General features: G+C 57.5%; 59 protein-coding genes (2 of these 59 only partly in view). 37 read left to right on the plus strand and 22 right to left on the minus strand.

All coding sequences use genetic code 11. The features are described 5' to 3' along the window. On the minus strand, positions 1-1,045 hold the beginning of the coding sequence (gene glgB, locus PUP35_RS20420; protein WP_111963793.1) for a 1,4-alpha-glucan branching enzyme. The gene continues 1,142 nt to the left of window position 1, outside the view; the window shows 1,045 of its 2,187 coding nt (coding positions 1-1,045); the start codon lies at positions 1,043-1,045; its stop codon lies off the left edge, out of view. Between the two features lie 249 nt (positions 1,046-1,294). Next, positions 1,295-2,398: an aspartate-semialdehyde dehydrogenase gene (gene asd / locus PUP35_RS20425; protein WP_047173957.1), complete on the minus strand. Its 1,104-nt coding sequence runs from the start codon at positions 2,396-2,398 to the stop codon at positions 1,295-1,297. Between the two features lie 179 nt (positions 2,399-2,577). Between asd and yhgN the strand changes: the two genes are divergently transcribed. Further along, positions 2,578-3,171, plus strand: coding sequence for an NAAT family transporter YhgN (gene yhgN / locus PUP35_RS20430; RefSeq protein ID WP_003861574.1), 594 nt, complete (start codon positions 2,578-2,580; stop codon positions 3,169-3,171). 62 nt (positions 3,172-3,233) lie between these two features. Here yhgN and tusA read toward each other — a convergent pair whose 3' ends face one another. Next, positions 3,234-3,476: a sulfurtransferase TusA gene (gene tusA, locus PUP35_RS20435; protein ID WP_017693840.1), complete on the minus strand. Its 243-nt coding sequence runs from the start codon at positions 3,474-3,476 to the stop codon at positions 3,234-3,236. A 167-nt stretch (positions 3,477-3,643) separates the two neighbouring features. Here tusA and PUP35_RS20440 point away from each other — a divergent pair, with 167 nt between their 5' ends. Both PUP35_RS20440 and PUP35_RS20445 read left to right on the plus strand, forming a co-directional pair. After that, entirely contained in the window at positions 3,644-4,309 is a 666-nt protein-coding gene (locus PUP35_RS20440; RefSeq protein WP_111963750.1) for a 7-cyano-7-deazaguanine/7-aminomethyl-7-deazaguanine transporter, read from the plus strand. A 72-nt stretch (positions 4,310-4,381) separates the two neighbouring features. After that, positions 4,382-4,939 (plus strand): DcrB family lipoprotein, encoded by a 558-nt coding sequence (locus PUP35_RS20445; protein WP_008503073.1) that lies wholly within the window; start codon positions 4,382-4,384, stop codon positions 4,937-4,939. A 4-nt stretch (positions 4,940-4,943) separates the two neighbouring features. Here PUP35_RS20445 and PUP35_RS20450 read toward each other — a convergent pair whose 3' ends face one another. Continuing rightward, complete coding sequence (locus PUP35_RS20450) at positions 4,944-6,161, minus strand: MFS transporter (RefSeq protein WP_274241143.1); 1,218 nt, start codon at positions 6,159-6,161, stop codon at positions 4,944-4,946. Positions 6,162-6,306: 145 nt separating this feature from the next. On the opposite strand from PUP35_RS20450, the gene PUP35_RS20455 reads away from it, so the two are divergent. The 20 genes from PUP35_RS20455 (at position 6,307) to acpT (ending at position 23,398) form a co-directional block, all read left to right on the plus strand. Next, positions 6,307-7,356 carry an AI-2E family transporter gene (locus PUP35_RS20455; RefSeq protein WP_023309517.1) on the plus strand — a complete coding sequence of 350 codons (1,050 nt, stop codon included), beginning with the start codon at positions 6,307-6,309 and terminating at the stop codon, positions 7,354-7,356. A gap of 335 nt (positions 7,357-7,691) precedes the next feature. After that, positions 7,692-8,081 carry a hypothetical protein gene (locus tag PUP35_RS20460; RefSeq protein WP_111963747.1) on the plus strand — a complete coding sequence of 130 codons (390 nt, stop codon included), beginning with the start codon at positions 7,692-7,694 and terminating at the stop codon, positions 8,079-8,081. Between the two features lie 69 nt (positions 8,082-8,150). Next, complete coding sequence (locus tag PUP35_RS20465; protein ID WP_115876839.1) at positions 8,151-9,215, plus strand: methyltransferase; 1,065 nt, start codon at positions 8,151-8,153, stop codon at positions 9,213-9,215. A gap of 67 nt (positions 9,216-9,282) precedes the next feature. Further along, positions 9,283-10,005, plus strand: coding sequence for a beta-ketoacyl synthase chain length factor (locus PUP35_RS20470; protein WP_271369599.1), 723 nt, complete (start codon positions 9,283-9,285; stop codon positions 10,003-10,005). Next, entirely contained in the window at positions 10,002-10,817 is an 816-nt protein-coding gene (locus PUP35_RS20475) for a lysophospholipid acyltransferase family protein (protein ID WP_111963744.1), read from the plus strand. The genes PUP35_RS20470 and PUP35_RS20475 overlap by 4 nt, the downstream gene beginning before the upstream one ends. Continuing rightward, on the plus strand, positions 10,798-11,055 hold the full coding sequence (locus tag PUP35_RS20480; protein ID WP_008503081.1) for a phosphopantetheine-binding protein: 258 nt from the start codon (positions 10,798-10,800) through the stop codon (positions 11,053-11,055). Before PUP35_RS20475 ends, PUP35_RS20480 begins: the two co-directional genes overlap by 20 nt. A 10-nt stretch (positions 11,056-11,065) precedes the next feature. Then, positions 11,066-11,317, plus strand: a complete 252-nt coding sequence (locus PUP35_RS20485) for an acyl carrier protein (protein ID WP_024908875.1) — start codon at positions 11,066-11,068, stop codon at positions 11,315-11,317. Positions 11,318-11,323: 6 nt separating this feature from the next. Beyond that, positions 11,324-11,911 (plus strand): hypothetical protein, encoded by a 588-nt coding sequence (locus PUP35_RS20490; RefSeq protein WP_271369598.1) that lies wholly within the window; start codon positions 11,324-11,326, stop codon positions 11,909-11,911. Beyond that, positions 11,904-13,265, plus strand: a complete 1,362-nt coding sequence (locus tag PUP35_RS20495; RefSeq protein WP_274241153.1) for an AMP-binding protein — start codon at positions 11,904-11,906, stop codon at positions 13,263-13,265. Before PUP35_RS20490 ends, PUP35_RS20495 begins: the two co-directional genes overlap by 8 nt. Continuing rightward, the gene (locus PUP35_RS20500; RefSeq protein ID WP_111963741.1) at positions 13,252-13,605 is read left to right on the plus strand and encodes an ApeI family dehydratase; all 354 of its coding nucleotides are present in this window, start codon (positions 13,252-13,254) and stop codon (positions 13,603-13,605) included. The genes PUP35_RS20495 and PUP35_RS20500 overlap by 14 nt, the downstream gene beginning before the upstream one ends. After that, a complete protein-coding gene (locus tag PUP35_RS20505; RefSeq protein WP_274241156.1) occupies positions 13,596-15,287 on the plus strand; it encodes a glycosyltransferase family 2 protein in 1,692 nt (563 codons plus the stop codon). The genes PUP35_RS20500 and PUP35_RS20505 overlap by 10 nt, the downstream gene beginning before the upstream one ends. A 3-nt stretch (positions 15,288-15,290) precedes the next feature. Then, positions 15,291-15,713 (plus strand): acyl-CoA thioesterase, encoded by a 423-nt coding sequence (locus PUP35_RS20510; RefSeq protein ID WP_023309526.1) that lies wholly within the window; start codon positions 15,291-15,293, stop codon positions 15,711-15,713. After that, positions 15,710-16,315, plus strand: a complete 606-nt coding sequence (locus tag PUP35_RS20515) for a LolA family protein (protein ID WP_274241158.1) — start codon at positions 15,710-15,712, stop codon at positions 16,313-16,315. The genes PUP35_RS20510 and PUP35_RS20515 overlap by 4 nt, the downstream gene beginning before the upstream one ends. After that, a complete protein-coding gene (locus tag PUP35_RS20520) occupies positions 16,284-18,608 on the plus strand; it encodes an MMPL family transporter (RefSeq protein ID WP_274241160.1) in 2,325 nt (774 codons plus the stop codon). Before PUP35_RS20515 ends, PUP35_RS20520 begins: the two co-directional genes overlap by 32 nt. Beyond that, the gene (locus PUP35_RS20525) at positions 18,605-19,183 is read left to right on the plus strand and encodes a DUF3261 domain-containing protein (RefSeq protein ID WP_274241162.1); all 579 of its coding nucleotides are present in this window, start codon (positions 18,605-18,607) and stop codon (positions 19,181-19,183) included. Before PUP35_RS20520 ends, PUP35_RS20525 begins: the two co-directional genes overlap by 4 nt. A 1-nt stretch (position 19,184) precedes the next feature. Next, positions 19,185-20,354: a beta-ketoacyl-[acyl-carrier-protein] synthase family protein gene (locus PUP35_RS20530; RefSeq protein ID WP_271369594.1), complete on the plus strand. Its 1,170-nt coding sequence runs from the start codon at positions 19,185-19,187 to the stop codon at positions 20,352-20,354. After that, the gene (locus tag PUP35_RS20535; RefSeq protein WP_115876830.1) at positions 20,351-20,824 is read left to right on the plus strand and encodes an ApeP family dehydratase; all 474 of its coding nucleotides are present in this window, start codon (positions 20,351-20,353) and stop codon (positions 20,822-20,824) included. Before PUP35_RS20530 ends, PUP35_RS20535 begins: the two co-directional genes overlap by 4 nt. Further along, complete coding sequence (locus tag PUP35_RS20540) at positions 20,821-21,552, plus strand: 3-ketoacyl-ACP reductase FabG2 (protein ID WP_111963734.1); 732 nt, start codon at positions 20,821-20,823, stop codon at positions 21,550-21,552. The genes PUP35_RS20535 and PUP35_RS20540 overlap by 4 nt, the downstream gene beginning before the upstream one ends. After that, entirely contained in the window at positions 21,549-22,778 is a 1,230-nt protein-coding gene (locus PUP35_RS20545) for a beta-ketoacyl-ACP synthase (protein WP_115876829.1), read from the plus strand. Before PUP35_RS20540 ends, PUP35_RS20545 begins: the two co-directional genes overlap by 4 nt. 2 nt (positions 22,779-22,780) lie before the next feature. Then, entirely contained in the window at positions 22,781-23,398 is a 618-nt protein-coding gene (acpT, locus tag PUP35_RS20550) for a 4'-phosphopantetheinyl transferase AcpT (protein ID WP_115876828.1), read from the plus strand. Here the strand turns inward: acpT and arnF are convergent. The 8 genes from arnF to PUP35_RS20590 form a co-directional block, all read right to left on the minus strand. Further along, a complete protein-coding gene (arnF, locus tag PUP35_RS20555) occupies positions 23,346-23,735 on the minus strand; it encodes a 4-amino-4-deoxy-L-arabinose-phosphoundecaprenol flippase subunit ArnF (protein WP_115876827.1) in 390 nt (129 codons plus the stop codon). The genes acpT and arnF overlap by 53 nt on opposite strands. Then, positions 23,732-24,067 carry a 4-amino-4-deoxy-L-arabinose-phosphoundecaprenol flippase subunit ArnE gene (gene arnE, locus PUP35_RS20560; protein WP_232057400.1) on the minus strand — a complete coding sequence of 112 codons (336 nt, stop codon included), beginning with the start codon at positions 24,065-24,067 and terminating at the stop codon, positions 23,732-23,734. Before arnE ends, arnF begins: the two co-directional genes overlap by 4 nt. Beyond that, positions 24,067-25,722: a lipid IV(A) 4-amino-4-deoxy-L-arabinosyltransferase gene (arnT, locus tag PUP35_RS20565; RefSeq protein ID WP_223580678.1), complete on the minus strand. Its 1,656-nt coding sequence runs from the start codon at positions 25,720-25,722 to the stop codon at positions 24,067-24,069. Before arnT ends, arnE begins: the two co-directional genes overlap by 1 nt. Continuing rightward, positions 25,719-26,621, minus strand: coding sequence for a 4-deoxy-4-formamido-L-arabinose-phosphoundecaprenol deformylase (arnD, locus tag PUP35_RS20570; protein ID WP_274241173.1), 903 nt, complete (start codon positions 26,619-26,621; stop codon positions 25,719-25,721). The genes arnT and arnD overlap by 4 nt, the downstream gene beginning before the upstream one ends. Continuing rightward, entirely contained in the window at positions 26,618-28,600 is a 1,983-nt protein-coding gene (arnA, locus tag PUP35_RS20575; protein ID WP_274241175.1) for a bifunctional UDP-4-amino-4-deoxy-L-arabinose formyltransferase/UDP-glucuronic acid oxidase ArnA, read from the minus strand. Before arnA ends, arnD begins: the two co-directional genes overlap by 4 nt. Next, complete coding sequence (arnC, locus tag PUP35_RS20580; protein WP_149367193.1) at positions 28,597-29,580, minus strand: undecaprenyl-phosphate 4-deoxy-4-formamido-L-arabinose transferase; 984 nt, start codon at positions 29,578-29,580, stop codon at positions 28,597-28,599. The genes arnA and arnC overlap by 4 nt, the downstream gene beginning before the upstream one ends. Before the next feature lies 1 nt (position 29,581). Next, positions 29,582-30,721, minus strand: a complete 1,140-nt coding sequence (gene arnB / locus PUP35_RS20585; RefSeq protein ID WP_274241177.1) for a UDP-4-amino-4-deoxy-L-arabinose aminotransferase — start codon at positions 30,719-30,721, stop codon at positions 29,582-29,584. Positions 30,722-31,047: 326 nt separating this feature from the next. Further along, positions 31,048-31,551: a phenolic acid decarboxylase gene (locus tag PUP35_RS20590; protein WP_008503103.1), complete on the minus strand. Its 504-nt coding sequence runs from the start codon at positions 31,549-31,551 to the stop codon at positions 31,048-31,050. A gap of 99 nt (positions 31,552-31,650) precedes the next feature. On the opposite strand from PUP35_RS20590, the gene PUP35_RS20595 reads away from it, so the two are divergent. After that, positions 31,651-32,532: a LysR family transcriptional regulator gene (locus tag PUP35_RS20595; protein WP_274241180.1), complete on the plus strand. Its 882-nt coding sequence runs from the start codon at positions 31,651-31,653 to the stop codon at positions 32,530-32,532. 32 nt (positions 32,533-32,564) lie between these two features. Beyond that, positions 32,565-33,359, plus strand: a complete 795-nt coding sequence (locus PUP35_RS20600; RefSeq protein WP_115876820.1) for an SDR family NAD(P)-dependent oxidoreductase — start codon at positions 32,565-32,567, stop codon at positions 33,357-33,359. Between the two features lie 5 nt (positions 33,360-33,364). On the opposite strand, the gene PUP35_RS20605 is transcribed toward PUP35_RS20600, so the two are convergent. Beyond that, the gene (locus PUP35_RS20605) at positions 33,365-33,892 is read right to left on the minus strand and encodes an NlpC/P60 family protein (protein ID WP_407719102.1); all 528 of its coding nucleotides are present in this window, start codon (positions 33,890-33,892) and stop codon (positions 33,365-33,367) included. A 240-nt stretch (positions 33,893-34,132) separates the two neighbouring features. On the opposite strand from PUP35_RS20605, the gene PUP35_RS20610 reads away from it, so the two are divergent. Further along, complete coding sequence (locus tag PUP35_RS20610) at positions 34,133-34,795, plus strand: HAD family hydrolase (protein ID WP_274241183.1); 663 nt, start codon at positions 34,133-34,135, stop codon at positions 34,793-34,795. Positions 34,796-34,855: 60 nt separating this feature from the next. On the opposite strand, the gene PUP35_RS20615 is transcribed toward PUP35_RS20610, so the two are convergent. Then, a complete protein-coding gene (locus PUP35_RS20615) occupies positions 34,856-35,881 on the minus strand; it encodes a TerC/Alx family metal homeostasis membrane protein (protein WP_274241185.1) in 1,026 nt (341 codons plus the stop codon). 169 nt (positions 35,882-36,050) lie between these two features. Then, entirely contained in the window at positions 36,051-36,449 is a 399-nt protein-coding gene (locus tag PUP35_RS20620; RefSeq protein ID WP_115876818.1) for a potassium channel family protein, read from the minus strand. Between the two features lie 317 nt (positions 36,450-36,766). Between PUP35_RS20620 and PUP35_RS20625 the strand changes: the two genes are divergently transcribed. Then, entirely contained in the window at positions 36,767-38,101 is a 1,335-nt protein-coding gene (locus PUP35_RS20625) for an MFS transporter (protein ID WP_274241187.1), read from the plus strand. A gap of 37 nt (positions 38,102-38,138) precedes the next feature. Here PUP35_RS20625 and PUP35_RS20630 read toward each other — a convergent pair whose 3' ends face one another. Continuing rightward, positions 38,139-38,876: an IclR family transcriptional regulator gene (locus PUP35_RS20630; RefSeq protein WP_111963718.1), complete on the minus strand. Its 738-nt coding sequence runs from the start codon at positions 38,874-38,876 to the stop codon at positions 38,139-38,141. Positions 38,877-39,045: 169 nt separating this feature from the next. On the opposite strand from PUP35_RS20630, the gene PUP35_RS20635 reads away from it, so the two are divergent. Then, a complete protein-coding gene (locus tag PUP35_RS20635) occupies positions 39,046-39,738 on the plus strand; it encodes an RraA family protein (protein ID WP_115876815.1) in 693 nt (230 codons plus the stop codon). Beyond that, entirely contained in the window at positions 39,738-40,676 is a 939-nt protein-coding gene (locus PUP35_RS20640) for an NAD(P)-dependent oxidoreductase (RefSeq protein ID WP_274243338.1), read from the plus strand. Before PUP35_RS20635 ends, PUP35_RS20640 begins: the two co-directional genes overlap by 1 nt. A gap of 32 nt (positions 40,677-40,708) precedes the next feature. Here PUP35_RS20640 and PUP35_RS20645 read toward each other — a convergent pair whose 3' ends face one another. After that, positions 40,709-41,905, minus strand: a complete 1,197-nt coding sequence (locus PUP35_RS20645; RefSeq protein ID WP_274241188.1) for an NAD(P)/FAD-dependent oxidoreductase — start codon at positions 41,903-41,905, stop codon at positions 40,709-40,711. 228 nt (positions 41,906-42,133) lie between these two features. Between PUP35_RS20645 and pitA the strand changes: the two genes are divergently transcribed. From pitA to PUP35_RS20660, 3 genes are all read left to right on the plus strand, one after another. After that, on the plus strand, positions 42,134-43,633 hold the full coding sequence (gene pitA, locus PUP35_RS20650) for an inorganic phosphate transporter PitA (protein ID WP_127732547.1): 1,500 nt from the start codon (positions 42,134-42,136) through the stop codon (positions 43,631-43,633). A gap of 173 nt (positions 43,634-43,806) precedes the next feature. Beyond that, positions 43,807-44,196: a polymorphic toxin type 44 domain-containing protein gene (locus PUP35_RS20655; protein ID WP_201268158.1), complete on the plus strand. Its 390-nt coding sequence runs from the start codon at positions 43,807-43,809 to the stop codon at positions 44,194-44,196. Further along, positions 44,174-44,581, plus strand: a complete 408-nt coding sequence (locus PUP35_RS20660) for a hypothetical protein (protein ID WP_127732549.1) — start codon at positions 44,174-44,176, stop codon at positions 44,579-44,581. The genes PUP35_RS20655 and PUP35_RS20660 overlap by 23 nt, the downstream gene beginning before the upstream one ends. A gap of 43 nt (positions 44,582-44,624) precedes the next feature. Here the strand turns inward: PUP35_RS20660 and uspB are convergent, their stop codons facing one another. Next, the gene (gene uspB / locus PUP35_RS20665) at positions 44,625-44,960 is read right to left on the minus strand and encodes a universal stress protein UspB (RefSeq protein WP_003861224.1); all 336 of its coding nucleotides are present in this window, start codon (positions 44,958-44,960) and stop codon (positions 44,625-44,627) included. Positions 44,961-45,243: 283 nt separating this feature from the next. On the opposite strand from uspB, the gene uspA reads away from it, so the two are divergent. Then, positions 45,244-45,681 (plus strand): universal stress protein UspA, encoded by a 438-nt coding sequence (uspA, locus tag PUP35_RS20670; RefSeq protein ID WP_003861223.1) that lies wholly within the window; start codon positions 45,244-45,246, stop codon positions 45,679-45,681. A gap of 92 nt (positions 45,682-45,773) precedes the next feature. Here the strand turns inward: uspA and rsmJ are convergent, their stop codons facing one another. Then, entirely contained in the window at positions 45,774-46,526 is a 753-nt protein-coding gene (gene rsmJ, locus PUP35_RS20675) for a 16S rRNA (guanine(1516)-N(2))-methyltransferase RsmJ (protein ID WP_017384177.1), read from the minus strand. 7 nt (positions 46,527-46,533) lie between these two features. Next, complete coding sequence (gene prlC, locus PUP35_RS20680; protein WP_274241193.1) at positions 46,534-48,576, minus strand: oligopeptidase A; 2,043 nt, start codon at positions 48,574-48,576, stop codon at positions 46,534-46,536. A 207-nt stretch (positions 48,577-48,783) separates the two neighbouring features. On the opposite strand from prlC, the gene PUP35_RS20685 reads away from it, so the two are divergent. From PUP35_RS20685 to PUP35_RS20695, 3 genes are all read left to right on the plus strand, one after another. Beyond that, complete coding sequence (locus PUP35_RS20685; RefSeq protein ID WP_032640380.1) at positions 48,784-49,626, plus strand: 23S rRNA (adenine(2030)-N(6))-methyltransferase RlmJ; 843 nt, start codon at positions 48,784-48,786, stop codon at positions 49,624-49,626. A gap of 71 nt (positions 49,627-49,697) precedes the next feature. Further along, positions 49,698-51,050, plus strand: coding sequence for a glutathione-disulfide reductase (gorA, locus tag PUP35_RS20690; protein ID WP_274241197.1), 1,353 nt, complete (start codon positions 49,698-49,700; stop codon positions 51,048-51,050). A 182-nt stretch (positions 51,051-51,232) separates the two neighbouring features. Further along, the gene (locus PUP35_RS20695) at positions 51,233-52,882 is read left to right on the plus strand and encodes an alpha,alpha-trehalase (RefSeq protein ID WP_133295295.1); all 1,650 of its coding nucleotides are present in this window, start codon (positions 51,233-51,235) and stop codon (positions 52,880-52,882) included. Positions 52,883-52,943: 61 nt separating this feature from the next. Here PUP35_RS20695 and PUP35_RS20700 read toward each other — a convergent pair whose 3' ends face one another. Further along, entirely contained in the window at positions 52,944-54,533 is a 1,590-nt protein-coding gene (locus PUP35_RS20700; RefSeq protein WP_111963710.1) for an STY4199 family HEPN domain-containing protein, read from the minus strand. Between the two features lie 148 nt (positions 54,534-54,681). Here PUP35_RS20700 and PUP35_RS20705 point away from each other — a divergent pair, with 148 nt between their 5' ends. Then, positions 54,682-55,221, plus strand: a complete 540-nt coding sequence (locus PUP35_RS20705) for a GNAT family N-acetyltransferase (protein WP_111963709.1) — start codon at positions 54,682-54,684, stop codon at positions 55,219-55,221. 263 nt (positions 55,222-55,484) lie between these two features. Here PUP35_RS20705 and PUP35_RS20710 read toward each other — a convergent pair whose 3' ends face one another. Continuing rightward, positions 55,485-55,750, minus strand: the end of a protein-coding gene (locus tag PUP35_RS20710) for an SDR family NAD(P)-dependent oxidoreductase (protein WP_274243340.1). The gene runs 493 nt beyond the window's last position; the window shows 266 of its 759 coding nt (coding positions 494-759); its start codon lies off the right edge, out of view — the gene reads right to left on this strand; it ends in the stop codon at positions 55,485-55,487.

Here is a 55,750-nt window from a genome sequence, read left to right on the forward strand (position 1 = left end):
CCAGCGCGAAATCATCCGCAGGGAAATGGCCCGGCACCCAGTCGAGGATGACGTTCAGCCCGGCGGCGTGCGCGGCATCAATGAAATAGCGGAAGTCGTCGCGCGTGCCGAAGCGGCGCGTTGGCGCATACAGCCCGGTGGGCTGATAGCCCCAGCTGCCGTCGAACGGGTGTTCATTGACCGGCAGCAGCTCAAGGTGAGTAAAGCCCATCCATTTGGCGTACGGCACCAGCTGGTCGGCAAGCTCCCGGTAGCTCAGCCAGAAGTTGTTATCGGTGTGGCGGCGCCAGGAGCCGAGATGAACTTCATAGACGGAGATCGGCGCATCAAAGCGGTTGGCCTGTTTACGCTCTTCCGTCTGGACGACCTTCTCCGGCAGGCCGCAAATCAGCGACGCGGTATCCGGGCGCATCTGCGCTTCGAAGGCATACGGGTCGGCTTTAATGCGCAGCTTGCCGTTGGCGTCGATCATCTCGAATTTATAAAGCTGCCCGGGGTGCGCCCCGGGGATAAACAGCTCCCAAATGCCGGTTTCCCGGCGCAGGCGCATCGGGTGTCGGCGACCGTCCCAGTAGTTGAACTGGCCGACAACGGAGACGCGCTGGGCGTTAGGCGCCCACACGGCGAACCGCGTGCCGGTAATGCCATCCATGGTATCAGCATGGGCACCCAGCGTTTCATAAGGTCGAAGATGCGTCCCTTCGGAGAGCAGCCAGGCGTCCATCTCTTTTAAGAGCGGACCAAAGCTGTAGGGATCGTCAATCAGGTTCTGCTGGCCGTGCCAGAGAACGGCGAGCTGATAGCGAAAAGGGTTTTTACGACGGGGCATTACGCCCGAGAAGAAGCCACGCGAATCGAGGCATTCAAGATTACCGACCTTGCGGCCAGTTTTGGGTTCAATCACCCAGACTTCTGTGGCATCCGGTAATAGCGCCCGAACTTCCAGACCCGCCTCAGTACGATGCATCCCAAGCACAGAAAAGGGGTCAGCGAAATGACCCGCAATAAGCGCATTAATCACGTCTCTATCCACACGATCGGACATGGTATTCATCCTGTTTTTTATGTCGTCCTTTTTAAGCGCTCCGGGACGACTTTTAATGTGACCTGAACGGGACAGCACAAAAATGTGCATCCATTCTGCTCCGTTCGAACCTCAGGTAAGAAATGACTCTTCCTTAAAGCATAGCCAACGCTCTAGATGACTCCTGATAAAAAATAAGACATACGCGTGTTACTCCATGTAGTACGCAAAAAAAAGGGGTGAAAATCACCCCCGGTAGTTAACAAATTATTACGCCAGCTGGCGCAGCATGCGGCGCAGCGGCTCGGCGGCGCCCCACAGGAGCTGATCGCCGACGGTGAACGCGGAGAGATACTCCGGCCCCATGTTCAGCTTGCGCAGACGGCCAACCGGCGTGGTCAGCGTGCCGGTAACGGCAGCCGGGGTCAGCTCGCGCATGGTGATATCGCGATCGTTTGGAATTACTTTTGCCCACGGGTTGTGCGCGGCCAGCAGTTCTTCCACGGTCGGAATAGACACATCTTTTTTCAGTTTAATGGTGAAGGCCTGGCTGTGGCAGCGCAGCGCGCCGATACGCACGCACAGACCGTCAACCGGAATGGTGTTCGCGGTCGCGAGGATTTTGTTGGTCTCAGCCTGGCCCTTCCACTCTTCGCGGGTCTGGCCGTTATCCAGCTGTTTGTCGATCCACGGGATCAGACCGCCGGCCAGCGGTACGCCAAAGTTATCCACCGGCAGCTCGCCGCTGCGGGTCAGCTGGGTGACCTTACGCTCGATATCCAGAATAGCGGATGCCGGGTTTGCCAGCTCGGTCGCAACGCTCTGGTGCAGCTGGCCCATCTGGGTCAGCAGCTCGCGCATATGGCGCGCGCCGCCGCCGGACGCGGCCTGGTAGGTCGCCACGGAGACCCACTCCACCAGATCCTGAGCGAACAGGCCGCCGAGGGACATCAGCATCAGGCTGACGGTGCAGTTGCCGCCAACAAAAGTTTTTACGCCGTTGTTCAGGCCATCGGTGATCACGCCCTGGTTCACCGGGTCGAGAATGATGATGGCATCATCTTTCATGCGCAGCGACGAGGCCGCGTCAATCCAGTAGCCCTGCCAGCCGCTTTCACGCAGCTTTGGATAGATTTCGTTGGTATAATCGCCGCCCTGGCACGTCACAATAATGTCGAGTGCCTTCAGCGCTTCCAGATCGTAAGCATCCTGCAACGTGCCTGTGGTACCACCAAAGGACGGAGCAGCCTGGCCGAGCTGGGAAGTGGAGAAGAAGACCGGGCGGATAGCGTCGAAATCGCGCTCTTCAACCATGCGTTGCATGAGTACAGAGCCGACCATACCGCGCCAGCCGATAAAACCAACGTTTTTCATAGCATTTTTTTCCTGCTGAGGGTGTGTGCTGATTGTGCAAGCCAGTATTGAACTGGGATATGCTTCACATTACAAAATGCTGCCAAAGTCGCAAGCGAAATTAATCGATGATTGCCCGGCAATCAGAAAAAGCGCTAATCATCGAAATAACACTACTAAGTATCAGGGATAATTTAAAGATGAGTGAAATCATTTCCGCGGCGGTTTTATTGATCCTGATTATGGATCCACTGGGTAACCTGCCGATCTTCATGTCGGTGCTGAAGCACACCGAACCGAAGCGCCGCCGTGCGATCATGATCCGCGAGCTGCTCATTGCCCTGCTGGTGATGTTTATCTTCCTGTTTGCGGGTGAAAAAATCCTCGCATTCCTGAACCTGCGCGCCGAAACCGTGTCGATTTCCGGCGGGATTATTCTTTTCCTGATTGCGATTAAGATGATTTTCCCGAGCGCGGAAGGCAGCAGCAGCGGCCTGCCTGCGGGTGAAGAGCCGTTTATTGTGCCGCTGGCGATTCCCCTCGTTGCCGGGCCGACCATTCTGGCCACGCTGATGCTGCTGTCGCACCAGTATCCGAACCAGATGAGCCATCTGGTGATTGCCCTGCTGATTGCCTGGGGCGGAACGTTTATTATCCTGCTGCAGTCGTCCCTGTTCCTGCGCCTGCTGGGCGAAAAAGGGGTAAACGCGCTGGAGCGCCTGATGGGGCTGATTCTGGTAATGATGGCAACGCAGATGTTCCTGGACGGCATTCGGGCGTGGATGAAGGGATGACTTTCTCCCTCTCCCTGTGGGAGAGGGCCGGGGTGAGGGGATCAGGCCGCAGAGGCGCCCACTCAACCCTTACGAATCAAATACCGGTACGGCAGCGTTTCCGTCTGCTGCGCCACCAGCTCATGCTCCATAAAGGTACAAAAACCGGGAATATCGCGCGTGGTGGCCGGGTCGTCGGCAACGATCAGCAGCGTTTCACCGGTCTGCATGTTGCGCACGGTTTTACGTACCATCATTACCGGTTCCGGGCAGCGAAGGCCCTGGGCATCAAGAGTGTGGTCTGGGCTGGAAAACAGGTCGGTCATGATCTTCTCGGTCTGATAAAAACGGCTGTAGTTTACGCCCGGTTGCGATCAATGCAAACCAGGTTAACGATTGCGTAAAAACTAACCATTGCAATGTTCTGACAAAGCAGTATCATGCTGCGGTTTTTATTGGGTTCCCTCACCCCAACGTATAAAAAGGTCACAATATGACGCAGTTTTCTGAATCTCAGCGCGTAAAAGCGTTGTTCTGGCTTTCGCTTTTCCATTTGCTGGTGATCACCTCCAGCAACTATCTGGTGCAGCTCCCGATCTCCATCTTTGGTTTCCATACCACCTGGGGCGCGTTTAGTTTCCCGTTTATTTTCCTCGCGACGGATTTGACCGTGCGTATTTTTGGCGCACCGCTGGCTCGCCGTATTATTTTTTCGGTCATGCTCCCGGCGCTGTTCATCTCGTACGTGATTTCGTCTCTGTTTTATATGGGAAGCTGGCAGGGCTTTGAGGCGTTAACCCACTTCAACCTGTTCGTTGCCCGCATCGCCGCGGCAAGCTTTATGGCCTATGCGCTGGGGCAGATCCTCGACGTGCATGTGTTTAACCGCCTGCGTCAGAATCATCGCTGGTGGATGGCGCCAACCGCCTCCACGCTGTTCGGTAACGTGAGCGATACGCTGGCCTTCTTCTTTATCGCCTTCTGGCGCAGCCCGGATGCGTTCATGGCCGAGCACTGGATGGAAATCGCGCTGGTGGACTACTGCTTCAAGGTCCTCATCAGCATTGTTTTCTTCCTGCCGATGTACGGCGTGCTGCTCAATATGCTGCTGAAAAGGCTGGCAGATAAATCTGAAATCACAGCATTGCAGGCTGGTTAAGGGTTCGCTTTATCAGTTGTGATAAGATGAGCGAATGAGCCGTTATGGCCGTTTATCGAAAGGAAGAAGTCAATGCGCAATCTGGTTAAATATGTCGGGATTGGCCTGCTGGTTGTGGGTCTTGCAGCCTGTGATAACAGCGACACGAAAACGCCTGCTCAGGGCGCATCCGCAGAAAGCAATGCGACCGGCCAGCCGGTGAATCTGATGGATGGCAAACTCAGTTTCTCTCTGCCAGCCGATATGACTGACCAGAGCGGCAAGCTGGGCACCCAGGCGAACAACATGCACGTTTACTCCGACGCAACCGGGCAGAAAGCGGTCATTGTGATTGTGGGCGACGACACCAGCGAAGACCTGGCCGTCCTGTCCAAACGTCTTGAAGATCAGCAGCGCGGACGCGACCCGCAGCTGCAGGTCGTGACCAATAAATCCATCGAGCTGAAAGGCCATAAGCTGCAGCAGCTCGATAGCATCATCTCCGCAAAAGGCCAGACCGCTTACTCCTCTGTCGTGCTGGGCAAGGTCGATAACAAACTGCTGACCCTGCAGATCACCCTGCCAGCGGAAGATCAGCAGAAAGCGCAGACGGCTGCTGAAAACATCATTAACACCATCGTGATCCAGTAACGCTTCACGACGATGACGTGGCCTCCGGTGCCTGCACCGGGGGCCATTTTTTTAGCCGCCACGTCAGCAGCAGCGCAATAACAACCAGACCCGCCGCAGCAAGATAGATCACCGGCACGCCTGCCCAGGCCATCACCAGCCCCGCCAGCGGGCCGGTAATGCCTAAAGACATATCCATGAATACCGTATAGGTCGCCAGCGCCGCCCCCTGATTCTGCTGCGGCACGGCTTTTACCGCCACCACGCCCAGCGCCGGGAAGACCAGGGAAAAGCCTGCCCCCGCGAGGAACACGCCCACTTTGGCGACCCACGGCACCATCGCAATTCCGGTCAGCAGCAGCCCGACAATCTCTATCGCAAAGCAGATCATCGCCACATTCAGCCCGCCGAGACGGTTGATGCCATTAGGGAAAAGCAGGCGGGAACCTACAAACGCACAGCTAAACAGGGTTAACGCAAAGGCCGCGCCGTCCCAGCCTTTGGCGTCGTAGAACAGGGTGATGAAGGTCGCAATTACGCCAAAGCCGGTGGTTGCCAGCGCCAGGGCCATGCCGTACGGCCAGACGCGTCCCAGCACCGCCCGAAACGGCAGCGGCTTGCCTTTGCTGGCCTTAACTTTCGGACGCGGCAGCGCAAAGAGAATTGCCAGCAGCGCGACCGCCATAATAGTGATAGACAGCCCATACAGCCCGCCAAGCGCATAGCAGGCCACGCCGAGCGGCGCCCCAAGCGCCATTGCCCCGTAGGTGACAATCCCGTTCCAGGAGATCACCCTGCCAATGTGCGGCGCGCCGACAACCCCCACGCCCCACAGCGTCGAGCCGGTTCCCGCCAGGCTTTGTCCGATGCCGAGAATGACGCGGCCCAGACAGAGCAGCGCCAGGCTGACCAGCGGCCAGTGGCTGGTTGCGGCAGCCAGCAGGTAGCTCAGACCACTGAGGAAACAGCCGCATAAACCCACCACCACAATGCTTTTTGGACCGAACAGGTCCGCGTAGCGCCCGGCATGGGGGCGGCTCAGGAGCGTGGCGAAATATTGCAGGCTGATGACCAGCCCCGCCCAGAAGGCGCTGAAGCCCATCACGTCATGGACATAGCCCGGCAGGATCGCCAGCGGCAGGCCAATGGTCAGATAGCTGGCAAAGTTGAAAATCACAACGGAAACGATGCGCAGATTGAGGCGCAATCCGCTCAGTGCCGGTTCAGCGGCCGGTTCGGGCATGGGGTTTTACCTGGATTTTTTACAACCGTGTTTCACTATTACCACGGCGCAATAAGAAAATCAGCACCGACTTTCAGATTAACGGCTCCAGACGAAGCGAAGCCCGGGCACTACACTTATCGGGTCATCATATTAAGGAACACGCATGATCGCTAACCCGTCCGACAAAGCAGGACTTCACATCTTATTAAAACTCGCCTGTCTGGTGGTTATCCTTGCGGGTATTCATGCTGCCGCCGACATTATTGTTCAGCTCCTGCTGGCGCTCTTTTTTGCCATTGTGCTTAATCCTCTGGTCACCTGGTTTTTACGTCGGGGCGTCAGCCGCCCGGTAGCCATCACCATTGTGGTTATTGTTATGCTGATTGGCCTGACGGCGCTCTTCGGCGTACTGGCGGCATCGCTGAGCGAATTCTCCACCATGCTGCCGCAGTACAACAAAGAGCTGACGCGTAAGATTGTCGCGCTGCAGGAGATGGTACCCTTTCTTAATCTGCATATTTCACCCGAACGGATGCTGCGCAGAATGGACTCCGAGAAGGTCATGACCTACGCCACCACGTTGATGACGGGGCTTTCCGGCGCGATGGCCAGCATTCTGCTGCTGGTCATGACGGTGGTGTTTATGCTGTTCGAAGTCCGCCACGTTCCCTATAAGCTGCGCTTTGCACTGAACAACCCACAAATTCACATTGCCGGATTACACCGGGCACTGAAGGGCGTCTCAAAATATCTGGCGCTGAAAACGCTTCTGAGCGTCTGGACCGGGGTCATTGTCTGGCTGGGGCTGATGCTGATGGACGTGCAGTTCGCGCTGATGTGGGGCGTGCTGGCATTTCTTCTGAACTACGTGCCGAATATTGGCGCGGTGCTTTCCGCCGTGCCGCCGATGATTCAGGCGTTTCTGTTCAATGGTTTCTACGAATGCATGCTGGTCGGCGCGCTGTTCCTCGTCGTGCATATGGTGCTGGGCAATATTCTTGAACCGCGCATGATGGGACACCGTCTGGGCATGTCGACGCTGGTGGTATTTTTATCCTTACTGATTTGGGGATGGCTGCTGGGCCCGGTCGGTATGCTGCTGTCGGTCCCCCTGACCAGCGTATGTAAAATCTGGATGGAAACCACCAAAGGCGGCAGCAAGCTGGCGATCCTGCTCGGTCCGGGGAGGCCGAAAAGCCGATTACCAGGATAACCGACCTACCTGTACAGGTAGGTTTAAACCATCAGTAATACACCGTAAATTACCGCGTCCTTAATCCGTCGCGGTATTTTATTTGCGTTAAGGCGATATTCACCCTGTTTTATTTACGTCGTGCGCATTACGCTCAAATGCAATTTATGATTTAACGCAAATTATAAAAAAATGAAATAGTTACTTATTTTCCATGTTATTATTTCCGTCTTCGCTTCATCGTAATGCAAACATTAATATTGATTAAAAATACACCTGGCGCCAACGGAAAGCCGGATGAATATTATTTGTAAATACCACTACCTTTAATTGTTAATATTGATATGGAGTTGTTGATGAAAAAGATCGTTAAATGGTGTGCTGCTGCCGTATTCGTTGGCGCACTGGCTGGCTGTGCGCGTACCGCCCCAATCGCTCAGGTTCACTCTATTGTAAGCGCGGGTCATACTGCCGATCAGGTAAAAACGGCAATTTTGAAAGCAGGCCAAAAACGTGACTGGATCATGACGGAAGCGGGCCCGGGAATGATTAAGGGGCGTTTGCAGTCGCGCGATCACTCGGTCCAGGTGAGTATTCCGTACACGGCAACAAGCTATTCAATCAACTATGAAAACAGCCTTAATCTGAAAGCGGCAGACGGTAAAATTCACAAAAATTATAACCGCTGGGTGAATAACCTCGACCACGATATTCAGCTGAACCTCTCCGCAGGCGCCACGCTGTAATATTTTTCTAAAGTCGGGCCGCGTATGGCCCGATAACCTCTCTTTATTATCCTCAAAGGTTACGTAGTAATGTACGAAAAGGACACACTCAGCGCACTGGATGCCATTACCGAAGCGCAACGCATCGCTTTTGCCCCGATGTTATTCCAGACTGCGCTTTGTCTGCGTAACTCAGGCGTTCTCGCCTGGCTAGATAAACAAGGGAAAGAAGGTGCCAGCCTTGAGGAAATAACAGAACACAGCACGCTAGGTAGCTATGGTGTCAGCGTACTGCTGGATATGGGATTAAGCGGTCGAATCGTAACCCAACAGCAAGGACGTTATTTCCTGGCGAAAGTGGGCCATTTTTTACTGCACGACGAAATGACCCGCGTAAATATGGATTTCACCCAGGACGTTTGTTACCAGGGGCTATTTCACCTGGCGGACGCCCTGCAGGAAGAAAAACCTGCCGGATTAGCCGTGTTTGGCAACTGGCCAACCATCTACCCGGCTTTATCCCAATTACCTGCTCCGGCGAAGGATAGCTGGTTCGCCTTTGATCATTACTATTCTGACGCCGCTTTTGACGCGGCTTTGCCATATATATTCGCAAGCTCGCCGACAAAATTGTACGATGTGGGCGGAAATACGGGTAAATGGTCGTTACGCTGCTGCCGCTATGACGAAAATGTTGCCGTGACGATCCTCGATCTGCCGCAGCAGATAGCGCTGGCGCAGGAAAACATCGCAAAAGCAGGTTTTTCTCATCGTATTGCATTCCATGCTGTCGATATGCTTAGCCCAGCAACATTGCCGGGTGACGCCGACGTCTGGTGGATGAGCCAGTTCCTGGATTGTTTCTCTCCGGATCAGATTGTCGCCATGCTGACGCGGGTCGCACAGGCCATGAAGCCAGGCGCACGTTTGTGCATCATGGAGCTTTTCTGGGATGCTCAGAAATTTGAAGCAGCCTCTTTCAGCCTGAATGCCACCTCGCTCTATTTCACCTGTATGGCGAATGGCAATAGTCGGTTTTACAGCGTAGAAAAGTTTTATCGCTACCTGGAGAGCGCAGGTTTCAGCGTTGAACAGCGGCTGGACAATCTTGGGGTCGGTCATACCCTGCTGATATGCACCAAACGTGAACAATAGAGCAGCTTAGCTGCCCGGGTGGCCTAGTCTGCCTTTTGAATACGGTTTTTTTCGCGGACGCGCGTAGATGAAATTTTCAGTGAACATTATCGACTGGCAGGCCAGAGCGCCAGGACTCAGCGATGCCACAGAGTGGCAGGCGTGGTCTCGCCTGCAGCTGGCCGTCGATCCAGCTGCCCCGCTTCCCCGGTTGACCGCTTTACCTATGATGACCGCGCGCCGCCTCAATTCAGGCAGTAAGCTGGCAGTGGATATTGGTCTTGCCATGCTGCAAAACCACGCCATTGATGCCGTCGTCTATTCCAGCCGCCACGGCGAGCTGGAGCGCAACTACCGTATTCTGCATGCTCTGGCAACCGGCCAGTCCGTATCGCCCACCGACTTCGCCATGTCCGTGCACAACTCGGCGGTGGGCAATCTCACGATTACCGCACGCCAGCCCATCGTCTCGTCATCCATTTCTGCCGGGCTGGACACCTTCCAGCAGGCTTTATGTGAAGTGCTAAGCCTGCTGCATGCCGGCTACTCCCGCGTCTTGCTGGTCGATTTTGACGGCGCGCTGCCGGAATTTTACCATCCGGCGTTACCGCAGCAGATGCCCACCTGGCCCTACGCGCTGGCGCTGGTCATTGAATCCGGCCAGGAATTGCAGTGTGAAACCCACAGCGGCAGCACGGGTGAAGAACCCGCCCTGCCGCAAAGCCTGATGTTCCTGCAGCGCTATCTCAGCGAGGAACGTCAGTTTGTAGTGCCCGGCGAACGTTTGCTGTGGCAATGGACGCGCGCATGAACCACCTGGCTGCCCGTATCAACTGGTTATGGCGTCTGGTGATGACCGGATTCTGCTTCGCGCTGTTTGGCGTGGGCGGACTGCTGCTGTCGCTGGTCTGGTTCAACCTGCTGCTGATCGTCCAGCGCGACCGCGCCAACCGTCGACGTCTGGCGCGTCGCAGCATTGCGGCCAGCTTCCGTTTCTTCCTGACCGTTGCGCGCGGACTCGGGGTACTGGACTATCGCATTCGCAATCTTGACGCGCTGCGCAGCGATCGGGGTTGTCTGGTGGTAGCTAACCACCCCACGTTAATTGACTACGTGATTCTGGCGTCGGTGATGCCAGAAACCGACTGTCTGGTGAAGAGCGCGCTGCTGCGTAATCCCTTTGTCAGCGGCGTCATCCGCGCGGCGGATTACCTGATTAACAGCGAAGCCGAGCCCCTGCTCGCGGCCAGCCAGCAGCGTCTGGCTCAGGGCGACACGCTTTTGATCTTCCCGGAAGGCACGCGAACCCGGTTTGGCGAGGCTATCTCCCTCCAGCGCGGCGCGGCTAATATCGCCGTGCGCTGTAACAGCGATCTGCGGGTGGTGCTGATCCACTGTAGCGAACATCTGCTGGATAAAAAAAGTCACTGGTATGATGTACCGCCAGAAAAACCTGTTTTCACCGTGGATGTCCGCGACCGCGTGAACATCGACGAATTTTACGATGCAAATGAACAAGAACCGGCGCTGGCGGCAAGGCAGTTAAACCGGCATCTGGAGCATCGATTAACATCAGGCCTTCAATCTTTGTCAGGAATTAATGATGCAAGCGCTTTATCTTGAAATTAAGAATCTCATTATCACCACGCTGAATCTGGACGAGCTTACCGCAGAGGATATTGATACCGATGCCGCGCTGTTTGGCGATGGGCTGGGTCTGGACTCCATTGACGCGCTGGAACTGGGTCTGGCCGTGAAAAACCAGTATGGCGTGGTGCTTTCTGCCGAAAGCGAAGAGATGCGCCAGCACTTCTTTTCCGTCGCCACGCTGGCGTCCTTTATCAACGCTCAACGCGCCTGAGATGTGAACGATGACTGAACAAGAAACCATTTATCAGGAAGTCTGCGGCCTTCTGACCAAGCTCTTTGAAATCGACCCGCAGGACATTACGCCCGAAGCCCGTCTTTATGAAGACCTGGAGCTGGACAGCATTGACGCGGTGGACATGATCGTTCACCTGCAGAAAAAAACCGGTAAGAAAATCAAGCCGGAAACCTTCAAATCGGTTCGTACCGTTCAGGATGTGGTAGACGCCGTCGAACAGCTTCTGCGCGAAGAGTAAGACGTCGTGCGTGGTGGACGGACGTTCCCGGTCATCCCACTGCTGACGGGTCTGATGCTGCTGGCGTGGCCTTTTCTGATTGGATTTGGGCTGACGCACAACAGCCTGCAGTGGCTGTTACCGGTGATGGCGCTGATGTTGCTGCTGCGGCTGCGTCAGGCACAGCGGAACCGTGGCCCGATGAGGTATGTGGTGCAGTGCGTGGCGCTCGCGGGCATTGCGCTCTGCGCGGCAAGCTACCTGCTGAAAGCCCACCAGTGGCTGCTGCTCTACCCGGTGGTCGTCAACCTTGTCATGCTAGCCGTGTTTGGCGGTTCGCTGTGGACAGCGATGCCGCTTGTCGAACGGCTGGCGCGCTTGCGCGAGCCGGATTTGCCCCCGGAAGGCGTGCGCTATACCCGCAGGGTGACCCTCGTCTGGTGCGGCTTTTTCATCGGAAACGGCGCGATGGCGCTGTTCACCGTTCTCCACGGCGACCTGCATCTGTGGACGCTGTGGAACGGTATGGTGGCTTATATCCTGATGGGAACGCTGATGGCGACCGAGTGGCTGGTCCGCCAGCGGGTGATAAAAAAAGAGATGCACAATGACTAACCCCCTTCCGCTGGGCCAGTGGTTAAACGCCCCGCGCCCTGACGATATGCCCGTTGCCTGGCTTGACGATCGTACCTGGACGCTGGGCCAGCTGCGCCACGACGTGACCTTGCTGGTCGACACCCTGCGTCAGCAGGAAGGCGAGCGCTGGGCGCTGTGCTTTGAAAACAGCTATCTGTTTATCGTTGCGCTGCTGGCCTCGCTGCATGCCGGTAAAACGCCGGTCATTCCCGGCCATAGCCGCGTCTCGCAGCTCGAAGAACAGCAGTCGTTGTTTAGCGGCGTCCTGAGCGACAGGACTCTCGATTTCCATGGCAAGCTGATTGTGGTGGCCTCCAGCCATCAGACTGCTCGCCACTGGGCGCCCCTGCCGGACATTGACGAAAGCCGCTTTGTTGAACTGTTCACCTCCGGCTCCACGGGAACGCCGCGTCGGGTGATTAAGCACATCCTCAGTCTGGATCGCGAAGCCCGTCTGCTGGCTGACCGCTTCGGCGAGCGTCTGACTGGCTGTAGCGTTGTCGCTTCGGTCGTACCGCAACATCTGTACGGTCTGACCTTCCGCATCGTCTTGCCGATGGCGCTGGGCCTGCCGCTGCATGCTGCGATGCTCTACTACGCAGAGCAGCTGGCCGCCCTTCCTCATGACCGGCATTACCTGTTCATCAGCAGCCCGGCGTTCCTGAAGCGCCTGGATACGGAATTGCCCGCGCCGCCCGTCAGAATGCTGATTTCAGCAGGTGGAATGCTGCCCTGGTGCGACGTATCCACCACCGCTGGCTGGCTTAACATCTGGCCGGATGAAATTTATGGCAGTACCGAAACCGGGATCCTCGCCTGGCGCCATCGCCAGCAGGATAACGTCCCGTGGCAACCCTTCCCCGGCGTTATCTTCCAGCAGGAAGATGACGCCTGTCGCGTCACGTCGCCACTGATCCACGAGGCTGAAGGACTCCAGCTGGACGATATCCTCCACTTCGACAGCGAGGGGCTTTTCAGCATCGCCGGGCGTCGCGGGCGGGTGGTCAAAATTGAAGAAAAGCGCATCTCGCTTAACGAGATCGAACGTCGCCTGCTGGAGCTCGACGGCATTTGCGAAGCGGCGGCGCTGCCGGTCACGCGCGGGGGCCGTCAGGGGATTGGCGCCCTGCTGGTTCTGGACGAAGCGGTTCGCCAGCGCGGGTATATGCAGGATAAAAAAGCGCAGGAGTTTGCCTGGCGTCGCGCCCTGCTGCCGTGGCTTGAGCCGGTCGCCGTTCCACGCTACTGGCGTATTGTCGATGAAATGCCGGTAAACAGTATGAACAAGCGTGTCTATGCGCAGTTAGAGGAGTTATTTCATGAAAATTCATGAAATTGAGCGCCACCAGACACAGCCGGAGAAGCTGGAGATCGTTTTGCATCTCGACGCAGCGCTGTTCTGGTTTCAGGGCCATTTTGCCGTACAGCCGCTGCTGCCCGGCGTTGCGCAGCTTGACTGGGTGATGCACTACGCCACGACATTACTGGCACCGGGCTACCGCTTTCACAGCATTCAAAACGTGAAGTTCCAGGCACCTCTGCTGCCGGAAACCACGGTGACGCTGATGCTTGAGTGGCATGCTGAACGTCAGATGCTGACCTTCAGCTACCAGCGTCACGCAGGGGCTGAGCGCCATACCGCCAGCAGCGGGAAAATTCGGCTATGTCAGTAACCTTCCGCCCCTGCGTGCTGATCCCGTGCTACAACCACGGCGCCATGATCGCCAGCGTGCTCTCACGTCTCGCGCCGTTCGGCCTGCCGTGCCTGGTGGTGGATGACGGCAGCGACGCAGTCACCCGTCAGGAGCTTGAGCGCCTGGCGGCTGAGCACCCGCAGATGACGCTGGTCCGTCTGGCGCAAAACGCCGGAAAAGGTGCCGCGGTCATCAGGGGGCTGGAAGAGTGCGCGCGCGCGGGCTATACCCACGCCGTGCAGGTGGACGCGGACGGCCAACACGCCATCGAAGATATCCCCAAACTGCTGGCGCTGGCGGAGCGCCACCCGGACGCGCTGATTTCCGGCCAGCCCATTTACGATGATTCCATTCCGCGCTCGCGACTCTACGGGCGCTGGATAACCCACGTCTGGGTCTGGATTGAGACCTTATCCCTGCAGCTTAAAGACAGCATGTGCGGCTTTCGGGTCTACCCGGTCTCGCCCACGCTGCGGCTGGCAGCGCGTGAAACGCTCGGTAAACGGATGGACTTTGACACCGAAGTGATGGTCCGTCTTTACTGGCAGGGCAACACCAGCGTCTTTTTGCCCACCCGCGTCACCTACCCGCAGGACGGCTTGTCCCACTTCGATGCGTTAAAAGATAACGTGCGGATCTCCCTGATGCATACCCGACTCTTCTTCGGCATGCTGCCCCGCATGCCCGGCCTGCTTTTCCGTCGACGCCGCCAGCACTGGGCGCAGCAGGACGAGGTCAAGGGTCTGTGGGGGATGCGCCTGATGCTGCGCGTCTGGAAACTGCTGGGTCGGCGGGCCTTTACCGTGCTGCTTTGGCCAGTGATCGGCGTGTACTGGCTTATAGCACGTCCTGCACGGCAGGCCTCGCGGCAGTGGATTGGAAGGGTCAAGCAAGAACTGCATAAGCGGAACATGCCCGTTCCCCCGCGGCTCAACAGCTTTTTCCATTTTATGCGCTTCGGCAACGCGATGCTGGATAAGGTCGCCAGCTGGCGCGGCGAGCTGAAGTTTGATCGCGACGTGGTCTTTGCCGCCGGCGCGAGAGAAACGCTTAATATTGCGGCGCCGCAGGGCAAGCTGCTGCTGGCCTCGCATCTTGGCGACGTAGAAGCCTGCCGGGCCCTGGCCCAGCTGGACGGCAGCAAAATCATCACCGCCCTGGTCTTCAGCGAGAACGCCCAGCGCTTTAAGCAGATCATGAGCGAAATGGCGCCCGAGGCCAGCGTGAATTTGATGTCGGTCACCGACATCGGCCCGGACACCGCGATCGCCATCAAAGAGAAGCTTGAGCGGGGAGAATGGGTCGCGATTGTGGGCGATCGCATCGCGGTGAATCCGCAGCGTGGCGGCGAGTGGCGGGTGATCTGGAGTACGTTTATGGGGCAGCCAGCGCCGTTCCCACAGGGGCCGTTTATCCTGGCCTCCATCCTGCGTTGCCCTGTGGTGCTGATTTTTGCCCTGCGCCAGCAGGGTAAGCTCGTCCTGCACTGTGAACCGTTTGCAGATCCGCTGCACCTGCCGCGCGGTGAACGCCAGCAGGCGCTGCAGAATACCGTCGATCGCTACGCGCAGCGGCTGGAGCATTACGCCCTCATGTCGCCGCTCGACTGGTTTAATTTTTTCGATTTCTGGCATCTGCCAGAGTCCAGTGAAAAGGAGTAAAGGGTGCTGACCGATCCCCGCTTTACGACTGAAGTCGAGATCACCGTTCCGTTCCACGACGTCGATATGATGGGCGTGGTCTGGCACGGTAACTATTTCCGCTACTTTGAGATCGCCCGCGAGGCGCTGCTCAATCAGTTTGACTATGGCTATCGCCAGATGAAGGCCTCCGGCTACGTCTGGCCCGTCGTCGACACGCGGGTGAAATACCGCGATGCGGTGACCTTTGAGCAGCGTATTCGCGTCCGCGCGCACGTTGAAGAGTATGAAAATCGCCTGCGCATTGCCTATCAAATTTTCGATGCGCAGACCGGCAAACGCACGACCACCGGGTACACCATCCAGGTGGCGGTGGAAGAAGCCACCCGCGAAATGTGCTTTGTGAGCCCGGCAATACTGTTTGAACGTATGGGAGTAACGCCATGAAATGGTTGCCTTTACTGGCGCTAATCCTCAGCCCGCTGGTCAGCGCCGTGACGCTGGATGAGCTGCAGCAGCGCTTCACCGAGCAGCCCGTGGTGCGCGCGCACTTCGAACAGGTTCGCACCATAAAAGATATGCCGCAGCCGCTGCGCTCGCAGGGCGAAATGCTGATCGCCCGCGACAGCGGCCTGCTGTGGGATCAAAAAGCGCCGTTTCCGATGACGCTGCTGCTGGACGACAAGCGGATGGTTCAGGCAATCAACGGCCAGCCGCCGCAGACCATCACTGCCGACAATAATCCGCAGATGTTCCAGTTCAATCATCTTCTGCGCGCCCTGTTCCAGGCCGACCGCAAGGTGCTGGAAGAGAACTTCCGCATTGATTTTAAAGACCTGGGAGCGGGCCGCTGGTCGCTGGTGCTTACGCCAAAAACGACGCCGCTGGACAAGATTTTCGCCACCCTCGATCTGGGCGGCGCGACCTATCTGGAGACGATTCGCCTCAACGACAAACAGGGCGACCGTACCGATATCGCCCTTTCATGCCACCAACTGACGCCCGCCAGCCTGACCGATGACGAACGCCAACGCTTTGCCGCACCGTAAATCCCTGCGCCCGGCGCTGCTGTGGGCCACGCTATGCCTGATTCTGATGGGCGTGCTGCTGTCGCTGCTGCCCGGCGCGCGTCTGAACAGCAGCGTGCTGGCCATGCTGCCGAAGCAGACGCTGGGGGCGATCCCGCCGGCGCTCAACGACGGGTTTATGCAGCGTCTCGACCGCCAGCTGGTCTGGCTGGTCAGCCCCGGCAAAGAGCCCGATCCGCGCGTGGCGCAGCAGTGGCTGGCGCTGCTGCAAAGCACTGATTCGCTTAGCGAGGTCAAAGGCCCGATGGACGCCGCCGGGCAAAAGGCCTGGGGAGAGTTCTTCTGGCAGCACCGAAATGGCCTGATCGATCCCGCCACCCGCGCCCGCCTGCAAAACGGCGGAGAAGCGCAGGCGCAGTGGATTTTATCTCAGCTTTATTCGGCCTTTTCCGGCGTCAGCGGCAAAGAGCTGCAAAACGATCCCCTGATGCTGATGCGCGGCTCGCAGCTCGCTCTGGCGCAAAACGGCCAGAAGCTACGGCTGATGGACGGCTGGCTGGTCACAAAAGATGAGGCGGGAAACTACTGGTATCTTCTGCACGGAGAGCTGGCGGGCTCGTCATTTGATATGCAGCAGACCCACCGGCTCGTGACGACGCTTAACGCGCTGCAGGAGACGCTAAAAGCGCGTTACCCGCAGGCGCAGCTGCTTTCCCGCGGGACGGTGTTTTACAGCGATTACGCCAGCCAGCAGGCCAAACGCGACGTCTCGACGCTGGGTATCGCCACCCTGCTTGGCGTGTTCCTGCTCATCGTGGCGGTGTTCCGCTCTTTGCGTCCGCTGCTGCTGAGCGTGCTCTCGATTGCCATCGGCGCGCTGGCGGGCACGGTGGTGACGCTGCTGCTCTTTGGCGAGCTGCATCTGATGACGCTGGTGATGAGCATGAGCATCATCGGTATTTCAGCCGACTACACGCTCTACTACCTGACCGAACGGATGGTGCACGGCGCGGAGCACTCCCCCTGGCAAAGCCTGGCGAAAGTACGCAATGCGCTGCTGCTGGCGCTGCTGACGACGGTCGCCGCCTACCTGATTATGATGCTGGCCCCCTTCCCCGGGATCCGCCAGATGGCGGTGTTCGCCGCCGTGGGGCTGAGCGCCTCCTGCCTGACGGTGATTTTCTGGCATCCGTGGCTGTGCCGTGGGTTACCGGTGCGCCCGGTTCCATTTATGGTCCTGATGCTGCGCTGGCTGGCCGCCTGGCGGCGCAGTAAAAAATTGTCCGTTGGTTTGCCCGTCGCGCTGGCGCTGCTCTCCGCCGTGGGGATGAGTACGCTGAGGGTGGACGACGACATCGCCCAGCTGCAGGCGCTGCCGAAAGATATTCTGGCGCAGGAGAAGGCCATTACCGCCCTGACCGGACAGAGCGTCGATCAGAAATGGTTTGTGGTTCACGGCGCCTCGCCTCAGCAAACGCTGGAGCGGCTGGAAGCCTTTACCCCGGCGCTGGCGGAGGCGCAAAAAGCGGGAGAGATTGTCCGCTGGCGCACCCTGCCGCTGAACTCGCTGGCCCGCCAGAAAAGCGATCTTACGCTTCTACAAAACGCCGCGCCTGCGGTAATGAACGTGCTGAAAAGCGCCGGGCTCAACGCCGTCGCCCCGAATCTCGACGCCATGCCGGTCAGCGTGGACGCGTGGCTTAAAAGCCCGGCGAGCGAAGGCTGGCGTCTGCTCTGGCTGACCCTGCCCGACGGGGAAAGCGGCGTGCTCGTGCCGGTGGACGGTGCGAAAAACAGCGCTTACCTCGGTGAGCTGGCCGCGCGCCATGACGGCGTCGTCTGGGTCGATCGCAAAGCCAGCTTTGACAGCCTGTTTGCCCTCTACCGCACGCTGCTGACGGGGCTACTGTTTGCGGCGCTGGCGGTGATTGCCTGCGGGGCGATGCTGCGCCTCGGCTGGCGTAAAGGGCTGATAAGCCTGGTGCCGTCCTTGCTATCGCTGACCTGCGGGCTGTCGGTCCTGGCCGCAACGGGCCACCCGGTGAATCTGTTTTCACTTCTGGCGCTGGTACTGGTGCTCGGCATTGGCATTAACTACACGCTGTTTTTCAGCAATCCGCGCGGTACGCCGCTCACCTCAATGCTGGCGATTACGCTGGCCATGATGACCACGCTGCTGACGCTGGGCATGCTCGTCTTCAGCGCCACCCAGGCCATCAGCAGCTTTGGTATCGTGCTGGTGAGCGGTATTTTTACCGCCTTCCTGCTGGCGCCGCTGGCGATGCCGGATAAGAAAGAGAGAAAACGTAAATGAACGCTTTTTACCGCGCCGTCGCGCTGGCCGCAGCGCTGCTGCTGGCGGGCTGCAGCCATTCGACCGATACCAAAGAGACGCGTCCCCAGGCCTGGCTCCAGCCGGGAACCAGAGTGACGCTGCCGCCGCCCGGCATCAGCCCGGCGGTAAGCTCCCAGCAGCTGCTGACCGGCAGCTTTAACGGACAAACGCAGTCCCTGCTGGTGATGCTCAACGCGGATGCGCATAAGGTGACGCTGGCCGGGCTCTCTTCCGTGGGGATCCGTCTGTTCCTGGCGACGTACGATGAGACCGGTATTCATACCGAACAGTCGATCGTTGTGCCGCAGCTGCCGCCCGCCAGCCAGGTGCTGGCGGACGTGATGCTAAGCCACTGGCCAATTAGCGCCTGGCAGCCGCAGTTGCCGAAGGGCTGGACGCTAACGGACAATGGCGATCGACGCGAGCTGCGTAACGCCAGCGGAAAGCTGGTGACGGAGATTGTCTACCTGCAGCGTAAAGGCAAGCGCGAGCCGATCAGCATCGAGCAAAACGTATTCAAATACCACATCACCATTCAATATCTGGGTGACTGAGATGATTTATATTTCCGCTGTTGGCATGGTCAACGCGCTGGGCAATTCGCCTGATATGATTGCCGCGAACCTGGTGGCAGGCGTGGCGCCGGGTATGCACGCCCGGACCGGCTGGTTGCAGGACTCACCCGAAGCCGTTCTGGGCGGCGTTGAAGGCGAATTGCCGCCCATCCCGGACACCTTCTCCGCACACCGCACCCGCAATAACCAGCTGCTGCTGGCCGCGCTGGCGCAGATTCAGCCAGCCGTCGACGAGGCTATCGCCCGCGTCGGTCGCGACCGTGTGGCCGTGGTGCTGGGAACCAGTACCTCCGGGCTGGATGAAGGCGATGAGCACGTACAGCGCATGACCCATGGCGAAGCGAGCACGCGCTGGCAGTACCCGCAGCAGGAGCTTGGCGATCCGTCCCGCTTCCTCGCCAGCTGGCTTCAGCTCGAAGGCCCGGCCTATACGATTTCAACAGCCTGCTCTTCCAGCGCGCGGGCGATGATCGGCGGCAAACGTCTGATCGAAGCCGGGCTGGTTGACATCGCCATCGTCGGCGGAGCAGATACCCTGAGCCGGATGCCCGTCAACGGCTTTAACAGCCTTGAATCCTTCTCCCCTTCGCTCTGCGAACCGTTTGGTCGCGACCGCAAGGGGATCACCATCGGAGAAGCCGCCGCGCTGATGGTATTGAGCCGCGAGCCCGCCGACGTGGCGCTGCTCGGGACGGGTGAATCCAGCGATGCGTACCATATTTCCGCCCCGCATCCGCAGGGCGAAGGGGCGATAAGGGCGATTACTCAGGCGCTTAACGAAGCGGGCATGCAGCCGGAGGATATCGGCTACATCAACCTGCACGGCACGGCCACGCCGCTTAACGATCAGATTGAATCGCAGGTGGTACACGATCTCTTCGGGGAAAGCGTGCCGTGCAGCTCAACCAAACACCTTACCGGCCATACGCTGGGCGCTGCCGGTATTACCGAAGCGGCCCTGAGCTGGCTGATTCTTTCGCGCGATCTACCGTTGCCGCCGCAGGACTTCGCCCGCTACGCGCCCGACGACACGCTGGCGCCGTGCGGCCTGCTGCACCGGCACATCGCGCTGAAAAAGCCGGTTATTCTGTCTAACTCGTTCGCGTTTGGCGGCAACAACGCCAGCATTCTGCTGGGGAGAGCCTCATGAGCTACTTATCACCCGAAGCCTATCTGCCGCACGAGGCGCCGATGATGCTGCTGGGGTCCGTAGAGAAAGTTACGGACGAGATGGCGGTCTGCCGCGTGGCAGTCAACGGGCAAAGCGTGCTGGCGCCGTTTCTCAATGCCGATGGCGACCTGCCGGGCTGGTACGCGCTTGAGCTAATGGCGCAGACCGTTGGCGTCTGGTCAGGCTGGCATCGTCAGCAGCAGGGGCAGGAACATATCGCGCTGGGCATGGTGCTCGGCGCGCGCGAGCTGGTCTGCGCCAGCGGGCATTTCGCCGCAGGCCTGACGCTGGACATTACCGTTAAGTTGCTGATGCAGGACGAACGCTTCGGCAGTTTTGAATGCGCGATTTCCGCTAATGAAGAGACGCTGGCCACGGGCCGGGTCAATACCTTCCAGCCGAGCGCAGAAGAATTAACATCGCTATTTAATCAGGGATCTAACGCATGAGTCGTTCCGTACTGGTCACAGGGGCCAGCAAAGGCATAGGGCGCGCCATTGCCCGCCAGCTTGCCGCCGACGGGTTTACCGTAGGCGTGCATTACCATCGTGATGCCGCAGGCGCGCAGGAGACGCTGGACGCCATCACGCAGGCGGGTGGGAACGGTCGTCTACTCGCCTTTGATGTGGGCAACCGCGAACAGTGCCGCGAGGTGCTGGAGCAGGAGATTGAAACCCATGGCGCATGGTATGGCGTTGTCAGCAACGCCGGAATTACCCGCGACGGCGCCTTTCCGGCGCTGAGCGAAGACGACTGGGACAGCGTGATCCACACCAATCTCGACAGTTTTTATAACGTCATTCACCCCTGCATTATGCCGATGATTGGCACCCGTAAAGGAGGACGCATTATCACCTTATCGTCCGTGTCCGGCGTGATGGGTAACCGCGGGCAGGTGAACTACAGCGCGGCAAAAGCGGGCATTATCGGCGCCACCAAAGCGCTGGCGATTGAGCTGGCAAAACGCAAAATCACCGTGAACTGCATTGCCCCGGGGCTGATTGATACCGGCATGATTGAGATGGAAGAAGCCGCGCTGAAGGAAGCGATGTCCATCATTCCAATGAAACGTATGGGCCAGGCTGAAGAAGTCGCCGGGCTGGCAAGCTATCTGATGTCGGATATCGCGGGCTACGTTACCCGCCAGGTCATTTCCATTAACGGAGGAATGCTATGACGCGTCGCGTGGTGATTACGGGCATGGGCGGCGTGACCGCCTTTGGCGAAAACTGGCAATCCGTGTCCAGCAGGCTGCTGGCGTATGAAAACGCGGTGCGTAAAATGCCGGAATGGCAGGTCTATGATGGCCTGCATACCCTGCTCGGCGCGCCGATCGATGATTTCACGCTGCCGGAACACTATACCCGCAAGCGTATTCGCGCCATGGGCCGGGTGTCGCTGATGTCGACCCGCGCCACCGAGCTGGCGCTGGAGCAGGCGGGGCTGATTGGCGAAGCGGTGCTCACCAATGGTCAAACGGGTATCGCCTACGGTTCTTCGACAGGCAGCACCGGCCCGGTCAGCGAATTCGCCACCATGCTTACCGAAAAGCACACCAATAACATCACCGGGACAACCTACGTCCAGATGATGCCGCACACGACCGCGGTGAATACCGGCCTGTTCTTTGGATTGCGTGGCCGCGTGATCCCGACGTCGAGCGCCTGTACCTCCGGCAGCCAGGCGATTGGCTATGCCTGGGAGGCGATTCGCCACGGGTATCAGACCGTGATGGTCGCGGGTGGCGCGGAGGAGCTGTGTCCGTCTGAAGCAGCGGTGTTTGACACGCTGTTTGCCACCAGCCAGCGTAACGACGAACCCAAAACCACCCCTTCACCGTTCGATACGCAGCGCGATGGTCTGGTCATTGGGGAAGGCGCTGGCACCCTGATTCTGGAAGAACTGGAGCACGCCAGAGCGCGCGGGGCCACAATCTATGGCGAGATCGTGGGCTTTGCCACCAACTGTGACGCGGCCCATATCACCCAGCCTCAGCGTGACACCATGCAGATTTGCATGGAGCAGTCGCTGGCTATGGCGGGATTAAGCGCCCGGGATATGGGGTATATTTCCGCGCACGGTACCGCCACCGATCGCGGCGATATCGCCGAAAGCCAGGCCACTGCCGCTATCTACGGTGATAACGTGCCGGTTTCCTCGCTGAAGAGCTATTTTGGCCATACGCTTGGGGCCTGCGGCGCGCTGGAAGCGTGGATGAGCCTGCAGATGATGCGTGAAGGCTGGTTTGCCCCGACGCTCAATTTAACGCAGCCGGATGAGCAATGCGGTGCTTTAGATTATATTATGGGAGAAGCCCGTCAGATTGACTGCGAGTATTTGCAGAGCAATAACTTCGCGTTTGGCGGCATCAACACCTCGATTATCATTAAACGCTGGGCGTAACTATGTACCAGTTTGTACTGGGAAAAATCTCCACCCTTTGCGCGGACCCGCTGGCGTCAACGCTCGCAGACAGGGCGCCTCAGGGTGCCCAACAGGCCTCCTGGCTGGCCGGGAGGACGCTGCTCGCGAGAACGTTATCCCCTCACCCACTCCCCGACATTATTTACGGCGAGCAGGGGAAACCGGCCTTTGCGAAGGGTCATCCGCTGTGGTTTAACCTGAGCCACAGCGGTGACGATATCGCCCTGCTGATGAGCGATGAAGGCGAAGTCGGCTGTGATATCGAAGTGATTCGTCCCAGGAAAAACTGGCAGGCGCTGGCGAATGCGGTCTTCAGCATGACGGAGCATGATGAGCTTGAGCGCGAGGCGCCAGAGGAACGGCTTGCCGCCTTCTGGCGTATCTGGACGCGAAAAGAGGCGATCATAAAGCAGCGCGGCGGCAGCGCCTGGCAGATTGTCAGCATCGACAGCACGGCGCAGACGCACGCGGTCAGCCAGCTACAGGTCGGTTCGCTGAGCCTTGCCGTCTGTACATCGACCCCTTACACCCTGACCCACGAATCGATTATTCACGTCGGGACGTTCGGGGCAGAAAAATCACTAACACACCCAGAATAATAAACCCGACGCCCACCAGCCCGTGCCAGGAGAAGCGTTCTCCCCAGCCGGGCAGCAGGATCGCCGCGGCCCACACCAGGATGTAGCTAAGACTCAGCAAGGCATACGCTTTGCTGAGCGCCATACGATGCAGCGCCAGATACCAGCAGCCCATGGAGGCCACATACCCCATCAACCCCAGCAGCAGCGCCCCCGTGCCGGATGAGAAGTGCCACAGCGCGGAAATAAGCGCCAGAACATCGCTGACCGGCGGCAGTGCCTGCATGGCATCGCGCAGCAACAGCTGCGCCGCGCTGACTAACAGCACGCTGCATAAGGCCCAGAAAGTCCCTTTCACAGGCTCCCTCCCAGGATAACAATCCCCATGATGATGAACCCCACCCCCAGCCAGTGATGCGACGCGACGTTTTCACGCCAGAATACCTTCGCCGCCAGCGTCACCCAGACAAAATTGAGGCTCAGCATAGGGTACGCGATGCCGACAGGCAGGCGTTGCAGCACCACCAGCCAGACCAGCATCCCGCTGCCCAGCGCCAGCAGTGCCAGACCAAGCCACAGCGCGATGTGCGTCCCGCGCCGCCCGGCTTTCGCCGGACGGGTGGCCTGTTTCTGGCACAGCTGCCCAGCGCAGCTGAGCAGGCTTGCCAGTATCAGCCAGATCCAGGTCATCACTTCGGCAGGTACTCCAGCAAGGCCAGACGCCCCTGGATATAGAGATTGTCCGGCTGCGGTAAATTCGCCCGTGAAATATCGTCGCGTTTTGAGAGCAGCATGACCAGCGACACGCGCCCCTGCTGACGATGCGCTGCCAGCCACTGCGCGAAGTCGTCCTCACTGACAAAACGATCTTTCACATCGGGATAATCCAGCCCGTAGCGCAGTTCGCCGCTCTGACCAAACAGCGTGATGTCATTGCGCTTCAGCTCCCACGCCAGGCCCGCGGCCACGCCTACGTTATTGGCGAGCACGAATCGGCTCTCCTGCAGCGGCTCGCGCACGGTATCGACCAGCGACTGCGGCTGTTTGGAATCCACCACCAGGTTAGGAATAGCAAAACCAATCAGCAGCGCCAGGCCTGCTGGACACAGAGCCGCCAGCCACCAGCGCTGCTGGCTCTGCCGGAACGTAAACCAGCCTACCGCCGCCCAGATGAGGAACGCGACCACCGCGCAGAACACTTTATACAGTTCGACCGAGGTCCAGACCGGATGCTTAGACAGTCCCCACGGCGAGACCACCAGCGCGGCCACCACGCCGATAACACCAAACGCCAGGTTAATTCCGCCGTTAATGCGTAACGCTCTGGCGCCTTTCTCCGCCGCGAGGCAGGCATAGCGCGCCATCAGGATAGCAAGCGGGGCAAAGCAGGGCAGTATATAGGTCGGCAGCTTGCCTTTGGCGATGCTGAAGAACAGCAGCGGCATCACCACCCAACCCAGCAGATAGAACCCACCGCCCGCGTTTTGTCTGTCATTCCAGCCGAGACGAAACGCGCCGGGCAGCAGCGCCAGCCACGGCAGACTGCCCGCAATCAGGAACGGTATGTAGTACCAGAACGGGGCTTTATGCTGCGCGTCGCTCTGGGCAAAACGCTGAATATGTTCCACCCAGAAGAAGTAACGCCAGAAGTCAGGCTCACGCTGCGCAATGGCCAGCCCCCATGGCAGAACAATCAGCACGCAGCTCAGGATCGCGAGCCAGCCAAAAATCAGCACCTCTTTCCAGCGCTTCTGGGCGATCGCCCACGGCAGCACGCCAATCACCGGAACGGCCAGCGCCAGGAAGCCTTTGGTCATCACCCCCATCCCGCAGGCCAGCCCAAGCAGCACATAGCCACCCGCTTTTCCGGCAACGGTTTGGGCCTGTGACGCCAGCCAGAAGCTGCACATCGCCGCCACCAGCCACAGGGTGATGATAGGATCCAGCACCGCATACGTGCCGATGCCATACACCAGGAAGAGGGTCAGGAAGATAAGACCGGAGAAAATGGCGGTCCGCTTATCCCGCCAGAGACGCCAGGCCATCCAGATGACCAGCAGCGCGGCTAAGCCGGTAGAGAAGATAGACCCGGCGCGCACGGCGAGGTTCGTGTGCCCGAACAGCATCTGTCCGATGCTGTTGATCCAGTAGCCAGCAATCGGCTTTTCAAAGTAACGCAGCCCCAGAAAATGCGGGACTACCCAGTCTCCGGAGGCCAGCATTTCACGGCTGATTTCCGCATAGCGCGTTTCATCAGGCTGCCAGAGCAGGCGGATATCGACCGGAATGAGGTAGTAAACGATAAACAGTGCGAGAAGCGCTAAGCCATAACGGGCTGTTTTCATGGGGCCGGACTCACGATTTGTTGATAGCCAAGCCAGCCTTCCCGGCCAGCCATTTCATTACGGACAACTTTGCCTACGGGCAGGGTGCTGAGGTCGTCTGGCAGCAGCTCGCTCAACGGGCAGAATTCGATGCCCTCCTGAGCGGCCATGGTCAGCAGTTCGTCGAAATCATGCTGATACGCAATCCCTTCCACTTCGGCATGGATGGTATACACCGGCGTGCCGGCGTCACGATGAATGCGGTCCAGAATGTAGCGATTGAACTCATTCGCTTTCACCTCGCGCCCGACCACTTCATCCCAGGTAGGAAGCGTGACCGGAATTTGCACCGTACCGTAGCGATTTTCGCCTAACAGCGGTAAAAAGGGCCCGGTTCCGCGGCAATCGCTGTTGTAGCGAAACGCGAAGGCCTCTTTAGCTTTCACCACGCGCTGATCCGCACGCCATCCCGCCACGGCGGAGCAGCGCACGGGCTGACCGATAATGGCCTCCAGCTCCAGCATTCCACGCTCGATCTCACGGGACAGGCGCGGGATATCCCAGACGCCCGCCCAGGCTTGCCAGGCATGGTGATCCCAGGCGTGCAGACCCACCTCATGATGCTGCGCCGCCTCGCGGATAACCGCTTCATTACCCGCGCCGATGCGCCTGCCGGGCCAGGCGGTGCCTGCCAGCAAAATATCCCAGCCGTAGAGGGATGCTGCGCGCGAGCGCAGCATTTTGAACAGAAATGCCGGTTTAATCAGACGCCATAAATGGCGCCCCATATTGTCAGGCCCCACGCTGAAGAAAATGCTGGAGCGCACGCCGTGCTTGCTCAGCAGCTCCAGCAGTTTGGGTACACCGTCACGCGTTCCCCTGAAGGTGTCGACATCAATGCGTAAACCGACTTTTTTCATGAGACCTGTTCCGACAGCTCCACGGTGCGCAGGAAGAAATCGAGCGTTTCATCAATGGTCTGCTCCATCTTCACCGTCGGCGTCCAGTTAAGGCAGCGCTTCGCGTTGCGAATGCTTGGCTTACGGTGCTCAACGTCCTGGTAGCCCTTACCATAGTAGCTGCTGCTTTCCACTTCGCGGAAACCGGCAAACGGCGGGAATTTATCGCGCAGCGGATGGCGCTCAAAGCTGGCCAGCAGCATCTCGGCCAGCTCGCGAATGCTCGCTTCGTTGTCCGGGTTACCGATGTTAATGATTTCACCGTTGCAGCGGTTATCTTTGTTTTCGATGATGCGGAACAGCGCTTCGATACCGTCGCTGATATCCGTAAAGCAGCGTTTCTGTTTCCCGCCTTCGATAAGCTTGATTGGCGAGCCTTCCACCAGGTTCAGGATCAGCTGGGTGATTGCACGGGAGCTGCCGATACGCGCCGCGTTCAGGTTATCCAGACGTGGGCCCATCCAGTTAAACGGACGGAACAGGGTAAAGCGCAGGCCCTCTTTCTCACCGTAGGCCCAAATCACGCGGTCCAGCAGCTGTTTGGAGACGGAGTAAATCCAGCGCTGTTTGTTGATCGGCCCGACCACCAGGTTGGAAGTGTCTTCATCGAAGTTCTTATCGGTACACATGCCGTACACTTCAGAGGTGGACGGGAAGATGATGCGCTTGTCGTATTTCACGCAGTCGCGGATGATCTTCAGGTTCTCTTCGAAGTCCAGCTCGAACACGCGAAGCGGGTTACGGGTGTACTCGATTGGCGTGGCAATGGCGACCAGCGGCAGCACCACGTCGCATTTTTTGATGTGGTATTCAATCCACTCGGAGTGGATGCTGATGTCCCCTTCCACGAAGTGGAAGCGCGGGTTGTCCAGGAAGCGGCTGATCGCGTCCGCGCCGATATCCAGACCGTAAATCTCGTAGTTATCGTCCTTAAGCAGACGTTCGGTCAGGTGGTTACCGATAAAACCGTTCACGCCGAGGATCAGCACGCGGGTGCGGCGTTTGATGGCAACAACCGGCGCGCTGGTGATCAGCGCCCCGGCCACCAGGCCCAGAGACTGCGCCAGCTGGGTGCCCTGAACGTACAGGCCGTTGTCGGTTTGTCCGGTGACGATCTCCAGCGCCTGCTCGCCGCAGCTCACAATCAGCGGGGAGACGGAGACGACGGTGCCCGGTTTAGCGGCCGGGATGTCGTCACGCACGCGGGATTTCCAGACGATGAATTTGCTTACGCCCGCAAAGCTGTAGGCGCCCGGCCACGGATCGGTTACGGCGCGTACCAGGTTGTGCAGCTGGCGGGCCGGTTTATTCCAGTCCAGACGACCATCTTCCGGCGCGCGGCGGCCAAAGCAGCTTGCCTTGCTCTCGTCCTGTGCGGTTTCGCTGAAGTTACCGTTAAGGATGCCCGGCAGCGCATCACGCAGCAGCGTCTGTGCCGTCGCGTTCAGCTTTTGATGCAGCTGCAGCGCGGTATCGTCCGCATCAATAGCGACCTTCTGCTGTGCCACGATAGCGCCCGCATCCGCACGGCGTACCATGCGGTGCAGCGTCACGCCCGTTTCCGTTTCACCGTTCACCAGCACCCAGTTCAGCGGGGCGCGGCCACGGTAGGCGGGCAGCAGAGAACCATGAAGATTAAAGGCGCCTTTTGCGGCCAGGCCTAAGATCTCGTCGCAGATCAGGTTGCGATAGTAGAACGAGAAGATGACGTCAGGCGCGAGGGCGCGAATGCGCTCCACCCACAGCGGGTGGTTGACGTCGTCCGGCGCATAAACCGGAATTCCACGCTCGGCGGCGATACGCGCCACGGAGCCGAAAAAGATGTTCTCTCCGGCCGTGTCCGGATGGGTAAAGATTGCCGCAATGTCATAGCCCGCTTCCAGCAGGGCCAGCGTGCCCGTGCACCCCATATCGTGATAGGCAAATACAACAGCTTTCATGGGTGAATTTCCTCTTGAGATGCTTTGTTTTCCTGACGGACAACACGTTGAATAAAGTAGCGCGGACGCGCGCGAACATCGTTATAGATACGGCCAATGTATTCACCGAGGAGACCCATCCCGACAAACTGGGCGCCGATGAACATAAACAGCACGGCAAAGAGCATGAAGACCCCTTCCGCCGCCCACTGCGGACCAAAGACCAGTCGCAGTACCACCAGCAGAACGGACAGCCCAAAACCGGCAACGGCGATGATGCTGCCGAAAACGCTCAGCAGACGCAGCGGCGTGGTGGTCAGGCAGGTGATGAGGTCGTACATCAGGTTGATGAGACGCATAAAGCTGTACTTCGATTCCCCGTGCTCGCGCTCGGCGTGCAGGACCGGGATTTCCGTTGCCTTACGGGCAAAGGTATTCGCCAGAATCGGAATGAAGGTGCTGCGCTCATGGCAATGCAGCATGGCGTCGACAATATGGCGGCGGTAGGCGCGCAGCATGCAGCCGTAATCGCCCATCGCTTTACCGGTCGTGCGCTGGATCAGACGGTTGATGGTACGCGAGGCGAGCTTACGGAACAGGCTGTCCTGGCGGTTCTGACGTACCGTGCCGACCACGTCATAGCCTTCGTCGGCTTTGGCCACCAGGCGCGGGATCTCTTCCGGCGGGTTCTGCAGGTCCGCGTCCAGGGTGATGATTAGATCGCCCGTGACGTGGCTAAACCCCGCCATAATCGCCGAGTGCTGGCCGTAGTTACGGTTGAGCAGCACGGCCACAATGTGGCTGCCTTCAGCCTGTGCGGCTTCGGTCAGCATCAGCGCGGAATTATCGCTACTGCCATCATCCACCAGCAGAATTTCGTAGGCCTTGCCCATCGTGTCGCAGGCGGCCGTTGTACGGCGGATCAGTTCGGGCAGGCTCTCCTGCTCGTTGTAAACCGGGATTACCACGGAAACTTTTTGTACAGGCGGTGCACTGAACATATCAATGTCCTGCAAGCTGATGGAGTGCGGTAATGACGCGGGTTGTGTCGTCATGAGTCATGTCCGGGAAAAGAGGGAGAGAACAAATACGCGCGCTATTCCATTCAGAATTCGGGAGCGATACATCAGGAAAACGCTCGCGGTAGTATTTTTGCGTGTGGGCCGCGCGGAAATGGAGGCCGGTACCGATGCCTTTCTCTTTCAGCGCCGCCATCAGGTTGTCGCGGGAAATCCCGCAGCGCGCTTCATCAACGCGAATAATAAACAGGTGCCAGGCGTGCACGTGCGGCCATGACGGGATGGTGAGCGGCTGGAACGGCGTATCGGCAAGCTCCCGCAGGTAGCGTTCAGCGATTTCCTGGCGGCGTTTGTTGGCCTCTTTCAGTTTGCCTAACTGCACCAGCGCCAGCGCGGCGTTGATGTCCGCCAGGTTGTATTTATAGCCCGGTGCGATCACTTCCGCCTGCGGCGCGCGGCCGTGCGTCTGACGATCATAGGCGTCTACGCCCAGGCCATGGAATTTCAGACTGCGGATCCGCTGTGCCAGCTGGGCATTATCGGTGACCACCAGGCCGCCTTCCGCGCAGGTCATGTTTTTAATGGCATGGAAGGAGAAAATTGCCGTTCCCTTCCAGCCAACGTGACGGTTTTTGTAGTACGTTCCGGCGGCATGGGCCGCATCTTCAATCACCGGAATACCGTGACGTTCACCAATGGCGTGAATGGCGTCGATTTCACACGGCGCGCCGGCATAGTGAACGGGAATAATGGCTTTGGTATGCGGGGTAATGGCGGCTTCAATGGCTTCTGGCGTCACCATTAATGTGTCTTTATCCACATCAATCATGACCGGCGTGGCGCCCAGTAATACGATCATATTCAGCGTGGAGACCCAGGTCTGGGAAGGGGTAATGACTTCATCGCCCGGGCCAATATCCAGCGCCATCAGCGTGACGTGCATTCCCGCGGTGGCGGAACAGACGGCAATCGCGTGTTGATTCCCGGTAAGCTGACAGAATGCCTCTTCGAGTTCCTGATTCTTAGGCCCAGTGGTGATCCAGCCCGACATCAAAACGTCCTGAAGCGCCGCAATTTCCTCAGCGCCCATCGACGGTCGCGAAAAAGGCAGAAAATCACTCATTATTAATTTCCTTGCAATCAAAATGGCACGTTTTTGATATTAACCAAATGCTGGCCCGTTTATTTCAACGAACCATAAACTTATATCAAAGTATCTCTCTTTCCTTAGGGAAAAATTAAGACAGCGTTTACAACGCTATAAGACAACTAGCAGCCAATTGAAAAACAACAAGTTAATTTAATATTAAATATTTTTGATGTGATCTTCCGCAACATTTTGAAATGGGATGATTTAAACCATACATCAACAAACAAAAAAAATCCCGGCTATTTCAAAATAATATGAAATAGCCGGGAACTTTTCTTTTTAGTTAATTGTCGCGCTTATTACAGGTTATCTGGAAAGTTTTTCGGTAATTCACTGGCCGCGCAGGCGATCACACTTTCATTATTGGCACCGCAGTCGCGTACAAAGGTGATTGTGGCAAATTCATCAATCACTTCGGTTGGATACGCCGGGCCCGCATCGCGATAGCTGTTCATCAGCGGAATATGATCGTTCTGGAAGCAGACTGTTTTTTCCGGATTGTTCATCACCCAGCGCGGGAAGAAGATGGTGCCGTGGAACAGTTTGTCGCCCAGGTTCACAATCAGGCTGACGTCAGTGCCGGTTGGCTCGGTCCAGGAAATTTTATAGATGCTCTCCCCTACCCGCACGATGTAAGCCTGCTGATCTTTCACCCAACGGTTTGCCACCAGGCCGCTGTGAATACGGTAATCAAGCGTGGTCTCATTTTTGACGTAAATCTCGTAGTTCCAGCCGTTGTCGTAGGTATAAACAAGGTGTTTGCCAACGAAGCCGCTTAAGTCGTGTTTGTCGAAGGTGTTCATAAGATGTCTCCTTTGTTTTGATGAGACGATCGTACCCCTTCAAAAAATGAATGAATAACGCTATGTTTTAATCAAATTCATCCAAAATTTAGATAAATTATGCACAAGACGACGCTGGAACAATGGTCTTTACTGGCGAAAGTGGTGGAAGCGGGCAGCTTTGCCAAAGCCGCGGAAGAAACCCACCGCAGCCAGTCCTCGGTGAGCTATAACCTGTCGCTGCTGCAGGAGCGACTCGGCGTGGCGCTGCTGGTGCCGGAGGGGCGACGGGCGGTGTTAACGCCGGCAGGAGAACTGCTGCTCAACCAGGTTAAACCGCTGCTGAAAGCCTTTTCGTACGTTGAGACGCGCGCAGCGACCCTTCGCAACGGAATGCGCACGCGGCTGGATCTGGTGGTGGACTCCATTTTCCCGCGCCGCCGCCTGTTCGCTATTCTACGTGAGTTCCAGCAGCAGTATCCGCAGACCCAGGTACGTCTGACCGAGGTGCTGGAAAATACCCGCGCCGATGCCATTAACGACGAAGCCGATGTGATGGTCTTAACCCGCCGCCAGGATATTACCGGGCTCGGCGAATGGCTGATGAATATCGACTTTGTTGCCGTGGCCCATCATCAGCATCCCCTCTTTCACCTCGACGCGCCGCTTAACGACGACATGCTACGCCCGTGGCCGCTTATTCAGATTGCGGACAGCCAGCCCGCCGCGCGCGCGGCCGGCGAGTCGTGGACCTTCTCCACCATCGATGCCGCCATTGAGGCCGTGGTCTCTCAGGTCGGCTACGGCTGGCTGCCGGAGGAACGTATCCAGACCCAGCTGGATCAGGGCGTGCTGAAACGCCTGCCGCTGAGCCACGGCGCACGCAGAGCAACGCCGCTACATCTGATTGTAAAGCGCTCTCTCGCCCCGCTTGATGAGCAGGTTGAGACGCTATTGCGCCTTTTTAGCCAGGAGCCGCCATCCTCACCTGCTACGCTTTAAGGTCCGAACGTTAAAACGATAAGGAGCAGATGATGAAAATCGACTTTGCGGGGAAAGTGGCGCTGGTAACCGCCTCAACCGGCGGGATCGGATTCGCCATTGCCAGAGGTCTGGCAGAAAGCGGTGCGGAAGTGATCGTCAATGGCCGGAGCACGGAATCGGTGAATAGAGGCATTCAGCAGCTGCAGCAGGTAGTGCCAGGCGTACAGGTGCGCGCCGCGATTGCCGATCTCAGCACGGCGGAAGGGGTAGAATCGCTGCTGAAGGTGGCGAATAACGTCGATATTCTGGTCAACAACGCCGGGATTTACGGTCCGCAGGATTTCTATGCCACCGACGATGAGACCTGGGAGCGTTACTGGCAGACCAACGTGATGTCCGGCGTACGCCTGTCCCGCGCCCTGCTGCCGGGCATGGTGCAGAAAGGCTGGGGACGCGTGGTGTTTATCTCGTCCGAGTCGGCCTGCAATATTCCGGCAGATATGATCCACTACGGCGTGACCAAAACGGCGCAGCTCTCGCTGGCGCGCGGGCTGGCGAAGTTCGTGGCGGGAAGCGGCGTGACGGTCAACAGCGTCTTGCCGGGGCCAACGATGTCTGACGGTTTCGCAGAGATGATGAAAGATGAAATCGAAAAAACCGGCAAATCGCTGGAGCAGCTGGCGAAAGAGTTTGTGATGGCCAACCGCCCCAGCTCGGTTATCCAGCGCGCGGCCACGGTTGAAGAGGTGGCCAATATGGTGATTTATGTCTGTTCGACCCAGGCCTCCGCCACCTCGGGCGCGGCGCTGCGCGTCGATGGTGGCGTCGTGGATGACATCATCTGATGCAGTCAGGCCGCGCTGCCTGCGACCCGACGAGCGGTAATATAGTGTGCTTGCCAGTAATCATCCGTCAGGGTTGAAACCGTTACGCCCTGGCTGCTTGAGGCATGAATAAACTGGCTGTCGCCAATATAAACGCCAACGTGCTTGCGGTTCGGACCCGTCTGGAAGAATACCAGGTCTCCGGGCCTCAGGCGATATTGCGCCACCTGCACGCCGCGATGAATTTGCTCGCGCGTTGTGCGCGGCAAATTAAGGTGTGCCGCATCGCTAAACAGGTGCTGCATCAGCGCGGAGCAATCCACCCCGCGATGCGTGGTTCCGCCCCACCGGTACTGGGTGCCTTTCCATTTCTGGTATTGATCGAGAATACGCGAGCGCAGCGGGCCTGTTTCCTGATGCACCAGCGCAGATTTCGCCGGTGAAACTGCCAGCTCACTGTTCATCGAGACCATCGACGCTGGAAGTTGAAAGCTAAACGCAGAAAACGAAGCAAAACTTAACGTGAGGATTGAAATAAGCGATCTAAGAGTCATATCAAGAAAGAAGTAGTGAGTGAGTTTTTCCTTACCTGTGGGGTTCAATGGGTTCCCCTAAATATCTTGCGATGTGGCGATAATATAGACAGGTCGTTTTTTCGCCAATCCTTATCGAGGCCAAAAATAGACTGACTTTGAGATCGCAAGATCGAGAAAAAAATGGTGGGGATATAAGGACTGTCCTGCTAAAGCAGGTAAACTGATCCGCAGAATGTGTATTTCAGCTAAGACGTATTTATGACCAATATGATTGCCGACGAGACGGTGGCAAAATCTAACGTGCTCTCTGTCTTTGACTTTGACGGGACGTTAACGCACCACGACAGCTTTATTCCTTTCCTGCGTTTTGCCTTCGGTAAACGTTACTTCGCGGGCCGCCTGGTGCGTATGGCGCTGCCCACGCTCCACTGCGTGCGTCGCAAGCTGACGCGCGATGAGCTGAAGGAAGTGCTGATTAAAACGTTCCTGACGGGCGTGGATGAACACTGGCTGCGCCAGCAGGCGGAAGCGTTTTGCGAAAAATACTGGAGCAAACTGATGCGTCCCGAAGGGGTTCTGGCGGTGGCGGCTGAGGTGAATTCCGGTGCGGAAGTGACCATCTGTTCCGCATCCCCGGCGCTGGTGCTCCAGCCGTGGGCTGACAAACTGGGCATTAAGCTGATTGGCACGCAGCTGGAAGTGAAAGACGGCAAGCTGACGGGGCGCATCACGGGCAATAACTGCCGCTGCGCCCAGAAGGTGGCCAGGCTGGAAAAAGTGTATGGCGATCTCAACGCCTATCACCTGCGCGCCTGGGGAGACACCCGCGGCGACCACGAGCTGCTGGCGGCGGCGCAGGATCCGCACTGGCGGCACTTCCATCACCCGCGCAAGCGTCGGAATTCACCGATTAAGGGTTAGGAGCGGTCTGGTGCCCTCACCCCAGCCCTCTCCCACACGGAGAGGGAGAAAAACGATGCATCAGGCCTCACGTTTTCCCGGGAACATCACGCTCGCAATAATTCCCAGCGCCAGCACGCCCAATACCACAAACAGGCTGGCCGTGGCGCCAATGCTGTAACCGTGATGCCAAAAGTGATCGGTGGCATTTAACCCCAGCTTGAACGCCACGAAGAACAGCAGAAGCACCACCGCTTTCTCGAGATGCACCAGATACTGCTTCAGCGCTTCCAGCACGAAGTAAAGCGTACGCAGGCCAAGAATGGCGAACATCATGGCGCTGTAGATAATCAGCGGTTCGCGGCTCACGGCAATAATGGCCGGCACGGAGTCAAACGCGAACATCACGTCAGAGAGTTCGACGACGGCCACGCAAAGTAATAGCGGCGTCGCATAGCGCTTCGCCTTCTTCACGCGTCCGACCATCACGTCCTGGTTTTCCGGCTTTTCAAGCTCCGCATCCACCTCTTTCTGCGTCAGAATAAAGGCATTGCTGCTGATTTTTGGCCAGACCGGATAGAAGCGCTTCACCAGACGATAGGCGAGATGACCCGAGTAATCTTCCACTTCGTCACTCTCTTCATTACGTCTGAGCATCATCACCGCCGTCCAGCCGACGACCAGCGCGAAAATCACTTCGACGTAGGGCCCCAGGCTTAACAGGCTGGTGCCGATAGCCACGAAAATACCGCGGAAGACAATTGCCCCCAGCACGCCCCAGTAGAGCACGCGGTGACGGTACTTATCCGGCACGCCGAACCAGGCGAAGATCGCCATCATCACGAACAGGTTATCAATGGAAAGCACCTCTTCCAACGCGTAGCCGGTGAGGAACAGGCTCGCCATCTCGGCGCCGTGGTGAACGTACAGGAACCCGGCGAAGGCCATCGCCATCATGACCCAGAAAACGGACCACATCGCCGCGCTTTTCAGCGAGATCGGTTTATCGTGACGGTGCATAAAGAGGTCGATAAACATCGCTCCAACGGCCATCACCACAAAGACAACAACGGTTTCAGTCGGGAAACCGAGATGAGCAGCAGACATACAAAACCCTTTTGGCAGACAAAACACAACACCATGCAAACTGGCGTAAACCAGGAACAGAAAAGGGTGGGCTGTTAATCAGCCTTTTCACCCTCAAAGCCGCAGCCCTGTCGGCTACGTAAAGAGGGGTGTACTTTACCTTACCAGGCGGGGATCGCGCATCTGCCGTTTAGGCGCTCATTCCGCGCAAGCGCTGCAGCACCGCGACCAGAACCGCCACAGACCAGCCTACCATCAACGCGCCCACCAGTCCTTCTACCCCGCCGATGAGCCGCCAGTGCTGGGGTAACGTGACGTCGCCGTACCCTACCGTCGCATAGCTCACCAGTGAAAAGTAGAAGCTGGTGTTCCAGTCATTAAACGCGTCGATGACAAAATAAAACGCCGCAAACAGTCCGGCCTCAAGGAGATGGGCGAAGATCATGGAGATCACGATACCGACATTGCGTAAAACAATGCGTACCGCAGAATCGACGTCTAATTTAATGAATTTTAAAACGCCAAACATCCACAGCGAATGAATCACCACGGTTAGGGTAAGCAAAATAATAATACTGAGTAGCTGCATGATGCGTGCTCTGACCAAAGGGAGTATGGCCCCGCGAGCGCGGCGTGGCATCTGGTCGAAGCTTAGTTGAACGGAGAGGAAAAGTTGGTGCAATAATTGCGTTGCGTGATTATTTCTCTGCCGGCACGACCAGCTTGCGGCTGGTTAGCAGCTGAAAACGCTATATCCGCAGCGCACTATCTGTGAGTCACCTCTTATTTACATCATTTAAACCTTCCATTAACTGGATAAAAATAACGCGCCGTCGCTATAGTGGTTTTGTTTAATAAAACTAAGTTGTACTTAATAAAACAAAGAACACACCCTGCGAGGATACAATGACAGAACATTTACGTAACGGCGCGACCGCCACCGAGGACATAGAAAGAGAGACGATGCGGAAGGTGATCTGGCGTATTCTCCCGTTTCTGATTGTCAGTTACCTGGTCTCCATTATCGATCGCGGGAATATCGGCATGGCTTCGCTGCAGATGAATGAGGACCTTGGCCTCAGCAAAGCGGCGTTTGGCTTCGCCAGCAGCCTTTACTTCGTGGCCTATTTTTTGTTTGAGGTACCCAGTAATCTGGCCATGCAGAAAGTCGGCGCCCGGCTGTGGATCCCGCGCATTATGATCAGCTGGGGCATCGTCTCCATGGGCATGGCGCTGGTTCAAAACACCACGTCGCTCTATATCGTCCGTTTTCTTCTCGGGGCAGCGGAAGCAGGCTTCTTCCCGGGCGTCGTGCTGTATCTGACCTGGTGGATCCCTTCCCGCTACCGCGCGCGCATTATTGCGTCCTTTATGGTCGCCATCCCGCTCGCTAACTTCATCGGTTCCCCGCTTTCAGGGTTGATACTGTCGCTGGATGGCTGGCTGGGTCTTCGCGGCTGGCATCTGCTGTTCATCATTGAAGGCTTACCTGCGGTGCTGCTGGGTATTGCGGCCTGGTTTATTCTCCGGGATCGCCCTCATCAGGCGAAATGGCTGAGCAATGAACAGAAAAAGTGGCTGGAAACCACGCTGGAAACCGAGCGGAGCCAGCAAAAGAACATTGGGCATCAGACGACGTGGCAGTTGCTGAAGCATCGCCAAATCTGGCTGATGGCGCTGATTTACGCGGGCGCATCGTCCGCGGGCACCACCATCAGCGTCTGGTCTCCTCAACTGCTGAAATCCTTCCATCTCGATAATCTTGAGACAGGTCTGCTTAACGCCATTCCTTACGGCCTGGCATCGGTTCTGATGATTGTCTGGGGACGACATTCCGATCGCACCAACGAACGCCGCTGGCATACCGCGCTGACGCTGTTCATGATTGCTGCGGGCGTGTTCGCTGCCTTTGTAAGCGTCTCGCTCTTTGCCACTATCGTGATCCTGAGCATTATCCTGACGGGTGCGTATTCTATGAAAGGACCTTTCTGGGCGCTGGCATCCGGCTGGATGAGCAGCTCCTCGGCAGCGGCGGGGCTGGCCGCGATTGGCGCCATCGCGAACCTGATTGGCGGGGCGGTAATGGTAAATGCCTACGGCATGATCAGCGAGAGAACGGGCAGCTACACTCTGGCTATGCTTCCGCTGGCCGCGCTTTGCCTGACCGGGGGTATCGCGGTGCTCATTATGGGACGGCAGGCCCGCAACGCTCAGCTACACGAAAAACAGGTCACACATTAGTGATGACAGAAGCGGGACAAATGTCCCGCTTCTGCGTTTAAAGATTTTCTTCCGCCGCGTCGCTCGTTTCACCAAAGAACTGCTGACAGAAGGGCTTACTGGCTCCCATTTTCTGCGACAGACGGCTGGCCGCCGCCTTCATCAATGGCCCTATCTCCTTCTCACGACGATCTTCCGTCAGCCGTGAGATGGGGCCGGTCAGGGCTAACGCCGCAACCAGCTTGTCGTGAACGCCGAAGACGGGCATCGCAAACGCCGCGGTGTGGGGATCGCGTGCGCCTGACGTATAGAAAGGGAGTTCTGCTTCTCCCTCCGGCAGGCTTTCATTGAGCCCCCAATGGCGCAAGACCTTACTAATGGCCGAATTATCGAGCGGGAACTGGCTGCCGGGAAGATTGCTGTGTCGCAGGCCGTGCGACGCTTCCGCGCGAAACAGGCAAAGGCGCTGCCCACCCTCCAGCACATACCAGCTGGCACTCTCCTGAGACGCCAGGGAGAGCGCCTGAAGCTCTGGCTGAACCACCCGCGAAAGATGGAAAGATTGTTCATACAGCTTGCCGAGGTAAAGCAGACGTGGGCCAAGCGCATAATTGCCGTCTTCATGCCTGACGACGTAATTCATCCGTTCAAGAGAATTCATCAGGCGGTAAACCGTGGTTTTGTGATAACCCGACAGCTGTGCCAGCGCGGTCAGCGTCAGGCTCTCATCTCCAGGACGGAAGCAATCCAGTAAAGCCAGCGCTTTTTCAACCGCTACAACGCCTTCATTCCCCATCATTATCTCCTTGTTAGCCCGGCAGTGAGTGTACCTCAAATTTTGTGAGTCACTTCGTGTTTACATCACAAACGCCACCTCGGGTCTGGCTAAAAGGAAAGCAACACCGCTATAGTTGTTTTGTTCTGTACACCTGCATTTTACTCAGTAAAACAATATGGAGGCATTCATGTCCGTTTCTGAAAAAAAACCGATTAATCGCCAGTTCGAACGCGTTTCTGCCGAGGATGTTCGTCGGGCTGCCGAGTATCAGGCAGCCATTCTGGCCGACGTGGCCGGTCGCCGCGGTACGCTTCACGGCCGCATCAAACCGCTGGCCCCACACATGTCCGTTGCGGGTCCAGCCATCACCGTGGAAGTCCGTCCGGGTGATAATCTGGCGATTCATGCCGCGATGGCGGTTGCGCAGCCCGGCGATGTCCTGGTCGTCGATGGCAAAGGCGACCTGAGCTGCGCGCTGCTCGGCGAAATCATGGCTACTCAGGCTCAGGCAAGCGGCATTGCGGGCATCATTATTGACGGCGCTGTACGTGACGCCGATTCTCTGAGCAAAGGCCACTACCCTGTCTTTTCTGCCGGCCTGAACCCCTGCGGCCCGACAAAGTTAATTTCTGGCCGGGTTAATCATCCCATTTCAGTCGCCGGGGCGACGGTTCAGGCCGGGGATCTGGTTGTGGCGGATATCGACGGCGTGGTCGTCATCCCGCGCGATGAGGTTCAGCAGGTTATCGCGCTGGCAAAAGAAAAGCTGGAGATGGAGACCCGGCGTCTTGCTGCCATCCGTGAAGGCGATTTGCGTCCACACTGGCTTGATGACGCGCTTCGTAAGGCCGGTATGTTGACCGACGGGGAGACGCTGTGATGGGGGGCAAAGACGTAGTTCTGGTTACCGGAAGCGACCTGGCGGAGCAGGCCATGGTGATTTTGCAGGGCTTTGAGGTGGTGTTTGCGGGCCGCCAGCCGACAGAAGATGACCTGATCGCGCTGTGTGAACGACACAATCCTGTGGCGATCCTGGTACGTTACGGCAGGATCACCGCGAAGGTTATGGATGCCGCCCCGGCTCTGCAGGTTATTTCCAAGCACGGAAGCGGGATCGATGTGATAGACCAGACGGCAGCGGCCGAACGCAATATCGCCGTCCGCGCGGCCCCAGGCGCAAACGCAGCGGCAGTGGCTGAACATACCTGGGCGCTGATCCTCGCCTGCGCAAAGTCCGTGGTGCCTCTGGACAAGCGGCTGCGGGACGGGCACTGGGATAAGGCGACGCATAAATCCATTGAGCTGGAGGGCTTAACGCTGGGGCTAATCGGGTTGGGCGCTATCGGCTCGCGCGTGGCGACTATTGGTCACGCCTTCGGCATGAAGGTGCTGGCTTACGATCCCTATGCTAAGTCCATGCCTGCCCTGTGCGAACGCGCAGAGACGCTGACCGGACTTCTTTCCCGTTCCGATGTCATCTCTTTGCACTGTCCGCTGACCGATGAGAATCGGGAGATGATCAATAGCGAGACGCTCGCACACTGCAAGCGGAACGCCATTCTGGTCAATACGGCACGCGGCGGACTGATCCACAGTGAATCGTTACTGGCGGCGCTCCGGGATGGCACGCTGCACAGCGCAGCGCTGGACAGCTTTCCCCACGAGCCGCTGACCGCGCCACATCTCTGGCAGTCCGTAGAAAACGTGGTTATTTCACCGCATATTGGCGGCGTTACCGCAGCGTCATACATCAAGATGGGGACCGTGGCCGCGAGCAATATTCTGGCCGTGACGGACGTCACCACCGTCAGCCCGTAAAGCCAACCGCGACGAGTGGCAGCGCGCTTATGTCACTTGTCTTCTGCCAGCGCCTGAGCACACGCCCAGGCACTTGCCCATGCCCACTGGAAGTTGTACCCGCCGAGCCAGCCGGTCACGTCCATCACTTCGCCAATAAAATAGAGCCCCGGCACGTTGCGCGCTTCCATGGTGCGGGAAGAGAGCTCATTCGTGTCGACCCCGCCCAGCGTAACTTCCGCGGTGCGGTAGCCTTCCGTGCCGTTTGGCTGCACGCGCCAGTTTGTCAGGGTCTCCACCAGAACATCCTGCTCGCGGCTGTTAAGCTGCTTGAGCGACACGTCGGGGATCTGCCCCAGCACCTGCAAACATTCCACCAGACGTTTTGGTAGCTGCATTGCCAGGGTATTTTTCAGGCTCTGGTTCGGGTGTGCGGTACGCTGCTCGTTAAGGAACGCGTCGAGATCGCAATCGGGGAGCAGGTTAACCGTGACGAATTCCCCCGGCTGCCAGTAGCTTGAGATTTGCAGTACCGCCGGGCCAGAGAGGCCGCGATGGGTAAAGAGCAGGTTTTCGCGGAACACCGTCCCGTCTTCGGCGGTAATGACGGAGGGAACAGACACGCCGGACAGCGTCTGGAGCTGCTCGAGAAGCGGTTTATGCAGCGTGAACGGCACCAGCCCGGCGCGCGTAGGCAGGACATTCAGGCCAAACTGCTCGGCGATTTTATAGCCGAACGGGGAAGCGCCCAGCCCCGGCATGGACAGGCCGCCGCTGGCAATCACCAGGCTATCCGCACTGACGGTTTCACCGTTCAGCTGCAGCCTGTAGCCCTGGTCGTCGCGGGAAACCTCCAGCACCTCGGTGCGCAGGCGCATGACCACGCCGCCCTTCTCGCACTCGGCCACCAGCATATCGACAATCTGCTGCGCGGAGTCGTCGCAAAACAGCTGTCCCAGCGTTTTTTCATGCCATGCGATACCGTGCTTACCGACCAGGTCGATAAAGTCCCACTGGGTATAACGCGCCAGCGCAGATTTACAAAAATGACGGTTTTGGCTCAAATAGGCCGCGGGTTCAACATACAGATTAGTAAAGTTGCAGCGCCCGCCGCCGGACATCAGGATCTTACGGCCTGGCTTTTTACCGTTATCCAGCAGCAGCACGCGACGACCCGCCTGTCCGGCCATTGCCGCACAAAACATACCCGCCGCACCGGCGCCAATTACCACGGCATCAAACCTTTCCACGTCAAAACCCTCTTTGTTAACTGCCGCGGATTGTAAAGTTTCCTATGTGGTCACACCAGCGTAAAAAGATATTACAAAGCCATTCCATTGAAATTTAAAGAATATCCTTTCTGGCCCTTTTCTCAAATCAGGTGGTATGTCAAAAAAAGTCTATATTTCACTTTGCCCGCCGCGCATTTGTCCTGGATAATGCGCCGCGTTCATGTCCTCAAAATGGCGTAACGTCCTATGCTACATTTGTTTGCCGGCCTGGATTTACATACCGGGCTTTTATTATTGCTTGCTCTGGTTTTTGTACTGTTTTACGAAGCGATCAACGGCTTCCACGACACTGCAAACGCAGTAGCGACGGTTATCTACACTCGCGCAATGCGATCGCAGCTTGCGGTTGTTATGGCGGCAGTATTTAACTTTTTTGGTGTCCTCCTGGGCGGGCTGAGCGTTGCGTATGCGATTGTGCATATGCTGCCAACGGATCTGCTGCTTAACGTTAGTTCTGGCCATGGCCTCGCTATGGTGTTCTCAATGCTGCTTGCTGCAATTATCTGGAACCTCGGTACCTGGTATTTCGGCCTGCCTGCATCCAGTTCTCACACCCTCATCGGCGCGATTATCGGTATCGGGTTAACCAACGCCCTCATGACCGGTACCTCGGTTGTTGATGCGTTAAATATCCCGAAAGTACTGGGGATCTTTGCCTCACTCATCGTCTCCCCTATCGTGGGTCTGGTGGTGGCGGGCGGGCTGATCTTCATCCTGCGTCGTTACTGGAGCAATACCAAAAAACGCTCCCGTATTCACCTGACGCCAGCAGAGCGTGAAAAGAAAGACGGCAAGAAAAAGCCGCCATTCTGGACGCGTATTGCCCTGATCATTTCCGCTATCGGCGTGGCCTTCTCACACGGCGCGAACGATGGTCAGAAAGGCATTGGTCTGGTGATGCTGGTACTGATTGGCGTTGCACCGGCAGGATTCGTGGTCAACATGAATGCCTCCGGCTACGAAATCACCCGTACCCGTGATGCGGTCAACAACGTTGAAACCTATTTCCAGCAGCACCCTGAGCTGCTGAAAAAAGCGACCGGCGTTGACCAGCTGATCCCTTCTCCGGAAGCCGGTGCCACGACTGCACCCGGCGAGTTCCACTGCCATCCGGCAAACGCGATTAACGCGCTGGAACGTGCCAAAGGGATGCTGGGCAATATCGAAAGTTATGACAAACTGACCGTTGAGCAGCGTGGTCAGCTGCGTCGCATTATGCTGTGCATCTCTGATGTGACGGATAAAGTGGCGAAGCTGCCTGACGTGAATGTTGACGACCAGCGTCTGCTGAAGAAACTGAAAGGCGATATGCTCAACACCATTGAGTACGCGCCAATCTGGATCATCATGGCCGTCGCGCTGGCGCTCGGTATCGGTACGATGATTGGCTGGCGTCGTGTGGCGACCACCATCGGCGAGAAGATCGGTAAGAAAGGCATGACCTATGCGCAGGGCATGTCCGCGCAGATGACGGCGGCAGTGTCTATCGGTCTGGCGAGTTACACCGGTATGCCGGTATCCACCACCCACGTACTCTCCTCGTCCGTAGCAGGTACCATGATTGTTGACGGTGGCGGCCTGCAGCGCAAAACCGTGACCAACATTCTGATGGCCTGGGTGTTCACCCTTCCGGCATCCATCCTGCTGTCTGGCGGGCTGTACTGGATTTCGCTGAAGCTGATTTAATCGGTTGAAGGCGACAAAAAAGCGGGTCAGGAAACTGACCCGCTTTTTTATGGCTGTTATTTGCAATCGAACATTTTATAACATTAGGATTTCCTGAACATTTTTTGCTCAAAAGAATTGCGAAGATAACACTATGATGACGGTCAGAAGAAAAACCAGACAAAGGAGAATGTATGGCTTCTGTCCCTATCTCAGGACCGGGTTCAATCGTTATAGCGAACAATATGCGTGAGGCACGCCTTAACGGAATGTCACGCAATATGGCCACTCCCTCAACGTATTACTGGTTCTACCAAAAAGTCCGAAATGGTGGTCCCTGGGATTACAAAAAGTTCGACCCTTATTTTGCTGCATTTGGTAATTTCAACTTCGGAGCCGCCGGAACTGCAGCAGGCATTCCTGCAAACATCCTTCTTATGGGAGCAGGTTGGGCTCAAAGCCGTGCTGGCACATCAAAACCTGAATGGGGAAAATGGTACGAAAAGCCGCCTTACGGGGACGATCCAACGGACCAACGCAATATCAGAGAAGGAATAGAGTATGCCATTCAAAACGGCTACTAAATGGATTCATCGCCTTGTTACGGTTTCGCTTCTGGCTCTGGTCATTGGATTTGTGTGGCTAAACCACCAGCCCAATCAGCGAAATAACGATGCACTTCAACACGCTTATAAATTATCTGACAGCGTCTGGCTCTATATGACCGTGAACAATCAGGGTGGCGCCACCGTACCCACAATCTACCGTTACTATCTCTCGGAAAAGATAACAGGGAAAGACACCGACATTATCCATCAGTTGGCTAAGAAGCATCCTGTCATTGAAGGTACGGGTACAATTACTGCGGCCAGCATTGATACAAACGGAGACGTTAACATCGCCTATAGCGGGAAGGTTACTTCGATTGAGACCAATATCTCCGATCTTCGGTTCTCAGTTAAGCCCTGAACCAGAGGAAAGAAGGCGGGGCTGACCCCGCCTGCTGTGGTGATCAGTGCCAAATCATCAATGCAATCATGCTGACGACGACCAGGCCACACAGGGCGCTGGTTAAAATGAACTGACGACGCAGGCGCTCGCAGCGACGAATAAATTCTTCATCGTGATGATCGCGGTAGCGCTGGTAGTAGATATATCCCACCAGACGCATCTGTTTGCTGGGCTGTCCATGCGAGGTGAAGAAGCCTCCACCGTCCACATACTGATAAAGCAACGGATCGCAACCACGAAGTACCACTAACAGCGCACGTAACGATGAGAAGTAGCGCGCCATATTCACTATGCAAACTACGCATAACGCCCAAAACAATGCGACGGTGCTAATCATACATCCTCCCCGGCGTCCGCCCACGAAGCAAGGCTTCTGAGCTACCGCACCCCAATGCCCTGACAGACAGTTCAGTGAAAGAATGACCAAAAGTCGATCCGGTTCGCGTTTTAATATCCGAACGGCTCATTTAATAGTGTAGGAGATCCGTTAATTTTTTTGCCACAAGGTTAATCGTTATCAACACCAAAGCTTGAAAAATATGTTTAACTGGGCCGTAATGAAAGCATCAGACGACGGCTTTCCTATTTAGTCATCGATAACTTAAGGAAGGAGTAACACTATGGCTTACAAACACATTCTCATCGCGGTAGACCTCTCCCCGGAGAGCAAAGTGCTGGTTGATAAAGCGGTATCCATGGCACGTCCCTACAACGCGAAAGTTTCGCTGATTCACGTTGACGTGAATTACTCCGACCTCTACACCGGTCTGATCGACGTCAATCTGGGCGATATGCAGAAGCGTATCTCCGAAGAGACGCACCACGCCCTGAGCGAACTCTCCACCAACGCGGGCTACCCGATTACCGAAACCCTGAGCGGCAGCGGTGACCTGGGCCAGGTGCTGGTTGATGCGATCAAGAAATACGACATGGACCTGGTGGTGTGCGGTCACCATCAGGACTTCTGGAGCAAGCTGATGTCTTCCGCGCGCCAGCTGATCAATACCGTCCACGTGGATATGCTGATTGTTCCACTGCGTGACGAAGAAGACGAGTAAGTGCAAAAAAGCCCGGTGGCGCTAACGCTTACCGGGCCTACAGGCGGCACTAAATTTAGGCCGGGTAAGGCGAAGCCGCCACCCGGCTTTTTTTATTCCGGCGTACCTGAGTAGATATCAAACCGGTGCCCTTTGGTGGTCACCGCGTTAGTGGTCGCCACGTCCGCCAGCGGCGGCGCATAGTCAGGGCGCTTCACCACCACCCGCTTCGTTGCGAGCTGACGAGCCGGTTCCAGCAGGCCATCCGCATCCAGATCAGGCCCCACCAGAGACTGAAACACCCGCATCTCTTTCTTCACCAGCGCGCTTTTCTGCTTGTGCGGAAACATCGGGTCGAGATAGACGACCTGCGGGCGCGGGGTGATATCGGTCAGCGCCGTCAGGCTCGAGGCATGGATCAGCTGCAATCGTTCCTGCAACCACGGCCCGATTTCCGGGTCCGCGTAGCCACGCGTCAGACCATCGTCCAGCAACGCGGCCACCACCGGATTACGCTCCAGCATCCGCACGCGACAGCCGACAGACGCCAGCACAAACGCATCGCGCCCCAGCCCCGCCGTGGCATCGACCACGTCCGGGAGGTAGCTCCCTTTGATGCCGACCGCTTTGGCCACCGCTTCACCACGACCGCCACCGAACTTGCGCCGGTGCGCCATCGCGCCGCCGACAAAATCGACGAAAATCCCGCCGAGCTTCGGTTCATCGCGCTTACGTAATTCGAGATGTTCTGGTGTCATCACCAGCGCCATCAGGTTATCTTCATCATGTTCCAGCCCCCAGCGGGCGGCCAGAACAGATAAGGCGCCGTCTCCGGCGCCCGTTTCATCCACTAAGCAGATCTTCACGTAACAATCAGCCTTTGATCCCGTAATGCTCAAGCATCGCATCCAGCTGCGGCTCGCGTCCGCGGAAGCGTTTGAACAGCACCATTGGCTCTTCGGAACCGCCGCGGGTCAGGATATTGTCGAGGAACGACTGGCCGGTTTCACGGTTGAAAATCCCCTCTTCTTCGAAACGAGAGAAGGCATCCGCCGCCAGCACGTCGGCCCACAGGTAGCTGTAGTAACCCGCCGCGTAGCCGCCAGCGAAGATGTGGCTGAACGCGTGCGGGAAGCGGCCCCAGGTTGGCCCAGGGATCACGGCGACCTGCTTTTTAATCTCGGCCAGGGTCTCAAGAATCTTCGCACCCTGCTCCGGGCTGAACTCGGCGTGCAGGCGGAAATCGAACAGGCCGAACTCCAGCTGGCGCAGGATAAACATCGCCGCCTGGTAGTTTTTCGCCGCCAGCATTTTGTCCAGCAGCTCTTTCGGCAGCGGTTCGCCGGTCTCGTAGTGGCCGGAGATAAACGCCAGCGCGTCCGGCTCCCAGCACCAGTTTTCCATAAACTGGCTCGGCAGCTCGACCGCATCCCACGGTACACCGCTGATGCCTGCCACGCCTGCGGTTTCGATGCGGGTCAGCATATGGTGCAGGCCGTGACCGAACTCGTGGAACAGGGTGATCACTTCGTCGTGGGTGAAGAGCGCAGGTTTACCGTTCACCGGACGGTTGAAGTTACAGGTCAGGTAAGCGACCGGCTTCTGCAGAGAACCGTCTGCTTTACGCATCTGGCCCACGCAGTCGTCCATCCACGCCCCGCCGCGCTTGTTCTCACGCGCGTAGAGATCGAGGTAGAAGCTGCCGCGCAGTTCGTTTTTCTCGTCATACAGCTCGAAGAAGCGCACGTCCGGATGCCAGACGTCGATATCGGTACGCTCTTTGGCGGTGATGCCATAGATGCGTTTTACCACTTCGAACAGGCCGTTAACGGCTTTGTTTTCCGGGAAGTACGGGCGCAGCTGCTCGTCGCTGATGCTGTAGAGGTGCTGCTTCTGTTTTTCGCTGTAGTAAGCAATGTCCCACGGCTGCAGCTCGTCCACGCCGAACTCCGCTTTCGCGAAGGCGCGCAGCTGGGCCAGCTCTTTCTCACCCTGCGGACGGGCTCGTTTCGCCAGATCGGTCAGGAAGTCGAGCACCTGCTGCGGGTTCTCCGCCATTTTGGTGGCGAGGGATTTATCGGCGTAGTTTTCGAAGCCCAGCAGCTGGGCCAGCTCGTGGCGCAGGGCGAGGATTTCCGCCATGACCGGGCTGTTATCCCACTTACCGGCGTTTGGCCCCTGATCGGAGGCGCGGGTGCTGTAGGCGCGGTACATCTCTTCGCGCAGGGCCTGGTTGTCGCAGTAGGTCATCACCGGCAGATAGCTCGGGATATCCAGGGTTAACAGGAACCCGTCCTGCTCTTTCGCTTCGGCCTGGGCTTTTGCCGCCGCCAGCGCGCTTTCCGGCATACCCGCCAGCTCCGCTTCATTGGTAATCAGCTTCGTCCAGCCCATAGTGGCGTCGAGCACGTTGTTGCTGTACTGGTTGCCCAGCTCGGACAGTCGCGCGGCGATTTCACCGTAGCGGGTTTGTTTCTCTTTTGGCAGGCCAATCCCGGACAGCTCGAAATCACGCAGGGCGTTATCGACCGATTTTTTCTGCGCCGTGTTCAGTTCGGCATAATGGTCGCCGTCGCGCAGGTCGCGGTAGGCTTTGTAGAGCCCTTCGTGCTGGCCGACCCAGGTGCTGTACTCAGAGAGCAGCGGCAGGGTTTGCTCGTAGGCTTCGCGCAGCTCCGGGCTGTTTTTTACCGAGTTCAGGTGGCTTACCGGGGAGAAGATACGCCCCAGCACGTCGTCCACTTCGGCCAGCGGCTGACACAGATTTTCCCAGGTGTACGGCCCGCCCTGCGCGACCACGCTTTCTACCGCCGTGCGGCAGTTGTCCAGCGATTGCGTAACCGCTGGAACCACATGCTCGGGGAGGATTTTAGAAAACGGTGGCAACGAAAAAGGCGTCAGTAATGGATTGGTCATAAACGCTGTCCTGTTGAAATAGGTGAATGAAGCGCGCATCCGGCGCTGTGCATATGGGATCTAGAATGGGGTTAAGTGTAGAGGATTTCAATGCCGGACGTTGTCGAAAAGAGCCCGGTGGTGCTGCGCTTACCGGGCCTACGGGTAATCTTTGCCGTTCTGCTGTAAACTGTGGCAAATCGTCAATTCAGCGGAATATCATTACCCATGCTCAGTTATCGCCACAGCTTCCACGCAGGCAACCACGCCGACGTCCTTAAACACACCGTTCAGAGCTTGATCATCGAATCGCTCAAAGAGAAAGAGAAGCCGTTTCTCTATCTGGACACCCACGCGGGCGCGGGCCGTTATCAGCTGAGCGGCGAGCATGCCGAGCGTACCGGTGAATATCTGGAAGGGATTGCCCGCATCTGGCAGCAGGACGACCTGCCTGCCGAGCTGGAGCCGTACATCGGCGTGGTGAACCACTTCAACCGCAACGGCCAGCTGCGTTATTACCCGGGCTCGCCGCTGATTGCCCGCCAGCTGCTGCGCGAGCAGGACAGCCTCCAGTTGACCGAGCTGCACCCGAGCGACTTCCCGCTGCTGCGTTCAGAATTCCAGAAAGACAGCCGCGCCCGCGTCGAAAAAGCCGACGGCTACCAGCAGCTTAAGGCCAAACTGCCGCCGGTTTCCCGTCGCGGCCTGGTGCTCATCGACCCGCCGTATGAAATCAAAACCGACTATCAGGCGGTGGTAACCGGTATCCACGAAGGCTACAAGCGCTTCGCCACCGGGACATACGCCCTGTGGTATCCGGTGGTGCTGCGCGCGCAGATCAAACGCATGATCAAAGACCTGGAAGCGACCGGCATCCGCAAGATCCTGCAGATCGAGCTGGCGGTACGTCCGGACAGCGATCAGCGCGGCATGACCGCCTCCGGCATGATTGTAATCAACCCGCCGTGGAAGCTCGAAGCGCAGATGAACAACGTGCTGCCGTGGCTGCATAAAACGCTGGTGCCGGCGGGTACAGGCCACGCTACCGTCAGTTGGATAGTGCCGGAGTAATCGCAGCCATCGGTGGAAACTATTGATTTCAGGTATACAATCGCGGCAATTCACGATTAAGGACAAAAGCTATGACTAAGCATTATGACTACATCGCAATCGGCGGCGGCAGCGGCGGCATCGCCTCCATCAACCGCGCGGCCATGTACGGCCAGAAGTGCGCGCTGATTGAAGCCAAAGCGCTGGGCGGCACCTGCGTGAACGTGGGTTGTGTACCGAAGAAGGTGATGTGGCATGCGGCGCAGATCCGTGAAGCTATCCATATGTATGGCCCGGACTACGGCTTTGACACCACCATCAACCGCTTCGACTGGGACAAGCTGATCGCCAGCCGTACCGCGTACATCGATCGCATTCACACCTCGTACGACAACGTGCTGGGTAAAAATAACGTCGACGTTATCCACGGTTTCGCCCGCTTCGTTGATGCGAAAACGATCGAAGTGAACGGCGAGACGATCACCGCCGATCACATCCTGATCGCCACCGGCGGTCGTCCGAGCCATCCGAACATCCCGGGCGTGGAATACGGCATCGACTCCGACGGTTTCTTCGAGCTGCCAGCCCTGCCTGAGCGCGTTGCCGTGGTAGGCGCGGGATACATCGCGGTTGAACTGGCCGGAGTGATTAACGGCCTGGGCGCAGAAGCGCACCTGTTCGTACGTAAACACGCGCCGCTGCGCAGTTTTGACCCGCTGATTGTCGATACGCTGGTTGAAGTGATGAACACCGAAGGCCCAACCCTGCACACCAACGCCGTACCAAAAGCGGTGGTGAAAAACGCGGACGGAAGCCTGACCCTGGAGCTGGAAGATGGTCGCAGCCAGACCGTTGATTGCCTGATCTGGGCGATTGGCCGTGAACCGGCGAACGATAACTTCAACCTGGGCGTGACTGGCGTGAAAACCGACGAAAAAGGCTATATCGTCGTCGATAAATTCCAGAACACCAGCGTACCGGGCATTTACGCGGTCGGCGACAATACCGGTGCGGTTGAGCTGACGCCGGTCGCCGTTGCGGCGGGTCGTCGTCTCTCCGAGCGCCTGTTTAACAACAAGTCGGACGAGCATCTGGACTACAGCAACATCCCGACCGTGGTCTTCAGCCATCCGCCAATCGGCACCGTCGGCTTAACCGAGCCGCAGGCGCGCGAGCAGTACGGCGACGACCAGGTGAAAGTGTATAAATCGGCGTTCACCGCAATGTATACCGCCGTCACCTCGCACCGTCAGCCGTGCCGCATGAAGCTGGTCTGCGTCGGCCCGGAAGAGAAGATTGTCGGTATCCACGGCATTGGCTTCGGCATGGATGAGATCCTGCAGGGCTTCGCCGTGGCGCTGAAGATGGGCGCAACCAAGAAAGACTTCGATAATACTGTGGCAATCCACCCGACGGCCGCGGAAGAGTTTGTGACCATGCGTTAATCCTGATGCCCCTCCCCGGAGGGGCATTTTTTTTAACATTCATAAATCGTTGCAAAACGAATGCTCCGAAAATAGTGATCTACCGCACATTTCCCTCTCCATCTACCGAAGCGAATGTCTACGCTTATAAGACGCCCGGATAAACCTGTCTTTTGAACACACAACCGGAGGTCCCTATCACCATGTTCAACCAGAAACTACAGGCTACCGAGAACATCGAGTTCGAGATTGCAGAAGAGCTGCGCTACGAGACCGATCCCTGCGAGTTGAAACTGGATGAAATGATTGAGGCGGAGCCGGAACCCGAAATGATCGAGGGGCTACCCGCCTCCGATGCGTTGACGCCCGCAGACCGCTACCTGGAACTGTTCGAACACGTGCAGTCGACGCGGCTGTTTGCGGACAGTAAAACCTTCCCCGACTGCGCGCCGAAGATGGATCCGCTGGATATCCTGATCCGCTACCGCAAGGTCAGACGCCACCGGGATTTCGACCTGCGCCAGTTTGTGGAGAACCACTTCTGGATGCCGGAAACGTACGGCACAGAATATGTCTCCGACCCGGGACTCTCCCTGAAAGAGCACATTGATAACCTGTGGCCGGTGCTGACGCGCGAGCCGCAGGATCATATTCCCTGGTCTTCCCTGCTGGCGCTGCCGCAGGCCTATATCGTCCCCGGCGGGCGCTTCAGCGAGACCTACTACTGGGATTCTTATTTCTCCATGCTGGGGCTGGCGGAGAGCGGCCGTAACGATCTGCTCAAATGTATGGCGGACAACTTCGCCTGGCTGATAGAACGCTACGGGCATATCCCCAACGGCAACCGCACCTATTATCTCAGCCGCTCACAGCCGCCGGTCTTTGCGCTGATGGTGGAGCTGTTTGAGGAGGACGGCGTGCGCGGTGCGAAACGCTATCTTGATCACCTCAAAATGGAGTACGCCTTCTGGATGGACGGTGCGGAGTCGCTGCTGCTTAATCAGGCATACCGCAGCGCCGTGCGCATGCCGGACGGTTCACTGCTCAACCGCTACTGGGATGACCGCGATACCCCACGCGACGAATCGTGGATCGAGGACGTGGAAACCGCGCGCCACTCGGGCCGTCCGCCAAACGAGGTGTATCGCGACCTGCGTGCGGGTGCGGCGTCCGGCTGGGATTACTCGTCCCGCTGGCTGCGCGATCCGTCGCGGCTCGCCAGCATCCGCACGACGCAGTTCATCCCCATCGATCTGAACGCCTTCCTGTTCAAACTGGAAAGCGCTATCGCCAACATCTCGGCGTCGAAAGGAGATAAAGAGACGGCAGAGGAATTCCGCCAGAAAGCCAACGATCGCCGCGCGGCGGTGAACCGCTATCTGTGGGACGAGGAGAGCGGCTGTTACCGCGATTATGACTGGCGGCGCGAAGAGCTGGCGCTGTTTTCTGCCGCCAGCATCGTGCCGCTGTACGTTGGCATGGCAACTCACGAGCAGGCGGAGCGCTTGTCGGATGCAGTCAAGGCACGTCTGCTGACCCCGGGCGGAATTCTGGCGACCGAGTACGAAACCGGCGAGCAGTGGGATAAACCCAACGGCTGGGCGCCGCTGCAGTGGATGGCGATTCAGGGATTCAAGCAGTACGGAAACGACTCGCTGGGGGATGAGATCGCCTGGAGCTGGCTGCATACGGTGAACCATTTCTACAAGACGCACCACAAGCTGATTGAGAAGTACCACATCGCCAGCAGCACGCCGCGCGAAGGTGGCGGGGGTGAGTATCCGCTGCAGGACGGTTTCGGCTGGACGAACGGCGTGGTGCGGCGGCTGATTGGGTTGTATGGGGAGCCTTAAGCAGGGTGCGGTCTTTTCCCCCTCGCCCCTCAGGGGAGAGGGCTGGGGTGAGGGGAAAATGTTAGCGAATCACCTCATAAATGGCGCTCTGAATAGACTGCCATTTTTTGGTGGTGGCATCCGGCTGTGACTGCGCGCGGCGTGTGGCCATGTCGAGATCGTGCTGCTGGCGTTTCACTACGGCAGGCACGGTGCAGAACGCTTTAAGATACTCTTTACGTACCGAGGTCAGAGACTCGCCGTTCGACATCGCGTGGCTGAGCGTGTTGATGAAGCGGCGACACGGCTTCTCTTCCACCATGTTTTGCCGGTAGCGTAACATCAGCTCCAGCACGTCGTCATGGCCTGCCGACATCGCCTCTTCGGTCCAGGACAGCTTCCAGTCCATACCGCCCTGCAAAAAGAGCTGGGTCACGCGGGTATCGTTGCGGTTAATAGCCGAGCGGAAATTATTCTCGTCCCAGGTCACCCCCATGCGCGTGAGCGTTTCGCGCGAGGAAGGCGTCTCACGCATTTCCTGCGGTGGAGCCGCTTCAGCCGCACTGACGGCCGCTGGCTGCGGCTTGCTGCTGGTCACCAGCCAGAAGCCCCCTGCCACAATGGCAATCACCATAACGCCAACTGCCCCCCATAACGCACCGGAAATGAGCTGCTCGCGTTGTTCGGGGGTGCGCGGCGCGCGCTGGGTCGGCTTTTCAATAGTGTCACGGACTTCAAACAGATCCCCACCGGTAACCCGATCCATTTTCTGCGCCTTTTCCCAGAAGGTATGCAATTCACTGGCATCTACCGCCATGAATCCTGCCGGATTAACGCGCGTTCTCCCCTCTTCAAACGCGCGTTGAACGGGCCGCGCGATCTGCGCGTAGTAGTTGTCCAGAAGCTGAATTTGCGCCGAGCTTAACGTCTTCTGAACGGTGATGCTGTTGCGGATTTGCCGAATATCGTCGAGAAAGGTTTGCAGCGTTTTGCGCGGTTCAACCAGCAGCGTCAGCATGGACGGGTCGCTGAAAAGCGAAGCGTAATAGCGGCTGAACTCTTTTTTATCCACCAGCATCTGCGCCAGCTCGCTGAACATCATGCCGCTCAGGACATCGTTGATCTCGCCAAGCTTCAGCCAGCGCCTTACGCGGTCAGCGTTAAACAGGGTCTTAAGATGGTTGTTCAGCTTTACCTGATCGGGCCAGGCCTGCTGGATAAGCCCTTTAAGCATCAGCTCAATTGCGCGTACCTGCTTGTGCGCCTGCTGCTGCTGGAGTTCGCTGCCCGGTGCCAGCTCCGTGCTGTAGGTCAACAGCGGCTGCTGAAGGCGAAGATGTTCCAGCGCGGTCACAAACCGCATCGCCGCAATAAGCTGGTTTTCACTCACATCCTGTCCGCTTTCATACTGCGGTACGCGCTGCTGCAGCAGGCGCAGCTGGAGCGTAAATTCCGACATCTCGGCATCATTCAGGTTGAGTTTTTTCGCAACGGCTCCCCAGCCGCCCAAAGCTAATCGCGCGCTGTCGAGTTGTTCCAGAAACCAGCGTGGATCTTTGCCCTCAGAAGCATGTACATTCAGAAGGAGTAAAATTTCCACCGACGCAAGGCGAATGACCGCCAGACAGTGTTCAAACTGTTCGCGAATATGGTGTGATGTGCTGAGAGTCATTGTTTTCCTTAAGCGACAACGAAGACATCAGGAATGGGCGCGAGACGCCCTTTATTCTTTTTATTTATACGCGGTTAACCATACCTGACTTTCTGTTGAAATAAAGTGACAACCCTAAAATGATTTAAAATGTTTCAGGAGAATCTGAATGCCGGTTTTAATTACCTCTCGCCTTACCTGTTCGCCCCTGCAGGAACAAGACTGGCCCTTTTTTCTGGCGCTCCAGCAGCACCCGGACGTTATGCGCTTTGTGGCGGAAGACCGCCCTGTCGCGGCGATACGCGAAGCGTTTGATTCGCGCCTGATGCCATGGGCTCCGGGCAGCGCGCACTGGCTTTGCCTCGTCGTACGTGACACCGCCTCACTGACCCCGCTAGGCGTTACCGGGTATATTCATCGGGAGGAGGACTGCGCCGAAGTGGGCTTCCTTTTCGCCCCCGAAGCGCAGGGGAAAGGTTACGGCTTTGAATCCCTGAAGGCGCTTTGCGATTACGCTTTTCTTCAGGGCGGTATACGGCGACTCACCGCCACCGTAACAGCGGGAAACGCTGCTTCAAGACGCCTGCTGGAAAAAGCCCGCTTTCACCTGGAAGGTGAATTACGTGAGAGCTATTATCTTGCGGGGCGCTGGCAAAATGACTGGCTATTTGGTTTATTACAGCAGGAATACCTGAATAATAATTCCTGACCAATAGTAATTTAGCCGATATTTCCGGACGTCGTTTCCTCTTCAGGGTCGCTATTAAGAGGAAACGAATATCAAACGTCATGCGCTGAAAATATTTTCTGCGGCCATTGCGTTAATAAAAAACATCAGGGTCTTTCTCTGGAGAAATATCGTGATGAAAATGGGTTATCGTCTATGGCTGCCTGCGTTCTTTATCGCTGTCAGTGGCAGACACATCCATATTAAGGGTTCCTTAAGAGGTTCCTTCCCCTTAAGTCCGGGCATCACAGGAACATACCGCCTGACACTTCAATACGTTGCGCATTCATCCAGCCCAGCTTATCGCTGAGCAGTGCCGCAATGGCATCACCGATATCGTCCGGTAGACCCACCCGTCCCAGCGCCGTCTGCGAGGCCAGCAACTGATTCAGCTCCGCGTTGTCGCGCACGCGTCCGCCGCCAAAGTCTGTTTCTATCGCGCCAGGCGCAATGATATTGACGGAAATGCCGCGCGCGCCCAGCTCTTTCGCCTGATAGCGCGTCAGCACTT

It is taken from the genome of Enterobacter sp. S-33 (genome assembly GCF_028735835.1).
In the GTDB taxonomy this organism is placed as follows: Bacteria; Pseudomonadota; Gammaproteobacteria; order Enterobacterales; family Enterobacteriaceae; genus Enterobacter; species Enterobacter vonholyi.

Coding starts and splice junctions, on each gene's coding strand:
- asd (WP_047173957.1), bottom strand. CDS start 2,398: ATGAAAAACGTTGGTTTTATCGGCTGGCGCGGTATGGTCGGCTCTGTA.
- yhgN (WP_003861574.1), top strand. CDS start 2,578: ATGAGTGAAATCATTTCCGCGGCGGTTTTATTGATCCTGATTATGGAT.
- tusA (WP_017693840.1), bottom strand. CDS start 3,476: ATGACCGACCTGTTTTCCAGCCCAGACCACACTCTTGATGCCCAGGGC.
- PUP35_RS20440 (WP_111963750.1), top strand. CDS start 3,644: ATGACGCAGTTTTCTGAATCTCAGCGCGTAAAAGCGTTGTTCTGGCTT.
- PUP35_RS20445 (WP_008503073.1), top strand. CDS start 4,382: ATGCGCAATCTGGTTAAATATGTCGGGATTGGCCTGCTGGTTGTGGGT.
- PUP35_RS20450 (WP_274241143.1), bottom strand. CDS start 6,161: ATGCCCGAACCGGCCGCTGAACCGGCACTGAGCGGATTGCGCCTCAAT.
- PUP35_RS20455 (WP_023309517.1), top strand. CDS start 6,307: ATGATCGCTAACCCGTCCGACAAAGCAGGACTTCACATCTTATTAAAA.
- PUP35_RS20460 (WP_111963747.1), top strand. CDS start 7,692: ATGAAAAAGATCGTTAAATGGTGTGCTGCTGCCGTATTCGTTGGCGCA.
- PUP35_RS20465 (WP_115876839.1), top strand. CDS start 8,151: ATGTACGAAAAGGACACACTCAGCGCACTGGATGCCATTACCGAAGCG.
- PUP35_RS20470 (WP_271369599.1), top strand. CDS start 9,283: ATGAAATTTTCAGTGAACATTATCGACTGGCAGGCCAGAGCGCCAGGA.
- PUP35_RS20475 (WP_111963744.1), top strand. CDS start 10,002: ATGAACCACCTGGCTGCCCGTATCAACTGGTTATGGCGTCTGGTGATG.
- PUP35_RS20480 (WP_008503081.1), top strand. CDS start 10,798: ATGCAAGCGCTTTATCTTGAAATTAAGAATCTCATTATCACCACGCTG.
- PUP35_RS20485 (WP_024908875.1), top strand. CDS start 11,066: ATGACTGAACAAGAAACCATTTATCAGGAAGTCTGCGGCCTTCTGACC.
- PUP35_RS20495 (WP_274241153.1), top strand. CDS start 11,904: ATGACTAACCCCCTTCCGCTGGGCCAGTGGTTAAACGCCCCGCGCCCT.
- PUP35_RS20500 (WP_111963741.1), top strand. CDS start 13,252: ATGAAAATTCATGAAATTGAGCGCCACCAGACACAGCCGGAGAAGCTG.
- PUP35_RS20505 (WP_274241156.1), top strand. CDS start 13,596: ATGTCAGTAACCTTCCGCCCCTGCGTGCTGATCCCGTGCTACAACCAC.
- PUP35_RS20515 (WP_274241158.1), top strand. CDS start 15,710: ATGAAATGGTTGCCTTTACTGGCGCTAATCCTCAGCCCGCTGGTCAGC.
- PUP35_RS20520 (WP_274241160.1), top strand. CDS start 16,284: ATGACGAACGCCAACGCTTTGCCGCACCGTAAATCCCTGCGCCCGGCG.
- PUP35_RS20525 (WP_274241162.1), top strand. CDS start 18,605: ATGAACGCTTTTTACCGCGCCGTCGCGCTGGCCGCAGCGCTGCTGCTG.
- PUP35_RS20530 (WP_271369594.1), top strand. CDS start 19,185: ATGATTTATATTTCCGCTGTTGGCATGGTCAACGCGCTGGGCAATTCG.
- PUP35_RS20535 (WP_115876830.1), top strand. CDS start 20,351: ATGAGCTACTTATCACCCGAAGCCTATCTGCCGCACGAGGCGCCGATG.
- PUP35_RS20540 (WP_111963734.1), top strand. CDS start 20,821: ATGAGTCGTTCCGTACTGGTCACAGGGGCCAGCAAAGGCATAGGGCGC.
- PUP35_RS20545 (WP_115876829.1), top strand. CDS start 21,549: ATGACGCGTCGCGTGGTGATTACGGGCATGGGCGGCGTGACCGCCTTT.
- acpT (WP_115876828.1), top strand. CDS start 22,781: ATGTACCAGTTTGTACTGGGAAAAATCTCCACCCTTTGCGCGGACCCG.
- arnE (WP_232057400.1), bottom strand. CDS start 24,067: ATGACCTGGATCTGGCTGATACTGGCAAGCCTGCTCAGCTGCGCTGGG.
- arnT (WP_223580678.1), bottom strand. CDS start 25,722: ATGAAAACAGCCCGTTATGGCTTAGCGCTTCTCGCACTGTTTATCGTT.
- arnD (WP_274241173.1), bottom strand. CDS start 26,621: ATGAAAAAAGTCGGTTTACGCATTGATGTCGACACCTTCAGGGGAACG.
- arnA (WP_274241175.1), bottom strand. CDS start 28,600: ATGAAAGCTGTTGTATTTGCCTATCACGATATGGGGTGCACGGGCACG.
- arnC (WP_149367193.1), bottom strand. CDS start 29,580: ATGTTCAGTGCACCGCCTGTACAAAAAGTTTCCGTGGTAATCCCGGTT.
- arnB (WP_274241177.1), bottom strand. CDS start 30,721: ATGAGTGATTTTCTGCCTTTTTCGCGACCGTCGATGGGCGCTGAGGAA.
- PUP35_RS20590 (WP_008503103.1), bottom strand. CDS start 31,551: ATGAACACCTTCGACAAACACGACTTAAGCGGCTTCGTTGGCAAACAC.
- PUP35_RS20595 (WP_274241180.1), top strand. CDS start 31,651: ATGCACAAGACGACGCTGGAACAATGGTCTTTACTGGCGAAAGTGGTG.
- PUP35_RS20600 (WP_115876820.1), top strand. CDS start 32,565: ATGAAAATCGACTTTGCGGGGAAAGTGGCGCTGGTAACCGCCTCAACC.
- PUP35_RS20605 (WP_407719102.1), bottom strand. CDS start 33,892: ATGACTCTTAGATCGCTTATTTCAATCCTCACGTTAAGTTTTGCTTCG.
- PUP35_RS20610 (WP_274241183.1), top strand. CDS start 34,133: ATGACCAATATGATTGCCGACGAGACGGTGGCAAAATCTAACGTGCTC.
- PUP35_RS20615 (WP_274241185.1), bottom strand. CDS start 35,881: ATGTCTGCTGCTCATCTCGGTTTCCCGACTGAAACCGTTGTTGTCTTT.
- PUP35_RS20620 (WP_115876818.1), bottom strand. CDS start 36,449: ATGCAGCTACTCAGTATTATTATTTTGCTTACCCTAACCGTGGTGATT.
- PUP35_RS20625 (WP_274241187.1), top strand. CDS start 36,767: ATGACAGAACATTTACGTAACGGCGCGACCGCCACCGAGGACATAGAA.
- PUP35_RS20630 (WP_111963718.1), bottom strand. CDS start 38,876: ATGGGGAATGAAGGCGTTGTAGCGGTTGAAAAAGCGCTGGCTTTACTG.
- PUP35_RS20635 (WP_115876815.1), top strand. CDS start 39,046: ATGTCCGTTTCTGAAAAAAAACCGATTAATCGCCAGTTCGAACGCGTT.
- PUP35_RS20640 (WP_274243338.1), top strand. CDS start 39,738: ATGGGGGGCAAAGACGTAGTTCTGGTTACCGGAAGCGACCTGGCGGAG.
- pitA (WP_127732547.1), top strand. CDS start 42,134: ATGCTACATTTGTTTGCCGGCCTGGATTTACATACCGGGCTTTTATTA.
- PUP35_RS20655 (WP_201268158.1), top strand. CDS start 43,807: ATGGCTTCTGTCCCTATCTCAGGACCGGGTTCAATCGTTATAGCGAAC.
- PUP35_RS20660 (WP_127732549.1), top strand. CDS start 44,174: ATGCCATTCAAAACGGCTACTAAATGGATTCATCGCCTTGTTACGGTT.
- uspB (WP_003861224.1), bottom strand. CDS start 44,960: ATGATTAGCACCGTCGCATTGTTTTGGGCGTTATGCGTAGTTTGCATA.
- uspA (WP_003861223.1), top strand. CDS start 45,244: ATGGCTTACAAACACATTCTCATCGCGGTAGACCTCTCCCCGGAGAGC.
- prlC (WP_274241193.1), bottom strand. CDS start 48,576: ATGACCAATCCATTACTGACGCCTTTTTCGTTGCCACCGTTTTCTAAA.
- PUP35_RS20685 (WP_032640380.1), top strand. CDS start 48,784: ATGCTCAGTTATCGCCACAGCTTCCACGCAGGCAACCACGCCGACGTC.
- gorA (WP_274241197.1), top strand. CDS start 49,698: ATGACTAAGCATTATGACTACATCGCAATCGGCGGCGGCAGCGGCGGC.
- PUP35_RS20695 (WP_133295295.1), top strand. CDS start 51,233: ATGTTCAACCAGAAACTACAGGCTACCGAGAACATCGAGTTCGAGATT.
- PUP35_RS20700 (WP_111963710.1), bottom strand. CDS start 54,533: ATGACTCTCAGCACATCACACCATATTCGCGAACAGTTTGAACACTGT.
- PUP35_RS20705 (WP_111963709.1), top strand. CDS start 54,682: ATGCCGGTTTTAATTACCTCTCGCCTTACCTGTTCGCCCCTGCAGGAA.